This is a genomic window from Cellulophaga sp. L1A9 (assembly GCF_009797025.1).
In the GTDB taxonomy this organism is placed as follows: domain Bacteria; phylum Bacteroidota; class Bacteroidia; order Flavobacteriales; family Flavobacteriaceae; genus Cellulophaga.
In genome coordinates this window covers 173015-230685 of sequence record NZ_CP047027.1, presented here as the reverse complement: position 1 = coordinate 230685, position 57671 = coordinate 173015, and the positions used below count along the sequence as shown (strand labels likewise).

At 34.0% G+C, this 57671-nt stretch carries 53 protein-coding genes and 1 pseudogene (2 of these 54 running past the window's edge); 19 read left to right on the top strand and 35 right to left on the bottom strand.

Annotation, left to right across the window (positions count from 1 at the left end):
* Both GQR94_RS01050 and GQR94_RS01045 read left to right on the top strand, forming a co-directional pair.
* Positions 1-1215: the 3' portion of an integrin alpha gene (locus tag GQR94_RS01050; protein WP_199271487.1), read on the top strand. It extends 129 nt beyond the left edge of the window; only the last 1215 of its 1344 coding nucleotides appear in the window; its start codon lies beyond the left edge, outside the window; the stop codon is at positions 1213-1215.
* A 139-nt stretch (positions 1216-1354) separates the two neighbouring features.
* The gene (locus GQR94_RS01045; protein WP_158973597.1) at positions 1355-1936 is read left to right on the top strand and encodes a hypothetical protein; all 582 of its coding nucleotides are present in this window, start codon (positions 1355-1357) and stop codon (positions 1934-1936) included.
* A gap of 261 nt (positions 1937-2197) precedes the next feature.
* Here the strand turns inward: GQR94_RS01045 and GQR94_RS01040 are convergent, their stop codons facing one another.
* From GQR94_RS01040 to GQR94_RS01020, 5 genes are all read right to left on the bottom strand, one after another.
* Positions 2198-2848 carry a DUF2306 domain-containing protein gene (locus GQR94_RS01040; protein WP_158973596.1) on the bottom strand — a complete coding sequence of 217 codons (651 nt, stop codon included), beginning with the start codon at positions 2846-2848 and terminating at the stop codon, positions 2198-2200.
* Between the two features lie 243 nt (positions 2849-3091).
* A complete protein-coding gene (locus GQR94_RS01035) occupies positions 3092-3409 on the bottom strand; it encodes a type II toxin-antitoxin system RelE/ParE family toxin (protein WP_158973595.1) in 318 nt (105 codons plus the stop codon).
* Entirely contained in the window at positions 3409-3642 is a 234-nt protein-coding gene (locus GQR94_RS01030; RefSeq protein ID WP_158973594.1) for a hypothetical protein, read from the bottom strand. Before GQR94_RS01030 ends, GQR94_RS01035 begins: the two co-directional genes overlap by 1 nt.
* Before the next feature lie 400 nt (positions 3643-4042).
* Complete coding sequence (locus tag GQR94_RS01025) at positions 4043-5410, bottom strand: ankyrin repeat domain-containing protein (protein WP_158973593.1); 1368 nt, start codon at positions 5408-5410, stop codon at positions 4043-4045.
* 231 nt (positions 5411-5641) lie between these two features.
* Complete coding sequence (locus GQR94_RS01020; protein ID WP_158973592.1) at positions 5642-6349, bottom strand: hypothetical protein; 708 nt, start codon at positions 6347-6349, stop codon at positions 5642-5644.
* A gap of 1514 nt (positions 6350-7863) precedes the next feature.
* Here GQR94_RS01020 and GQR94_RS22570 point away from each other — a divergent pair.
* Together GQR94_RS22570 and GQR94_RS22565 are read left to right on the top strand one after the other, a co-directional pair.
* Entirely contained in the window at positions 7864-8643 is a 780-nt protein-coding gene (locus tag GQR94_RS22570; protein ID WP_233268584.1) for a transposase, read from the top strand.
* Between the two features lie 4 nt (positions 8644-8647).
* On the top strand, positions 8648-9331 hold the full coding sequence (locus GQR94_RS22565; protein WP_233268580.1) for a transposase: 684 nt from the start codon (positions 8648-8650) through the stop codon (positions 9329-9331).
* A gap of 225 nt (positions 9332-9556) precedes the next feature.
* Here GQR94_RS22565 and GQR94_RS01010 read toward each other — a convergent pair whose 3' ends face one another.
* The 6 genes and pseudogenes from GQR94_RS01010 to GQR94_RS00985 form a co-directional block, all read right to left on the bottom strand.
* Positions 9557-10468 carry a toxin-antitoxin system YwqK family antitoxin gene (locus GQR94_RS01010; RefSeq protein WP_158973591.1) on the bottom strand — a complete coding sequence of 304 codons (912 nt, stop codon included), beginning with the start codon at positions 10466-10468 and terminating at the stop codon, positions 9557-9559.
* A 67-nt stretch (positions 10469-10535) separates the two neighbouring features.
* A complete protein-coding gene (locus GQR94_RS01005) occupies positions 10536-10760 on the bottom strand; it encodes a hypothetical protein (RefSeq protein WP_158973590.1) in 225 nt (74 codons plus the stop codon).
* Positions 10761-11509: 749 nt separating this feature from the next.
* Positions 11510-12163, bottom strand: a pseudogene (locus GQR94_RS01000) (DUF2185 domain-containing protein); the annotation flags it as partial.
* A 380-nt stretch (positions 12164-12543) separates the two neighbouring features.
* Entirely contained in the window at positions 12544-13047 is a 504-nt protein-coding gene (locus GQR94_RS00995; RefSeq protein ID WP_158973588.1) for a hypothetical protein, read from the bottom strand.
* A 56-nt stretch (positions 13048-13103) separates the two neighbouring features.
* The gene (locus GQR94_RS00990) at positions 13104-13565 is read right to left on the bottom strand and encodes a hypothetical protein (protein ID WP_158973587.1); all 462 of its coding nucleotides are present in this window, start codon (positions 13563-13565) and stop codon (positions 13104-13106) included.
* Positions 13566-13775: 210 nt separating this feature from the next.
* The gene (locus GQR94_RS00985) at positions 13776-14177 is read right to left on the bottom strand and encodes a DUF2314 domain-containing protein (protein WP_158973586.1); all 402 of its coding nucleotides are present in this window, start codon (positions 14175-14177) and stop codon (positions 13776-13778) included.
* 1733 nt (positions 14178-15910) lie between these two features.
* Between GQR94_RS00985 and GQR94_RS00980 the strand changes: the two genes are divergently transcribed.
* Positions 15911-16243, top strand: coding sequence for a single-stranded DNA-binding protein (locus GQR94_RS00980; RefSeq protein WP_158973585.1), 333 nt, complete (start codon positions 15911-15913; stop codon positions 16241-16243).
* A 54-nt stretch (positions 16244-16297) separates the two neighbouring features.
* On the opposite strand, the gene GQR94_RS00975 is transcribed toward GQR94_RS00980, so the two are convergent.
* From GQR94_RS00975 to metE, 5 genes are all read right to left on the bottom strand, one after another.
* The gene (locus GQR94_RS00975) at positions 16298-17587 is read right to left on the bottom strand and encodes a DEAD/DEAH box helicase (RefSeq protein WP_158973584.1); all 1290 of its coding nucleotides are present in this window, start codon (positions 17585-17587) and stop codon (positions 16298-16300) included.
* 370 nt (positions 17588-17957) lie between these two features.
* Positions 17958-18497 carry a hypothetical protein gene (locus tag GQR94_RS00970; RefSeq protein ID WP_158973583.1) on the bottom strand — a complete coding sequence of 180 codons (540 nt, stop codon included), beginning with the start codon at positions 18495-18497 and terminating at the stop codon, positions 17958-17960.
* A gap of 148 nt (positions 18498-18645) precedes the next feature.
* On the bottom strand, positions 18646-19377 hold the full coding sequence (gene rluF, locus GQR94_RS00965; RefSeq protein WP_158973582.1) for a 23S rRNA pseudouridine(2604) synthase RluF: 732 nt from the start codon (positions 19375-19377) through the stop codon (positions 18646-18648).
* Positions 19378-19756: 379 nt separating this feature from the next.
* Positions 19757-21310, bottom strand: a complete 1554-nt coding sequence (locus GQR94_RS00960; RefSeq protein ID WP_158973581.1) for an NAD(P)/FAD-dependent oxidoreductase — start codon at positions 21308-21310, stop codon at positions 19757-19759.
* Between the two features lie 198 nt (positions 21311-21508).
* Positions 21509-23830: a 5-methyltetrahydropteroyltriglutamate--homocysteine S-methyltransferase gene (metE, locus tag GQR94_RS00955; protein ID WP_158973580.1), complete on the bottom strand. Its 2322-nt coding sequence runs from the start codon at positions 23828-23830 to the stop codon at positions 21509-21511.
* Between the two features lie 168 nt (positions 23831-23998).
* Between metE and GQR94_RS00950 the strand changes: the two genes are divergently transcribed.
* Complete coding sequence (locus tag GQR94_RS00950; RefSeq protein WP_158973579.1) at positions 23999-24460, top strand: Lrp/AsnC family transcriptional regulator; 462 nt, start codon at positions 23999-24001, stop codon at positions 24458-24460.
* A gap of 5 nt (positions 24461-24465) precedes the next feature.
* On the opposite strand, the gene GQR94_RS00945 is transcribed toward GQR94_RS00950, so the two are convergent.
* Entirely contained in the window at positions 24466-24852 is a 387-nt protein-coding gene (locus tag GQR94_RS00945; protein WP_158973578.1) for a response regulator, read from the bottom strand.
* 2 nt (positions 24853-24854) lie between these two features.
* Positions 24855-26432, bottom strand: a complete 1578-nt coding sequence (locus tag GQR94_RS00940; protein WP_158973577.1) for a sensor histidine kinase — start codon at positions 26430-26432, stop codon at positions 24855-24857.
* 398 nt (positions 26433-26830) lie between these two features.
* Here GQR94_RS00940 and GQR94_RS00935 point away from each other — a divergent pair, with 398 nt between their 5' ends.
* The 5 genes from GQR94_RS00935 (at position 26831) to GQR94_RS00915 (ending at position 30106) form a co-directional block, all read left to right on the top strand.
* The gene (locus tag GQR94_RS00935) at positions 26831-28162 is read left to right on the top strand and encodes a 2TM domain-containing protein (RefSeq protein ID WP_158973576.1); all 1332 of its coding nucleotides are present in this window, start codon (positions 26831-26833) and stop codon (positions 28160-28162) included.
* Between the two features lie 108 nt (positions 28163-28270).
* Positions 28271-28573, top strand: coding sequence for a 2TM domain-containing protein (locus GQR94_RS00930; protein WP_158973575.1), 303 nt, complete (start codon positions 28271-28273; stop codon positions 28571-28573).
* Positions 28574-28599: 26 nt separating this feature from the next.
* Positions 28600-28932, top strand: coding sequence for a 2TM domain-containing protein (locus tag GQR94_RS00925; protein ID WP_158973574.1), 333 nt, complete (start codon positions 28600-28602; stop codon positions 28930-28932).
* 1 nt (position 28933) lies between these two features.
* Positions 28934-29275, top strand: a complete 342-nt coding sequence (locus GQR94_RS00920; protein ID WP_158973573.1) for a 2TM domain-containing protein — start codon at positions 28934-28936, stop codon at positions 29273-29275.
* Positions 29276-29350: 75 nt separating this feature from the next.
* Entirely contained in the window at positions 29351-30106 is a 756-nt protein-coding gene (locus GQR94_RS00915; protein WP_158973572.1) for a LytTR family DNA-binding domain-containing protein, read from the top strand.
* A 90-nt stretch (positions 30107-30196) separates the two neighbouring features.
* On the opposite strand, the gene GQR94_RS00910 is transcribed toward GQR94_RS00915, so the two are convergent.
* Positions 30197-31384 (bottom strand): LETM1-related biofilm-associated protein, encoded by a 1188-nt coding sequence (locus tag GQR94_RS00910; RefSeq protein WP_158973571.1) that lies wholly within the window; start codon positions 31382-31384, stop codon positions 30197-30199.
* Positions 31385-31561: 177 nt separating this feature from the next.
* Between GQR94_RS00910 and GQR94_RS22810 the strand changes: the two genes are divergently transcribed.
* The 6 genes from GQR94_RS22810 (at position 31562) to GQR94_RS00880 (ending at position 38034) form a co-directional block, all read left to right on the top strand.
* Positions 31562-32242, top strand: coding sequence for a DUF4331 family protein (locus GQR94_RS22810; protein WP_158973570.1), 681 nt, complete (start codon positions 31562-31564; stop codon positions 32240-32242).
* Between the two features lie 26 nt (positions 32243-32268).
* The gene (locus GQR94_RS22805) at positions 32269-32949 is read left to right on the top strand and encodes a DUF4331 family protein (RefSeq protein WP_158973569.1); all 681 of its coding nucleotides are present in this window, start codon (positions 32269-32271) and stop codon (positions 32947-32949) included.
* Positions 32950-33032: 83 nt separating this feature from the next.
* Positions 33033-34310, top strand: a complete 1278-nt coding sequence (locus GQR94_RS00895; RefSeq protein ID WP_158973568.1) for a lipopolysaccharide assembly protein LapB — start codon at positions 33033-33035, stop codon at positions 34308-34310.
* A gap of 9 nt (positions 34311-34319) precedes the next feature.
* Entirely contained in the window at positions 34320-36548 is a 2229-nt protein-coding gene (locus GQR94_RS00890; protein ID WP_158973567.1) for a TonB-dependent receptor domain-containing protein, read from the top strand.
* Between the two features lie 181 nt (positions 36549-36729).
* Positions 36730-36885, top strand: coding sequence for a hypothetical protein (locus GQR94_RS00885; RefSeq protein WP_158973566.1), 156 nt, complete (start codon positions 36730-36732; stop codon positions 36883-36885).
* Between the two features lie 39 nt (positions 36886-36924).
* The gene (locus GQR94_RS00880) at positions 36925-38034 is read left to right on the top strand and encodes a BamA/TamA family outer membrane protein (RefSeq protein WP_158973565.1); all 1110 of its coding nucleotides are present in this window, start codon (positions 36925-36927) and stop codon (positions 38032-38034) included.
* Here the strand turns inward: GQR94_RS00880 and GQR94_RS00875 are convergent, their stop codons facing one another.
* Both GQR94_RS00875 and GQR94_RS00870 read right to left on the bottom strand, forming a co-directional pair.
* A complete protein-coding gene (locus GQR94_RS00875; RefSeq protein ID WP_158973564.1) occupies positions 38035-40275 on the bottom strand; it encodes an RND family transporter in 2241 nt (746 codons plus the stop codon).
* Positions 40276-40332: 57 nt separating this feature from the next.
* Positions 40333-41115, bottom strand: a complete 783-nt coding sequence (locus tag GQR94_RS00870; protein WP_158973563.1) for a DUF547 domain-containing protein — start codon at positions 41113-41115, stop codon at positions 40333-40335.
* A 167-nt stretch (positions 41116-41282) separates the two neighbouring features.
* On the opposite strand from GQR94_RS00870, the gene GQR94_RS00865 reads away from it, so the two are divergent.
* Positions 41283-41990 carry a TIGR04283 family arsenosugar biosynthesis glycosyltransferase gene (locus tag GQR94_RS00865; RefSeq protein WP_158973562.1) on the top strand — a complete coding sequence of 236 codons (708 nt, stop codon included), beginning with the start codon at positions 41283-41285 and terminating at the stop codon, positions 41988-41990.
* 5 nt (positions 41991-41995) lie between these two features.
* On the top strand, positions 41996-43060 hold the full coding sequence (locus tag GQR94_RS00860) for a VOC family protein (RefSeq protein WP_158973561.1): 1065 nt from the start codon (positions 41996-41998) through the stop codon (positions 43058-43060).
* Between the two features lie 11 nt (positions 43061-43071).
* On the opposite strand, the gene GQR94_RS00855 is transcribed toward GQR94_RS00860, so the two are convergent.
* The 14 genes from GQR94_RS00855 to GQR94_RS00790 all read right to left on the bottom strand — a co-directional run.
* The gene (locus GQR94_RS00855; protein ID WP_158973560.1) at positions 43072-43872 is read right to left on the bottom strand and encodes an anti-sigma factor domain-containing protein; all 801 of its coding nucleotides are present in this window, start codon (positions 43870-43872) and stop codon (positions 43072-43074) included.
* A 1-nt stretch (position 43873) separates the two neighbouring features.
* Entirely contained in the window at positions 43874-44404 is a 531-nt protein-coding gene (locus tag GQR94_RS00850; protein WP_158973559.1) for an RNA polymerase sigma factor, read from the bottom strand.
* Between the two features lie 78 nt (positions 44405-44482).
* Positions 44483-45082 carry a superoxide dismutase family protein gene (locus GQR94_RS00845; protein WP_158973558.1) on the bottom strand — a complete coding sequence of 200 codons (600 nt, stop codon included), beginning with the start codon at positions 45080-45082 and terminating at the stop codon, positions 44483-44485.
* 110 nt (positions 45083-45192) lie between these two features.
* Complete coding sequence (locus GQR94_RS00840) at positions 45193-45828, bottom strand: hypothetical protein (protein WP_158973557.1); 636 nt, start codon at positions 45826-45828, stop codon at positions 45193-45195.
* 88 nt (positions 45829-45916) lie between these two features.
* Positions 45917-46594, bottom strand: coding sequence for a DUF2490 domain-containing protein (locus tag GQR94_RS00835; protein WP_158973556.1), 678 nt, complete (start codon positions 46592-46594; stop codon positions 45917-45919).
* 80 nt (positions 46595-46674) lie between these two features.
* Positions 46675-49920, bottom strand: coding sequence for a hypothetical protein (locus GQR94_RS00830; protein WP_158973555.1), 3246 nt, complete (start codon positions 49918-49920; stop codon positions 46675-46677).
* A 105-nt stretch (positions 49921-50025) separates the two neighbouring features.
* Positions 50026-50622 carry a methyltransferase domain-containing protein gene (locus GQR94_RS00825; protein ID WP_158973554.1) on the bottom strand — a complete coding sequence of 199 codons (597 nt, stop codon included), beginning with the start codon at positions 50620-50622 and terminating at the stop codon, positions 50026-50028.
* Between the two features lie 37 nt (positions 50623-50659).
* Positions 50660-53098, bottom strand: a complete 2439-nt coding sequence (locus GQR94_RS00820) for a T9SS type B sorting domain-containing protein (protein ID WP_158973553.1) — start codon at positions 53096-53098, stop codon at positions 50660-50662.
* Positions 53099-53264: 166 nt separating this feature from the next.
* Entirely contained in the window at positions 53265-54032 is a 768-nt protein-coding gene (locus tag GQR94_RS00815; protein WP_158973552.1) for a CDP-alcohol phosphatidyltransferase family protein, read from the bottom strand.
* A gap of 111 nt (positions 54033-54143) precedes the next feature.
* Positions 54144-54557, bottom strand: a complete 414-nt coding sequence (locus GQR94_RS00810) for a hypothetical protein (protein ID WP_158973551.1) — start codon at positions 54555-54557, stop codon at positions 54144-54146.
* 134 nt (positions 54558-54691) lie between these two features.
* Complete coding sequence (locus GQR94_RS00805; protein ID WP_158973550.1) at positions 54692-55684, bottom strand: hypothetical protein; 993 nt, start codon at positions 55682-55684, stop codon at positions 54692-54694.
* A gap of 44 nt (positions 55685-55728) precedes the next feature.
* Positions 55729-56658, bottom strand: coding sequence for a PD40 domain-containing protein (locus GQR94_RS00800; RefSeq protein ID WP_158973549.1), 930 nt, complete (start codon positions 56656-56658; stop codon positions 55729-55731).
* Between the two features lie 122 nt (positions 56659-56780).
* A complete protein-coding gene (locus GQR94_RS00795; protein ID WP_158973548.1) occupies positions 56781-57335 on the bottom strand; it encodes a glycohydrolase toxin TNT-related protein in 555 nt (184 codons plus the stop codon).
* Positions 57336-57564: 229 nt separating this feature from the next.
* A protein-coding gene (locus GQR94_RS00790; protein ID WP_158973547.1) for a hypothetical protein crosses the window boundary here: on the bottom strand, positions 57565-57671 show its end. Its footprint extends 514 nt past the window's final position; only the last 107 of its 621 coding nucleotides appear in the window; its start codon lies beyond the right edge, outside the window; it ends in the stop codon at positions 57565-57567.

The following is a 57671-nucleotide window of genomic DNA, read 5'->3' as shown; positions in this document are numbered from 1 at the left end:
GATGACGATGCAATGTTTTATCAAGCAGAAAGCTTTGTAAAGATAGAGAATGGTTTGGGAGGGCTTGATGCTGATTTGGATGCTGGAGACAGGTTTGCGAGAGACCATGATGCCATAGGTGATGTGAATGGGGATGGTGTAATAGATTATGTTATTGGCGCGCGATCAGATGATGATGGTGGGGTTGATGCCGGAGCAGTATATATTTTGTTTATGAATAGTGATGGTTCTGTATCATCTAATCAAAAAATATCCACAGAAGAAGGTAATTTTGATGAAACTTTAAATGCCGGAAATTTCTTTGGTTACGGTGTTGCTGGTGTGGGGGATTACAATGATGATGGTATTCCTGATATTGCAGTTTCCGCACCAACGAGTCCCAATAACTCATTGTATATTATTCACTTGGATACGAATGGAAAAGTAAAAAGCTATGTAAAAAATGAAAATATAAACGCTCAAGGTTTAACGGCTATCGGGGATATTAATAACGATAATCGAATTGATTTAGTAGCATGCGACCCAGTATCGGATGATGGTGGTTCAAATAGGGGCGCTATTGATATATTGTTTTTAAATGATAGTTCTGAAGTTCTTAATGAAAGTACGGTAACCATTAGTTCTACACAAGGCAATTTTGGTGAAGGATTGCAAGATGGCGATGAATTTGGAGGAAGGGAAGTTGCTATGCTTGGGGATTTAGATAATGATGGGGCTATAGAGATGGCTGTAGGGGCATTTTTGTCCGACGGTGGTAAAGGTGCAATCTGGATACTTTCATTGGATGTAACAACATTAAATGTAGTTTCTAAAATTAAAATAACAGAAGGATTAAATGGTTTTACGGAAACACTTGATTTAGAAGAGAACCCCAATGGTACTTTTGGTGCGCAGTTTGGGCATGCTATGTGCGCAGCTGGTGATATTGATGGTGATGGGATAACAGATTTAGTTACGGGAGCCAATCAGCAAAATGAAGGTAACGGGTATATCCTATATCTAAATGAAGATAAGACCGTAAAAACATTTGATAAAATTAGTGCAACGGAAGGTGGTTTTGATTTGGTTCTTGGCTCAGATGATCGTTTTGCACGTTCCATATCTTATGTAGGAGATATAAAAGGAGACGGTTCTTTTGCAGTAAATTTTGGTGGTGGTGTAGGAATTGGTGGAACAGGCTCGCTTTATACACTTTTCTTTAGACCTATTAATTAGTTTAATCTTGTTGGGTCTAATATTTTGAAGCGTTCTTCTATTTTACTTTTCAAAAAAAATCTTAACTAAATAAAATTTTAATCGTAAGTATAAATCTAAAGAAATCAATTTGATGAAAAAAAATAAAAAACAGAGTAAAATGGTAAGAACATTTTCAATAACAATAAAAAGTATAGGCATACTTATGCTTTTTATTGTTATTATGAGTTGTAAAAAGGATGAAGAAAGTGAACCTGAAGTATTGATTGAGTTGAATGCTCCTATTATTCAAACTCCGGCACCACTTATTCACCTTGCAGATAACCTTGATGAACAAGATGAATTAGGATGGTGTATTGACACGCAAGGCAATGGCTTCGCTGAAAATCTTCATGCGCATTCTTGTAAACCAGATGGTGGTGATGTTCAATTTTATTATAATGAAGAAACAAATCAAATTTGTTCAGCAGAATATGTTGATTTCTGTGTTGAAATGACTGGAGGTCCCGTGGAAGGAATGACTTTAAGCCTAGTTGATAGTGACCCTAACTCATCTGAGCAGAAGTTTATTTATCATGATGAAAGCGGCGAGTTTAGACCAGATGGTAACAATAATCTTTGCCTTGCTGCAGGTGCCATAAGTGCTGTTGCTGGTATATATATGTCACGTACTTTAACATTAGAGCTTATTTCTAATACTGACGTAAGTTTAAAAAAATGGGTTATTGTAAGTGCGGAGTAAACGGATTAGTTCTGTTTTAACGTAAGTTTATGTTTTTTTAGAATATTTACTTAAAGAAATACTAACCTGTAATTAATGTATATCCTTAAAAATATGTACTTCTGTATTGCGTTTAAACTAAATTTTGACTATTGATCAAAATTAGAGATAACGTGATTGTATAAGATTAGTTGCGTGTTTTAAGCACTAAATTTAGCAAATAAAAACCGAATAGAAAATCCTCGCGGACTTTCGTAAATAGGCTAGAAACAGCAATTAATTTTATACGGTGTTGGCAACTGTTTTTGTTTTTTTATTCATTTTTCTCATCCAATATGCTATTATTAATCCTCCAACAATTCCAGGAATAAACCAACCATAAAAACTTGGAAAAAATCCATTCACTACTACAAATGCAGTTGTTGCTGAAATGTAACCGCCTAACATTTTTCCTAAATGTAATTTCAACCATCCTTTTCTCAATCGTTCAGGATTTTTAAATAATATTAAATCTCTCACAGAAAATATTATTCCAACAATTGCAAAAACTACAAGAATTATATTTATACTTTTTGTTAGTATGATTGGTAGTGAAATCATTAAAATTCCAGTTGTAATCATAATAATTGATATTAATTTGTCAATTTTCAAATCAGGATGTTTTCTTTTAAAATTCAAAGCTCTATTTCCTGTTAAAACAAAATATAGACTAAAAATTCCGACTGCGAATAAAAATGGGCTTTCGTGATTGGGCAAAAGAGCAACTATCATAGCTATTATTCCAGATAATATCATAGAATAGAAAAAAATCAGCCCAGATTTTCTGTGAATATTTTTTCCTTTTTTGGCAATTATTGAAACCAAACCTGCAAGCAAAGCAAAACCACCAAATGTTGCGTGAATATATATTAATATTTGTATCGTTTTTTCCATTTTTCAGTTGTATTTAACGATTCAAAATTCAGACAATAAATTCATTTAGTTTATTTTTATTTACTGAATTGTTGTTTTTCAGCGATGAGTTGGTCAAATAGTTGCCAACGTTTTTGGCTATGGTTTGCTGCGTTGGTTAAGCAATAAATTTAGTAAATAAAAACTGACCATTCACGTTTGCGTAGTTTTTCCGAAGGAAAAACTACCAAGCAGTAAACTATAGGCGGTGTTGGCAACTGGCTTTTATTTTGTCCGTTTGAGTTTCGGTGGATTCTGTCGAGTATCAAAAACGTCAGCAATTTTTATAAATCCGTTTTCCGTATCAACAGAATAAATCAGTTTGTAGTTTTTGTAAACTAAATATCTATAATGAATTTCTCTTTGTTTTAGTAATTCCTCTTCTTGTCCAATTTGAGGTGTCTTTATCAACTTTTTTGGTTCGTTGATAATTCCTTTCAGAAGTTTTTTTGCAATTCTAGGACTTGCTTTCTTTTCGTAATATTCGTAGATTTCGTCAAGTTGAGTTTCAGCGAATTCAGACCAAATAATTTTCAAGACCATTATTCGTATTTGGCTAAAAGTTCAGAACTGTTTTTAAATCGATTGTTTCGGAAATCAGATTCTGATTGGTCAATTCGTTTATTCAATTCATCTTCGGTCATAGATTCAAATATCGGCTCGTCAGAAGCATTTTTTTCTTTTCTCAATATTTTTTCAAGACGAGAAACAGCTTCTTCACTTTGAAGTTTTAAAAATTCCTGAACAAATTCTATTTTTCGAGCTTCTAAATTCATTTTATTAAGCTTTTTATCAAAGATACAAAATTATCAATTCAGTCATCATTTTTCTTGAATTAACGGATTTTCACAGCTTGTTGCCAACGTTAAGTATAAGAAACGTAGGGCAGGTGATAAGCACTTTCGTTTCGGTTTATTACTTAGCTAAATATAAATATTTTGCTTTTATCTTTTTTACTATAAATGCCAAATTTTATATTTAGCGGACTTTGTTAATATGCACAGACCTTTCGATTTAGCACAAACGCCCTATGTTTTTTATATATTGTTAGCAAATGTTAATTTACTCAATTTGCATTAACTCTCAATTTTGTTACAATACATAAAATTACTATTCTATAATTGTTTTTTAATTTTATCATAAAACTATTCATTACTTTCTTTTTAAAATTTCTCTTTAATTTTGATGTTTTTCAAGTAATATTATTAGTTCATCATTTGTATTAATATGATAATGATCTATTTTACCTTCAGCTCCTTTTGCAATGTCTAAAGCAGTATTACCGTTTTTATTTTTTAAATTAATGTTAGCACCATGTTCTATTAGATTTCTGGCTACTTTTTCTATATCGTTACTTTTTACACCGTAATAACTGTAGCTATTTAATAATGGAGTATAGGTAAGTGAAGCGAGTTTATGTAAAGCAGTATTACCGTTTTTGTCTGCTAAGTTAACATCAATTCCTTTACTTATAATAAATATTGCACGGTCTATTTTCGCAGTGTTTAGTAAATAATGTAAAACACTAAGCCCTTCATAGTCTTGATTATTTATGTTATAACCACTTTTCAGTAAGTGATTTATCATAAACTGATTATTATCCTGACAAGCCTCTATAAATGTTATTGGATATACTCCAGTTAAACCTTTTGAAATTAAATATTCGAACACTTCAATTTCGCCATTAATAGCAGCATAATCTAAGGCATTAATAAAAGTTGGTGAATCAAAGCCAATTACTGGTCTCTTAATATTTTTATTAGCCCCATAATTTAAAATAAGAGCTACAATTTCTTTAGAACTATGCCTAGAAGCGTATATAAAATTGTTATCTAATCTATCTTGATTTTTAGGCTTATCCTTCACGAAGTTTTGATAATCATTTATAAATTCTTTGTCACGGATTTTAATCGCCTCATTCATTCTTTCCGCTTTTTGAGTGTAATTTATTTTTTTAAAATAATCAATTAATAGAGTATCTCTGTATTCATAAGCATCTAAATAAATGCTTTTTATTACATATGCACCATTTTTTAAAAGAGAATCTGCTTTTTTAAAATTATGAGCTTCTAAGTTTTCTTTAAATTGATGTTGAGTTTCGAAAGTTGGTAATTTTTTAAAATAATTAACGATTTTACTTTTATCATATTCAGATAAATCCTCAACATCAAAAATGGCTTTATTTATGAAAAGCTTATTAGGTTTACTTAGTTGATAAATAGTGTCATTAAAGACAAAAGCTATTGTGTTTTTTTTTGAAGTAAAATAGCCTTCTACTAATTTTTTATCTAACTGAATACTAATTTTATTCTTATCTATAATTAATGACTTAAAATATTTAACTCCTAAACCATCTCCATACATATAAATTGATTTTTTTTCTTCTGAACCTTTGACTGGAAATTTTTTATAACTTTTAGAAGAAATAAGATATAGGCCATCTTTTCTATTAGAAACTAAGTCTTCTTTAAGTGTAATGATGTTTTGAGCTATTAAAGATGATGAAATTATAAATAACAAAATTGTAAGATAATTTTTGTGCATTTCTTAGAAAATGATTTTGGTTTTAATTTTTGCTAACGTTTTAGCTATGAACAGTACGGGAGCAAACTAGCGTTTACTTTCCGCCAAGCACATAGCAAAATCTTTTTGTTTTGTTTTTTCTTTTCCTTGTTTAAAGCAAAATCCCAAAGATTTTGCGACATCATAAAAATACGCAAACCTTTCGATTAAGCCCAAAGCCCGTATTGTTTATAGGTTATGTTATGTGCTTTTTTATTTCAATTCTATTATCTCCGATTTGTTTATGCGAAATAAAAATATTCTGCAAAAGCTAGTACTTATGGGGTATTCAACTTTAATATCAGAAAAAGTGCCTGCATAATAATTACCTTCTTTTATCAATAACCAATATTCATCGCATTCTTGGTAATTTTTAAGTTTTTTTTCCTTCTTCAAAATTATTGGTTCAATATGGGCATTGGTCATATCTGAAACAATTCCTCCATCTGGTTTTTCGTCATATGATTCTTCGAGTCCATCATATCGTCCAATCCGGATCGAATCTATTTCCTGAGGTAGCTTTCTAAAGTCTTCAATTAAAACTCCCTGCTTATTTTTAAGTTGAATTAAGTGATTAATGGAAGATTTAAAGGTTTTCTTTATTAATTCTTTTTCCTTAGCCTTTTTTAAATGATGAAAATCGCTGAAATGTATTGAAATATGAAAAGTAAAATCAACAAATTTTTGAAGTTCAAGAATTAATTTTTCCGTGAACTTACCTCTGTCCGATGAGCGTTGTTGGTATTTTGAATGACCGTTATGCGAGTCCTGAAAAATCTCGGTAAGCTCTATCCCAATTTTATTTTTAGCTGTTTGAATTATAAAATCGGGCTTTTCAGTCTTTTGAATTTCACCCTCTGGAAAAGATTTATAGCAAGTCTTAAATTGCTCAAGAATATATTTTTCTTCCTTTGTTGTCATTTTTTAAATTGCACATAACGATAGATGTATAATTTGTGGCCTTTATTCATATCAGTTAGTTTAGGCCATAAATTATACAGCGTGTTGTGTGCCGTTTTATTTTAATTTTTACTTTTCTAAAATTAGCAATAAAAAAGGTAACCGTTTAAAATACCGAACGTAATAGATCCATTTTTTTAAAGATTACCCATACTTATGTTTTTATGTAGAAGCATGAAACGTTAGTATGGGAAACAGAAAAATCGATCTCCTATTTTGTTATAAATCCATAATTATTTGACTTTGTATTTTATTTTAACGTTCTTATAACAAGTATTTTAACGTGATAACGTTTAGAAAGTCTTCTTTCTACGCCATCAAGCGCAATACTTGAGTTATAATTCCATCCTAAAGGCTGTAATTTATAACTAACAAAACAGGAGATCTCCCATTTCTTTATTCATAAACCTTTTCATATAACCTTTAAAAAAATGTCTTAGCGGTATTGCAAATGGCATCACAACGTTTAGGCTATGAGTAGTGCGGAAGCAAACTTGCGTTTAACTTACCTTTAAGCACTTAGCCAAAGCATTTTATTTGCGTTTAATTTTATTTCGTTCTAAATGTCCAATCAAACTGGTTTGGCGACATAGTAAATATACACAAACGATTTAATTAAACACCAAACCTCCGCATTACTTATAGGATTTGTTACCACACGTTTTTTATTCTAACATACGACTACGTAACGCTTTTCCGCTTTTATTTACGCTAAAGATTGGCGATTACTATTTAGTTTTGAGTGTTAAAATCTTTTGCAGATAAACAGGCTAAAATCCGACCGTAACAGTTGCGTTTGAGTAAGAATTTCGGCTTTGTTAAACTAGCAAAATTCCTTTTGAAGTATTGGTATAATTACCGTAGAAATCTGCTAAAAATCGATGCTCAAATTAAGGGGTAGGGAGTAACTTGTTCATTCTGTGCTTAAGCGCTCCTCGCTTGCACGACTTTCTCAAGTTACTCCTTTCCAAGGTAATATGAAAATAAATTTGTTGTAGTGTACTGATTATTAGTTTATTGCAATTTCAGAAAGATTTAGGTATTTGTTTATTCATTTTTTTCTTGATAAAAAAACGAACCAAAAAAATCAAGGCTTGACCCTTCGGATATATTTCACATCCTTATTCGCTAAATCAAATGAACTCGCTATCGCTCAAACAGCATTTGATTCTTAACGCTCTTTTCGGTGGAAATATGAATCCTGCCAGGGATCTAGGCCGAACCCGATGACTTTGCAATTTACCGTGCAGCTTAGACCTATTTTAGGCAATGTGTGGTAACGTTTATGTATAAGATTAGTTGCGTGTTTTAAGCACTAAATTTAGCAAATAAATCACAGATAGAAAGTCCGCGAGGACTTTCGTAAGTAGGCAATAAGCCAGCAATTAATTTTATACGGTGTGCCTGTTGCACAAGTTAGCAATTAATTGACATAGTGTTAAAGTAAATTATTGATTGATTTCTTAACTTTAAGGATGCAAGGCAAAAAAACATATCAAGAAAAGCTTTTTAATAGTTTTCGCTTAAGCGAACGAGTTCCTCAAGACAATTTTTATCGTTTATTAAAAGGTGTATTAGATTTAAATTTTCTCTATGTTCAAACCAAGAGTTACTATGGCGACAGTGGCCAGAAGAGTATAGATCCGGTAGTGTTCTTCAAGTTGTGTTTGGTTGGTTATTTAGAGAATATTATCAGTGACCGTAAATTAATACAGCATTGTTCTATGCGATTAGATATTCTCTATTTCATTGATTACGATTTAGACGAGGAGCTTCCTTGGCACAGTACGATAAGTAGGACTCGTCAGTTGTTTCCTGAGTCAGTATTTGAAGAAGTTTTCACTAAAGTACTTAGTATGTGTATAGAAAAGGGAATGGTAAGTGGTCATACCCAAGCTATTGATTCGGCCCCAATAAAAGCGAATGCAAGTATGGATACTTTGGAGCTTAAAGTACCTGAAGAAGATTTGCAAGCACATTTACGAAAGGTTCGTGTGTTTAGTTCTATGGACAAAGAAACACCGCACCGTAAAAGCAAAGACGATAAGTCAGATAGAGGTCAGCGTATCGTTACAGCGAGCAAGAAAGAACTAGGTGCTATCCAAAGCAGAAATAAGAAATGGAGTACAGATCAAGACCAGCGACCAGGGTCGGGAAACAAAGGCTCGAAGTATACCAGTAATAAAACCCATTACAGTCCTACTGATCCAGATGCTCGGATTAGTGTAAAGCCTGGCAAGGCTCGGAAGCTTTAATTACTTGAGTCAGTTAAGTGTGGATACGGCTAGTCATGTCATCACCGACATTCGGGCGTATCATGCTGATGGAAAAGACAATCAACAATTACCAGATATAGTAGAACGTTTACATAAGCGTTTGTGGCAACAGGGTCTGTTTTGGGAAAATTGTGTTGCGGACACTGGCTACAGTAGTGGCGAGAACTATGCTTATTTAGAGCAGAAAGGACTTAGAAGTTTTATTCCTCCACATGGTACCTATAAAGGTGGTCCGGATGGTTTTATTTATAATAGGGAAGAAGATTATTATCAGTGTCCACAAGGAAAGATTATCCCCTTTACTAAAGCGTTTAATGATTATAGAACAGGAACAAAAAAGAAAGAATATAGGGCACGAAAACATGTTTGTGTTGCTTGCCCAATGCGCAGTAGTTGTCTAGGGAAAAGTGCCCAAGAAAAGAAGTTTAGTGTAACGTATTACCGAGAAGAATACGAACGTAATAATGCTAGGGTACACAGTCCACAGGGCAGATACATGAAAGGCAAACGCCAAAGTACAGTTGAACCCGTATTTGGTACTTTAACGCAGTTTATGGGCTTACGGAAAATAAATACGCTAGGCTTAAAACAAGCCAATAAGGTGATGCACCTATCAGCAATAGCCTATAATCTGAAGACCTGCCTGCCGGCAGGCAGGAGTACCTGAAATTCACTCAAAAACACGTAAAAAGTGGAGCAGGAATGGGGTCTTTGTTCATTCTTCTAAAAAAGACCTTATATGCTCTAAAAAACTCACATTTAACCACCTTAAAAATAACCAATTACTTGACTAATTGAAAAATGAAACCGCCTTAAAAGGCGGTTATAAAGGCCATTATTTTATAAATTATGGAGTTGTGCAACGGTTACCGGTGTTAGCAAACGTTTTTATCTATATCTTTACTCCATTATTATAATTAATTGTTTTATCTATTTTGTTGTCAATTCTGCTATAATAAATCCACTCTCCATCTTTTTTACCATCTTTATATTTGCCTTCTTCACTCAAATCACCATTACTTCTAAATTGTTTATATGTTCCATTTAATTTTCCGTTTTTATAACTTCTAATATCATATATTTTATTATTATAATAATTTTTCCAAGTACCTACTTTAGCACCTCTTTCATTATATTTACCTTCTACTGTTATGCTTTTATCTTTCGAATTATATTTAGTATAAATACGTGTTTTATCTTCTAAATATTCTTCAATCGACCTAATCCCATTTATGTCATATTTTATATCTTTTCCAATTCTTTTGTTTTGATATAGTACAAACTCGTTTGTTAATAAACCGTTTTTATTAAAAAGTTTAACGTTTTCAAGTTCTCCTTTTTTATTAGTAGTTTTATTTAAATTCCCATTAGAATCATATTCTTTAATTATTTCTACATTTGTTTTTAAATCTATTTTTGAGTTAGACGAAACTTTACCAAAAGAATAATGTTTAGACTCAATAGTTTTTCCATTGACACAATTACGAACAATACTTAGATCACCTTTTCTGTCATAAGTTATAATTTCTCCATGCTCTTTATTATTTAAATAAAAACCTTCTCTTTTTATTTCTCCTGTAGTAGAAAAATAAGTAAATTTCCCTTCTCTCTTTCCATTCTTAAAATTAGTTATTTCTCTAATTCTTGATTTGGATTTCTCGTCTCCTCTAAAATATCTTACCCATTTACCATTTTCAATAAAAAAATACTGTAATCCATCTGAGTATAAGTATTCTTCTTTCACGTCTTGTGAAAAAACATTTTGAATAAATAATAATAAAAGTAATAGAATCTTTATTTTCATATTTAATTTAGTCTAATTTTTATTTAAATTATTGATATTTGGTTAATCGTATATTCTTTTTTAGGTATTATTCTAATTCATTAGCTAATATGGAATTAGACTCAAATTTCTTGCCATTTAAAGACTCTATTTTAGGAATAATTAAAAACAAATCACTTAATTTTTTAAAATTATCTTTTTCAACGCTTATGTATTGGCTCAATGTATGATATAACATATAATTTAATTCTTTAGTTTCTTTGTTAATTAAATCATATTTAGTTTTTAATTCTTTAACAATGTTTTTGTCCAAAAGAATTTATAGTTATTAGTAAGATTAAAATCGATAATACTGTTTTCATAGTTTGTTTTTAATGTTTGCTAACGATAGATGTATAATTTGTGGCCTTTATTCATATCAGTTAGTTTAGGCCATAAATTATACAGCGTGTTGTGTGCCGTTTTATTTTAATTTTTACTTTTCTAAAATTAGCAATAAAAAAGGTAACCGTTTAAAATACCGAACGTAATAGATCCATTTTTTTAAAGATTACCCATACTTATGTTTTTATGTAGAAGCATGAAACGTTAGTATGGGAAACAGAAAAATCGATCTCCTATTTTGTTATAAATCCATAATTATTTGACTTTGTATTTTATTTTAACGTTCTTATAACAAGTATTTTAACGTGATAACGTTTAGAAAGTCTTCTTTCTACGCCATCAAGCGCAATACTTGAGTTATAATTCCATCCTAAAGGCTGTAATTTATAACTAACAAAACAGGAGATCTCCCATTTCTTTATTCATAAACCTTTTCATATAACCTTTAAAAAAATGTCTTAGCGGTATTGCAAATGGCATCACAACGGTTTAGCTATGAACAGTACGGGAGCAAACTAGCGTTTGCTTTCCGCCACGCACATAGCAAAATCTTTTTGTTTTGATTTATTTTTTCCTGTCGATAGCAAAATCCAAAAGATTTTGCGGACTTCATAAAAATACATAAACCCTGCGATTAAGCTCAAAGCCTGTATTGTTTATAGGTTGTGTTGTGCGTAGTTATTTGTATTCTATAGCTTTCCAAGTACTCAAAGCCCATTCTAAATCTTTATCATTATCGAAGTAAAAAAAAGTTTGTAACACCTCATTGTCCACAATTGAAAATCCGCAAATTAAATTGTATGTTATATCTTTTTGTTCATCGAATTCTTTTATATGATACCCTACTTTTGTTGTACTTTCTTGTTCGAGTTCATATTTTTTTATAATCTGATTCTTTGAATTTCTCTTGCTAATTTCTTCTTTCTTTGCTTTTAAGATTTCTTCTTTAACTTGTCCATTATGGTTCCAGATAGTCAAGCGTAAAGTTTTGTCATTAGTCGTATACATTAGGCTTTTTTCTTCACTACTTTTAATGAAAAAATTATTTATTGATAGTTTCCAATTTTCAGTTAATTGATTTTCAATCACAAAATCATCTTCCAATGGGTAATCAAAAACTTCATTCCATTCTGCATTGGGTTCTCGTTCCCAAACAGTTCCAATTCCTTTATATAAAAGAAGAGGCGAAATTGAATTATCTATTTTAAGAATTGTTTTTGGGTCGTAGATACCAAAATTATCTGGATTGTCTGAATATTCATCACTTTCAAAACCTGAAAACAAACGCCAACCGCTATCGTTATCGTTAGTTGGTTTTTCCCTAAATATGAATAGAGGTTTGTAATTCTCATCAACTATCATTTTTGAGCTCATGACAGCTCCAATATTTGGGAAATTTTCTGGGGTGAATTCTTTCATTAGTGTGTTTTTTTAATTACGCACAACAAGCGCATATACGCCTGTTCCATATTATTTTTTTCTGGGGAGAAAAATACTGATTATAAAAATAACTTTTATTTCCTAATAGTTGTCTTCGGTTTCCAAACTAGTGGTAACTATTTAGTGATTATTCTAAAAAGTGTTTCATATAATCGGTGAATGGTACGTTTTTGAACAAGATTAAAACAGCATCACAATTTGGTAGTTATGTCGGTATAACTCCGACAATGCTTAAGCTAATAACAGTGAAATTTGCAAGAAATATCCAAGCTTTATCCATCTATTAATATTTCGGTCGCACTCAAATCGTTCATTGTCAAAGTAAACGTATGGTTTAAATCGTGTTCACTTTCAAATGCTATTTCCCAAACTTTTGGTTCTTTTTCACAACGAGGTAAAAATAAATAAACAGCTTTAAATTCCTTTTTGAAGTCAGTTATTTTGAAATCTTCTTTCCAGTTCCGAAATTCATTTTCAATCATAGGTTTTATGGACGATATGATTTTTTCATAATCAGACTCGATTTTTCGAAAAAAGTCTTTTTGCACTTCAGTCGGGCCAGTTACGTCTCCCTCGATTCCGATTTCTATGATTTCGTCAGTCGATTTGAAATGTCTTCTACATTCAAAATAATTCTTTTCAGGATTTTTCTTGAATTCAGAGAATATCATCTTCCCAAAGAATTCGTCATCTATTTTAATAGTCTTTCCAAATATAAAGTCAAAAATTCCCATTCTGTTTTTCGTATTGTTGCTAGCGACTCGTCTAAGAAACATAGACTTTTTGATTAAGCTCAAAAACTGTATTAATTATAGCACAGGTTATTGCGCTTTTATTTTTCCAGTTTGTTTACTATATCAAGGAATTCTTGATAATTGTCTACTGGTGGATTTTCATAATGAATATATCCAAGATTTGTGTTAAAGTATTTTTTCATTTCAATCAAACATTGGTCTTCGTTTGCTGTATTCATATTTCCGCTCATATCAGCATTCCTAGAAATTCCAAAAATTGTAGTTCCGTCTTTCAAGTAAAAAATCATTCCGTGTTTATTGGGGTTTCTTTCGTCAGTATTTTTCCAATATATTCTGTTAGAATAATTTTTATTTATTTCTAAAAACGACATTAAATCGTTTGCATTATCAAATTCATAAGTCGGATTGTCAGAATATTCAGGAATCCAGTATTCTTCTCCGTTTTCTTTTCTATTTGGAAGAAAGTGATTCAAGAAATCAATTACTATTTTCTTAGACCTTGTCTTTTTAATTATATATATGTCTGCTAAATATCCCATTTTTTAAAATGTACTACAAGGTTAAGTATAAGAAATCGTATGGCAGGTGATAAGCACTTTCGTTTAGGTTAATTACTAAGCTAACTGTAGATATTTTGCTTTTATCTTTTCTATTTTAAACACCATATTTTAAGACCTCATAAAAATACACAAACCCCATGATTAAACCTGAAGCTTGTATTGTATATAGCTTGAGTTGGGCATAGTTTTTTACTCGTACATATTTTTTTCCTGAAGTAGTATTTCGGGTAGTTCGCCATATTTGTCGATATAAATTTCAAACATGGCTTTCATAGTAAACCCTCCTTTTATTTTTTCATCTGGGATAGTTACGGTCCAGTCCACAATATCATATAGGCTGTACTTTACATTTCTGGCCATTTTTCCATCATGAGTAATTGGTGGAGTAGTTAAAAAAATATCTAAATCACTATTCATTATTTTGGTGACATCTCCCCAAAGAAATTCAGTTTCACCTGAGTTTGTCAAAAATGGAACTTTAACATGTCCTTCTTTCGGGTATAGGTCTAATAATTTTTTAAACTGGTCTATACTATTTTTTGCATTTTTAATTGCGGCAATCATTGTCGGGTTATCTTTATTAATTTCCAAGGGCATGATTTTAGGTCTTGGAGAATGAAAGAAAAAAAACCAAACACTTAGCAAAATAAAAAGCCCAACTAGAATATATATCATTTTCTGAAATTATGCACAACGTTTAGGCTATGAGTAGTGCGGAAGCAAACTTGCGTTTAACTTACCTTTAAGCACTTAGCCAAAGCATTTTATTTGCGTTTAATTTTATTTCGTTCTAAATGTCCAATCAAACTGGTTTGGCGACATAGTAAATATACACAAACGATTTAATTAAACACCAAACCTCCGCATTACTTATAGGATTTGTTACCACACGTTTTTTATTCTAACATACGACTACGTAACGCTTTTCCGCTTTTATTTACGCTAAAGATTGGCGATTACTATTTAGTTTTGAGTGTTAAAATCTTTTGCAGATAAACAGGCTAAAATCCGACCGTAACAGTTGCGTTTGAGTAAGAATTTCGGCTTTGTTAAACTAGCAAAATTCCTTTTGAAGTATTGGTATAATTACCGTAGAAATCTGCTAAAAATCGATGCTCAAATTAAGGGGTAGGGAGTAACTTGTTCATTCTGTGCTTAAGCGCTCCTCGCTTGCACGACTTTCTCAAGTTACTCCTTTCCAAGGTAATATGAAAATAAATTTGTTGTAGTGTACTGATTATTAGTTTATTGCAATTTCAGAAAGATTTAGGTATTTGTTTATTCATTTTTTTCTTGATAAAAAAACGAACCAAAAAAATCAAGGCTTGACCCTTCGGATATATTTCACATCCTTATTCGCTAAATCAAATGAACTCGCTATCGCTCAAACAGCATTTGATTCTTAACGCTCTTTTCGGTGGAAATATGAATCCTGCCAGGGATCTAGGCCGAACCCGATGACTTTGCAATTTACCGTGCAGCTTAGACCTATTTTAGGCAATGTGTGGTAACGATAGATGTATAATTTGTGGCCTTTATTCATATCAGTTAGTTTAGGCCATAAATTATACAGCGTGTTGTGTGCCGTTTTATTTTAATTTTTACTTTTCTAAAATTAGCAATAAAAAAGGTAACCGTTTAAAATACCGAACGTAATAGATCCATTTTTTTAAAGATTACCCATACTTATGTTTTTATGTAGAAGCATGAAACGTTAGTATGGGAAACAGAAAAATCGATCTCCTATTTTGTTATAAATCCATAATTATTTGACTTTGTATTTTATTTTAACGTTCTTATAACAAGTATTTTAACGTGATAACGTTTAGAAAGTCTTCTTTCTACGCCATCAAGCGCAATACTTGAGTTATAATTCCATCCTAAAGGCTGTAATTTATAACTAACAAAACAGGAGATCTCCCATTTCTTTATTCATAAACCTTTTCATATAACCTTTAAAAAAATGTCTTAGCGGTATTGCAAATGGCATCACAACGATTGGATATACGCTATTGCGTATATCTGTACTATGTGCCTAAGATAGTAAATCTTTTATTTCCATAAATGATCAATTTGCTTTATGCCAGTATATATCAGGTATTTTCGTGTAATTATGTGTTAATACTCCCTGTTTTTGTGAAAATTAATAGCATTTTTTATTTGAATTCAAACGTTTACAAACGTTTGTAAACGAAAGTAACTATTTCCAAACCGAATCAAGTTTGCGTCTCGTTATAGTTTTGCAGTGTCAGAACAATAGTGTTCCGATAGTCTTAACTGTTAAACCGTTCTTGAGCTTGTATCAGGATATAAAATTTAAAATTATGAACGCACTTAGAAATTCAGTACAGTTGATTGGTAATTTAGGAAATGATCCAGAAATCGTAAATTTAGATAGCGGCACCAAGCTCGCTAAGTTTACCATTGCTACCAGCGATTCTTATAAGAACGCTCAAGGCGAAAAGGTAGAAGATACCCAGTGGCATAATATTGTAGCGTGGGGAAAAACAGCAGAAATTGTAGAAAATTTTTTGGTCAAAGGAAAACAAGTAGCGGTAGAAGGTAAATTAATGCACCGGTCTTACGAAACCAAAGAAGGGGAGAAGCGCTACATCACAGAGATTAAATGTAATGAACTATTAATGTTGGGGAAGTAATTGCCCGATAGTGTAAAAGTAAAAAGCCTTGCAAATTTGCAAGGCTTTCTTTTATTATTTAGGTCCGTCGCTACTGCGATTTCTATTGCGGTTCCTATTTTTATTTCTGTTGTTAGAATTACTTGGTTTCTGACCACTGTTTCTAGAACGGCTCTGCTGTCCTTGTCTTTTTGGCCTATCATCTGTATCTGCTTCAACAGGTCTGCTACCATCATCTTTAAATGGATGATCTGTAATGGTAGGAATAGTCTGTTTTATAAGCTTCTGGATGTCTTTTAAATATGCCCTTTCTTCTCTATCACAGAAAGATAAAGCTACACCACTAGCATTTGCCCTACCTGTTCTACCAATACGGTGAACATAAGTTTCTGGTACATTTGGTAAATCATAATTTACCACTAATGATAAATCATCAATATCAATTCCACGCGCAGCAATATCTGTAGCCACTAGAACTGTTAATTTACCGTCTTTAAAATCTTTTAAAGCGTTTTGTCTTGCCGTTTGCGATTTATTACCGTGAATAGCCGCAGCATGTATTCCTGCTTTGTCTAATAACTTAACTATTTTATTAGCGCCATGTTTAGTTCTTGAGAAAACCAATACCGCTTTAGCTTCTTTTGTTTCAATTAAGTGAACCAAAAGTTTCACCTTATCTCCTTTAGGGACAAAATAAATAGCTTGCTCTACTTTTTCAGCAGTAGCCTGTTCAGGCTTAATCGTTACTTGCTCAAATTCGCCTAATATTTTTTGCGATAATTCTACGATTGTTTTAGGCATGGTTGCCGAAAAGAAAAGCGATTGACGTTTAGCAGGTAGTTTTGCGATGATTTTTTTTACATCGTGAATAAAACCCATATCAAGCATTTGATCGGCTTCATCTAAAACCACATGTTCTAAATCGCGTAAGGAAATAAACCCTTGATTCATTAAATCTAACAAACGACCAGGAGTAGCAACTAGAATTTCAACACCTTGGCGTAATGCATCGGTCTGTTTTCCTTGTTTTACACCACCAAAAATAACGGTATTTTTAATGCCGGTAAATCTTGCGTATGCTGTAAAGCTTTCGCCAATTTGAATGGCTAATTCTCGCGTAGGTGTAACGACTAGGGCTTTAATTTTTCGTTTGCCTATGCCGCTATTATTTGTATATAAGTGATGTAAAATGGGAATTCCGAAAGCTGCTGTTTTTCCCGTTCCTGTTTGTGCAACGCCTAAAAGGTCTTTGCCTTTTAGTAATATTGGAATTGATTTTTCTTGTATTGGAGTAGGATTTTCGTAACCTTCTGAAGCTAAAGCTTTCAAAATAGGCTCTGCAATCCCTAATTCTTTAAATGTCATGTATTTTTATAATAAGCCACAAAGGTAGGGGAATAGTTCGGATTTTTTCAATTTTACCCGTTTGATCTATGTTATTAGTACTGAGGGTGAAGTATTAAGTATAATGTATGAAGTGCAAAATGAAAGCATAAGTTTAATTTTGCGTGTTTAATACAATGTATAAAATAGTAGGAGCTAGGTTTACTTGAAGCTTTATACCAAGCAATGTTAGAAGAGTATATAAAGCAAGTGTTAAATGGTGGCAGATACTAGAAAGGCTTTAAACAATTCAGTGCCTTAACAGCAACATCATGAAGTGATAAAACATGAAATCATAAGATTAAGGCACTGGATAGTTTTTTAAAGAAAGAGCGCTCGTAAGCGCCGGAATCTAATTGTGACTTATTATAAAATAATCAGCTTGCAATAATGGCGTTCTATTATCAAATTCAAAATCGATAAATTGAGCATCGTCCTCCTCAATTTTCGTAGCTACGGTACTTCTTCCAATTTCTCTATCGGTAGCATCGAAAGCTTTTAGCTTAAGTTTTTTATCAAAAGCTTTATCTGCGATAAGATATACGGTAACCTTTTTTATATGAGTAGTATCACTATAGAACTTTTCTGTTCTTCCAATTTCAAATGTTTTTAAAAATGTAGTGTCCGATAGTACTTTGGCTTGGTTGATACTTTTATCATATCCAGAAGTTAAGCCCTTAAACGCTTCTCCAAGACCTTCACTAGCAGATTCTAAAGCTTCCTTACCATCCGTTTTTAACGCATCACCTGCGCCTTTTATTAACTTAGATTTTATAGAAACAAGGGCATTACCTTCTTCTTCTGCTTTTATTTTTTTCTCTTCAGTACTCAAGCAAGAGGCTAGTAATAGAGTGAAGGATACTGTAATAGCGGCAAGTTTTAGGTTTCTCATTTTAATTTGGTTTTTTGTTTGTATTGGGTCTTTACGTTGTTGTCAATATATATAAGCTGCATAATATAGTAACTATTTTCTAAAACCAGAGCTAAACTCATTATAATTAGATGTAAAGCATTGTATTTGTGAGGCTATAGGTTCTAAACTAGTCGTGTGTTTTTTCTGAAGCAGCGACCAAACGGTTAATTTCTGAAAGCTCTGCTGCTGTTAAGTCACGGTATTTCCCTACTTCAAGATCCAATTCTACATTCATAATCCGGACACGCTGTAAACGTTTTACGCGATACTCTAAATGATCGCACATTCTTCTAATTTGTCGGTTTAGTCCTTGCGTCAAAATAATACTGAAAGTGTATTTGTCTATTTTCTCTACTTTACATGGGCGGGTTACCGTATCTAATATAGGAACTCCGCTACTCATCTGCCTTAAAAAATCTGAATTCACAGGCTTATTTACTGAAACGATATATTCCTTTTCATGATTATTACGTGCACGTAGAATTTTATTGACAATATCGCCATCATCCGTTAGAAAAATTAACCCTTCAGACGGTTTGTCCAATCGTCCAATCGGGAAAATACGCTTTGGGTAATTTATAAAGTCGATTATGTTATCTTTCTCTACACCAGTATCCGTGGTACACACAATTCCTACAGGCTTATTAAAAGCAATATAGGTATGCTCTCCTTTAGGCTTTCCTATCAGTTCACCATCTACTCTAATTTCATCGGCAGCAGTTATTTTGGTTCCCATTTCAGGAACTTTGCCATTGATGGTGACTCTGCCTTGATCAATAAGCTTATCGGCTGCTCGTCGTGAGCAATAGCCAACTTCGCTTAAATATTTATTTATTCGGGTGGGAGTAGTCTCTGCCATTATTTTTTTGTCTGATGCGAAATTACGAGAATAAATTGCGCTAGGCAATAGGGATTAGGTTTAAAGGGTTTTTATAGTATTCCGTAAGATTGTGTATCGTCGTTGCTTCTTTCTATGTAGCCTAGGGCTCCATTCCTGTAGCGGTACCTTCAAATCCTTCTGCGATAAGTTTTAAAGTACGTTTGCTATGGCTTGGGTAAACTTTCAAATCGTTTTCTGTATAATTTGATGTTTTTTTTTCTACTCTTATGATAGATTGCCCGTTAAATTGTTGTTTTTTATCGGTACTAAAAAAGCCCCTAAATTTCTTTAGAGGCTTTTTGTTTATTTTACATTTAGAAGAGGTGAGAAATTATAAAATAGCTCAGCACCCTAATACTTATAGTCCGGCAATAGCGGCTTCTGCGCAACGCTCGCCATCCATAGCGGCAGAAACAATTCCGCCAGCATAACCACCACCTTCACCACAAGGAAAAAGACCTTGGATTTCTGGGTGCTCTAAATTTTCTTTTCTAGGGATGTTTACCGGAGATGATGTTCTAGATTCTACCCCAACAATATTAGCTTCTGCGGTATAGTATCCTTTCATTTTTTCGCCAAAAGCAGCAAAACCACCACGTAATCTACTCCCAATTAATTTTGGTAGCAGGGAATGCATAGGAACCGATTTTAATCCTGGCTGATACGAAGTAGCATTTAAATCTGCCGATAATTTACCTTCTACAAAATCTGTCATTCGTTGTGCAGGAGCCGTTTGTGTTCTGCCTCCAGCGGTAAATGCCAAACGCTCTAAATCTTTTTGGAATTCTAAGCCTTTTAAAACGCCATGTTTTTCATACTTGCGCAAATCTTCATCGGCATTGATTTCTACCACAATACCTGAGTTGGCATAGAGGTTGTTTCGTTTAGAAGGAGACATCCCATTGACCACAACTTCTCCCGGTGCGGTAGCTGCCGGAACAATAAATCCGCCAGGACACATACAGAAAGAATAAACGCCTCTATTTTTTACTTGTTCAACTAAACTATACGATGCCGCAGGAAGCAATTCATTTCTGCTGCCTGAGCAATGGTATTGAATACTATCTATGATGTGCTGTGGATGCTCTACCCGAACCCCCATAGCAAATGATTTTGCTTCTAGTGCAATTTCTTTTTTATGCAACAAGTAATAAATATCTCTAGCGGAATGGCCTGTAGCAAGAATGACACGGTTTACGGCCATTTCTGTTCCGTTTTGAAGCTGAACGGCCTTTATTTTGTTATTCTGAAGGGTGAAATCTACCACGCGCGTATCAAAATGAATTTCACCACCGTGGTTAAGGACAGCTTCTCTAATATTCTGAACAATTTTAGGAAGCTTATTAGTTCCTATATGCGGATGTGCATCTATTAAAATTTGCTCCGTAGCACCATGGTGTACCAAACTTTCAAAAATTCTACGAACATCGCCTCGTTTAATACTACGGGTATACAGCTTTCCGTCAGAATACGTACCTGCACCACCTTCCCCAAAGCAGTAGTTAGAATCTTCGCCCACAATATGCTCTTGGTTTATGGCTTTTAAATCACGGCGTCTGTCTTTTACATTTTTTCCGCGTTCTAAAACAATAGGTTTAAACCCTAATTCTAAACAGCGCAGTGCTGCCCACATTCCTGCAGGACCAAAACCTATAATATGTACTTCTTTAGCTTTAGAGACATCTTTGTATTCAAAAACATATTCTGGAATTTCAGAAGGTTTTTCATTGATATATACTTGAAGCTTGTAATTTATGTAGATTCTAGGCTTACGGGCATCAATAGATTTTCGTAACACTTTTACGACGATATCTTTTTCGTCTGCACCAACATGTTTTGCTGCTTTTTTAGTAAGGATACCCTCTATTGTTTCTTCTTTTAAAGAGACGCGAAGCTGAAATGTTCTAACCATGCCGCAAAATTAGTTCAATTTCTATTAAAAAGAGAAGAAATATGAGCTAGGCTGTTATTGTATTGATTTTTATAGGCCTATTTATAATGTGAAATGATTTAGAGAAGGGGCGTGATGGGGTCAATTTACTTAAAGGGAAACAAAAAAGTCGCTTCTTAATTTAATAAGAAGCGACTTAAAACTAAACTATACTCAAATCTAATGCGTAATAGCAACTTTTTGTCTACACTCTTGTGCAGCCGCTACCATTTCTATTAATGCTTTTTTGGTTTCATCCCAATGTCTTGTTTTTAAGCCACAATCTGGATTTACCCATAAATGCTCAGGAGCAATATATTCTTTTGCTTTTTCTATCAATGCAACCATTTCAGAACGGTCTGGAACTCTGGGAGAGTGAATGTCATAAACTCCAGGTCCAATATCATTAGGGTATTTAAATTCACGGAAAACATCTAAAAGCTCCATTTGTGATCTAGAACATTCTATAGTAATTACATCTGCATCCATCGCTGCAATATGCTCAATAATGTCATTGAATTCTGAATAACACATGTGGGTATGTATCTGTGTGTTATCTTTTACCCCACTTGCAGAAATTCTAAACGCTTTTACTGCCCAATCAAGATATGCCTTCCAATCAGTTTTTCGTAACGGAAGTCCTTCTCGTATGGCAGGTTCATCTATTTGGATGATAGATAATCCTGCTTTTTCCAAGTCCACCACTTCATCGCGGATGGCTAAGGCTATTTGCGTGCAAGTTTCTGCTCTTGGTTGGTCATTACGTACAAAAGACCATTGTAATATAGTAACAGGTCCTGTAAGCATTCCTTTTACAGGTTTTTTAGTAATAGACTGCGCAAAAGAAGACCAGAATACAGTCATGGGATTTTCTCTAGATACATCTCCATAAATTACCGGTGGTTTTACACATCTACTACCATAACTCTGTACCCAGCCAAAGCTAGTAAATGCAAAACCATCTAATTGTTCTCCAAAATATTCTACCATGTCATTACGTTCAAACTCTCCGTGAACTAAAACATCTAAACCTATATTTTCTTGAAATTCTATGGTTTCTCTAGTTTCTTTTTCTATAAAATCATGGTAGGCTTCAGGAGTAGTATTCCCTTTTTTAAAATGAGCTCTTTGGCTCCTTACTTCTTTGGTTTGAGGGAAAGAACCAATAGTTGTTGTTGGGTATAAAGGTAAATTCAATGCTTTTTGCTGAATCACTTTACGCTGGGTAAATCCATTCAAACGCTGATCATCTTTTTTGGTTAATGCAGTAACACGCTCCTTGACTTTAGGATTGTGAATGCTTTTTGAAATTTTGCGTTCTGCATTTGCAGCGCTATTCTCCGTAATCTTTTCTAGCGTTTCGCTCAAATTAACTTTAGTAATAAAGTCTCTTAGCGTATTTACTTCTTCTAGTTTTTGTTTTGCAAAAGCGAGCCACTGCTTTACTTCAGAACTTAAATTAGTTTCATTTGTTTCTAAATCTAAATCGCAAGGCGAGTGGAGTAAAGAACAAGAGGGTGCTATAGTAATTCTTTCTTCTCCTATATGGGCAATTGCTTTTTGAATAAGCGCTAAAGAATCTTCAAAATTGTTCTTCCAAATGTTTCTCCCGTCAATAACCCCTAAGGATAAATGAGTATTCTTCTGTAGTTTTTTTGAAGATAAAATATCATCTAACTGTAACGTACAACGCACCAAATCTAAATGTAAGGTATGTACAGGAAGTTCTAAAACAGTCTCTAGGTTTTCGCCAAAACAATCAAAGTAATTGGCCAACACAATTTTTAGGTCGGGAAATTTTTCAGCGATAGTTTGGTAGGTGTATCGGATTGCTTCACGATCTTTATTCGTTAAATCTGTCGCAAGAAATGGCTCATCAAACTGTATGTATTCAACATGTAAGGCTGTTAATTCTTCTATTATTTTTAAATACGTAGGAAGCAGGTTTGGTAAAAGATCAATCCGATTAAAATCACTTTCTTTCTCTTTTCCTAATAATAAGAACGAAACCGGACCAATTAGTACAGGTTTTGTTTTTATACCTAAAGCCAATGCTTCTTTATATTCATCAACTATTTTAGCGTTTGAATAGGAGAAAGACTGATTTTTATAAAATTCAGGAACTATATAATGGTAATTGGTATCAAACCATTTTGTCATTTCCATGGCAGTAAGGTCTATCCCATTTTTTTGGATACCTCTAGCCATGGCAAAATATAAATCTTGAGGGGTAGCATTGTTTTTTTGTAACTGTTCATAACGCTTAGGAATAGCGTTTACGGTCATACACATATCTAATACCTGGTCGTATAAAGAAAAATCATTGGAAGGGATAATGTCAATGCCTTTTTCTTGTTGAAGCAGCCAATTTTCAGCTCGGATGTTTTTTGCAGTTTTTCCTAAGTCGGTCAATGTTGCTTTTTCAGACCAATAGTTTTCTAATGCTTTTTTAAGCGCTCTGTTGTTACCAATTCTTGGGTAACCTAAGTTTGTTGTTTTCATTACTACCTGTTTTGTGTATTAGATATTATGTCTCGTCAAAATTACTTTTTATCATATTTATATCTGAATTTTTGGTTTAAATAAGTGTATTTAGCTGTTTATGTGCTATTATTTAGATAAAATGTAATATTTTTGTTGGAGAAACGTACCACACTAGAAAATTTATCTATGGAAAATTTAGATCTTACAGATTTAGCACTGCTTAAATTGCTACAAGAAAACTCCAACTACACCACAAAGGAGATTGCTGCAAGAGTAAATTTATCTCCAACGCCAGTATATGAGCGTTTGAGGAAATTAGAAAAAGAAGGCTATATTAAAAAGTATGTGGCACTGCTTGATGCAGAAAAGTTAGGAAGAGAATTAATTGTCTTTTGTAACATTACGCTAAAGCAACATACCAAAGCGATAGGTAATAAATTTGTTAAAGATATTATTGCATTACAAGAGGTGACAGAATGTTACAACATTTCTGGAGATTATGATTTTATGCTTAAAGTATTGGTAAAGAATATGAAAGATTATCAAGATTTTGTAATTAATAGTTTAGGTTCTGTAGAAAATATAGGCAGTGCTCATAGTACTTTTGTTATAGGAACAATTAAACAAACCTATATGGTGCCTATGTAACTAGTTTATTTTAAAGATAAGTCCACTAGTTTGTCTTTGATTACCGAAAACTCAGTAAGTAACTTGCCTTCATCAATAGGTTTAAATATAAAGTGAATAGGGTTTGTTTTATGAGCTCTTAGAATGGTCGATTCATCAGAGTTTCCTGTTAGGAATACAATAGGAATGCGGTATTTATCTTTAATGATTTCTGCGACTTCTATTCCGTCTAGTCCAGGTCCAATACCAATGTCCATCAAAATAACATCGGGTTTGTAATCTTCTAAAATAAGCAATGCATTATTAGCATTATTGGCTGTTTTAACGGTGTGTTCTCCAATGCTAAGAAGAATCTCTTCCAGAAACATTTGGATGATAAAATTATCTTCGACGATGAGTATACTATATTTCATAGCTATGAGAATTCTTGAATTTCTTGGAATGTAATAATAAAAGCTGTCCCTGTTTGAATGTTGTCTTTTTCTATGTTTCCACGCAGTTGCAATACCAGTTTATGTACTAGTTTTAAACCTAAAGTTTCGGTATTTCTAAAAGTTACCGATTTAGGAAATCCTTTCCCATTATCACTTAAACGAAGTAAAAAAGAATTATTGGCTTGTTTTTTTAGAGCTATCGTGATCGTCCCTATATTTTCGCTAAATGCATATTTTAGGGAGTTGGTTACTAACTCATTGATAATTAAGCCCAATGGTATAGAGGTGTCTATATTAAAGTAGATCTCGTCTACGTCTAAATCTAAAGTGATTTTGGTATTGCTGCCTTTCATAGAAACGATTAAACCATTAACAAGTTGATTTAAATAATCTTTGTAGTTAATCTTACTTAAATCATCACTCCTATATAAGCTTTCATGCAATAGCGCCATAGATTTGATGCGATATTGACTATATTTTAGCATACTTTTAGTCTCTTCATCCTTTATATAACGCGACTGTAGGTTTAATAAGCTTGTAATTACTTGCAGATTATTTTTAACCCGATGGTGTATTTCTTTCAGCAGCGTATTTCTTTCTTCTAGCCTTAAGTTTATTGAATTATTTAATAAAGAAATGCGCTTGTTTTTATAATACAGATTATGAATAGTAAAAATAAAAAAGAGCAAGCCCAGGTTTAAGAAAACAGCGAAGGAGATACTTTTCTTTTTATTAGTTTTTATTTTTTCCTCTACCGCAGCAGAATGTATGGAGGTATACAGGGTCCAAGTAGACATCCCCATAATAATAACTTCCTTTACATTGTAAATAGGTTTGCCATTGGTATCCCTTAAAGTTAAATCTTTTTTAGATTTGGTATAGAGGTCTTGCCTGCCACTTTCTTTGTAGAATACTTCGTTTGGGTTATTTAATATATTAATATCGTTAGTTCCTATTCCATTCAACCATGTTTCGGCATTAAGATTAAGACCTACAATACCCAATAACTCTTGATCTGGACTATATATTTTTGTAAAAAAACGCACCGTAGGTCTATAAGGGAGTTCTATCTTATTATTTTCAATATTTAGGTCTAGATTAGAAATAAATACCTGTCCCTTTTTTAGTTTTAATGATTCTTGAAAGTAATACCGGTTAGACTTGTCTTCTAAATACTTGTCTTCATATATAGAAATGCTATTATACATGTTTTCTATTTTAAGCACTTCTTGTCCTTTCGTGTTTATAATTCGTGCTTGAAAGTAATTGTCTTCATTTTTAAGGAAAAGATAAAGCACATCACGAATGTCATTGAAGGCTTTATTTTTTTTATAATTGGCTTCTGCGAGGTCTTTAAAAAACAGCACTTTTTTCTTACTTGTTTCGTAAAGATTTAATAATTGATCACTGGCTAAGGATAGTTTAGTGTCTGATTCTGCTACTTCTAACGCAATTAGATTTTTCTCATAGTTGTTTATTCTAATAATAGTTATGGTCCATATCGCTATACTTAAGATTATAAATAATAGGATTGATGTAGCAATTAATTTTTTACTCATAGGACCTTTTTACGGAATAGAAATACTGTTAAGGTGCCGGGGGGAGAATGTTAATCCTATAAAAATATAAAAATTAACACAGTAAAGACTACAAAATATAAAATATATGTTTCAAATAATGCTGAATATTGTAGCTAATTTCTTTCGATCTCTTGTTTTGCTATTATTTTAGCGTCAGTCTGTCCTGATAAATCTACATTTCAGTAGCCTTTTATTTTAAAATGGCTTGTTAAATTTCAAATTTGCGCAAGAACTATTTAAAATAGATAACTTTATGATTTAAGGGAATTAGCGTTCTACTCTTTAGCTTTTGCTATTTTTGAAGTAGAACTCTTAATTTTTTGGATTAAGGAGTGGGGTATGATAAATCGTTTTTTAATGATTTAATAAATTTTGAAATGAAACAAGTATTAAAAATTGTACTAAGAGGTATTCTAATAGGTGTCTGTATTGTAATTATAGATGTAGGAATGAATATTCTGTTAGGGAGTACTGTAAATTTTGATACGCAGTTTAAGAACAATCTGCAATACTATTTTATATATTCTATAACCTTAACGGTCTTAAATACTTTCTTCTTTAGATATTTAAACAATAAAGTGGTTTGGGTTAGATTTAAAAGATTTAGACTCATTATTGGAGCTTTAGGAGGTGTTTTGTTATCAATGTTAGCTGTTTTTTTAATTCGATTTTCTATAGAGGTACTTATTGGAGGGGAAAGCTGGAGTACTTTCATTTGGAGTGAAAACCCTAGGTTCTATATATTTTGTTTATTAATTACCATATTAGTTTCTATTGTTTTTCATGCTGTTTATTTCTATCGATTAAGTCAGAATAAAAAAGTTAAAGAACAAAAGATTATAGCGAGCACAGCATCCGCTAAGTTTGATGCTTTAAAAAATCAATTAGATCCTCACTTTTTATTCAATAGTTTAAATGTTTTAACGAGCTTAATTGATGAAGATCCGCATCAGGCGCAAAAATTCACGACTTCTTTATCTAAAGTATACCGGTATGTGTTAGAGCAAAAAAATAAGGATTTGGTATCTGTAGATGAAGAATTACAGTTTGCAAAAACGTATATACGACTATTAAAAATGCGATTTGAAGACAGTATTATCTTTGAAACTCCGGACCACGCTAGTAATCCAGAGGCTAGGATTGTTCCTTTATCCTTACAGTTGTTGCTAGAAAATGCGGTGAAGCATAATGTGGTTACTTCAGAACGGCCTTTACACCTCCGTGTATTTGAAGAAAACGGACAATTAGTGGTGAGTAATAATTTACAGGAGAAGCAAGTGGTTAAAAAGAGTAGTGGTGTGGGGTTAAAAAATATCCAAGAACGCTACAACATACTTTCCAATAGGAAGGTAGTTATTGTTAAAACAGCTTCAGATTTTAGAGTAGAAATTCCGATGCTAACAAAACAGGTTTCTATGAAGGAAACTCAAGAAGATTATCTAGAAGATAAAAGATATCAAAAGGCAAAAGAACGGGTAGAGAAAATAAAAGGGTTTTATGGGAATCTAATGTCTTATTGCATTGTCATTCCTATTTTGATATTCGTAAATTATAATACCACAAGCTTCCCTTGGGTGATATTTCCAGCCTTAGGTTGGGGTTCTGGACTCGTTGCGCATGGAATGGAAGCCTATGGCTACAATCCGTTATTTGGACGTAATTGGGAGGAGCGTAAGATGCGAGAGTATATGGATGATGACCAATTTTAAACGCAAATAACAATTCAGCATTAAAAATATACAACTCAGTATCTTCTATTTAGAGAAAAGACAAGATAGTAACATCTTTGAAGTATCAAAACAACTAAATAACTACAGATGAACAATTCAGACACCGATACTAAATATTTTAGAGCCAAAGAACGCGTAGAAGCTATAAAAGCTTTTTATAACAAAGTATTCAAATACATAGTAGCTATTGTTATTACGGGGAGTATTAACTATTACCTCAATGAATGGAGCAACCCATGGTTCTTATGGGTGGTCTTAGGAGTTTCTATAGCCACAGCTGTAAAAGCAATAAAACTCTTTGGGTACGATGCACTCATGGGAAGAAATTGGGAGCAACGGAAGATAGATGAGTTTATGAAAGAAGAAGAGACCAAGAAAAGATGGGAATAATAACCTAAAGGTAAAAGACACTACAGATGAAAACATCCAATACAAATAGTAAGAGAGAAAGAGCAGCACAGCGTATTAAAGCTTTAAAAGGTTTTTATATTCACTTAACAGTGTATATCCTGGTTAATATTATGATTAGTACAGTTAGCGTTGTAGGGAACATGAGCTCAGGAGATAGTTTTATAGAAGCATTTACCACTTTTGGCACCTTTTCTACCGCAATATTTTGGGGTATAGGGGTCTTTTTTCACGGAGCAAAAGTGTTTGAGTTTAATCCCTTCTTTAGTAAAGAATGGGAGGAAAGAAAAATCAAGCAGTATTTAGAAGAAGATACTAATGAAATTGGTAAATACAAATAATATGGATCTTAAAAAAAGAACAAAATTAGAACGCGCTCAAAAACGAGTTGCGACAATAAAAGGTTTTTATGACCATCTTACGATTTATTTAATTATAAATATTTTAGTATTTATTTTTAGAGGAAAATTTATCATTACCCTCTTAAGTAAAGAAGCGTTAGGTAATCCTCAAATCTTAAATTGGATTGATTGGAATGTATATGGAATACCAATTATTTGGGGAATAGGAGTATTGATTCATGGACTCGTAGTTTTTAAAATCAAGCCAAGTTTTTTTACCGATTGGGAAGAGCAGAAAATTAAAAAATACATGAGCGAAGAACAAGAATCTTCTAGTAGCTAATAAATTTAAAAAATGCGATTGTAATTTTTTGAAGACTAATAATTACTTGTAAAATAAAGACCAAAAAAAGACCAAATGAAAACAATTATTATTGAAGACGAAAAACCATCAGCGAGAAGATTAAATCGGTTACTTGAAGATTTAGGCGTTGAGGTTTCTGTGCTTTTGCATTCTGTAGAAGAGGCTATAAATTGGTTTCATAATAACGAACATCCCGATTTAATTTTCTTAGATATTCAGCTTTCAGATGGACTTTCGTTTGAAATTTTTGAAGCGGTAGAAGTCAAAAGTGCCATCATTTTTACCACTGCTTTTGATGAATATGCACTCCAGGCTTTTAAGCTAAATAGCATTGATTATTTGTTAAAACCTATCGATGATGAGGATCTAGAAATTGCCGTTAAAAAGTACAGGTCTTTAGCGCCAAAAAAGGAGAAATTAACGCTTGATTTTGAAGACATAAAAAAGCTACTTGTTAACCCTATTGAACGCGAATTTAAAAAACGGTTTACGACCAAAGTAGGGCAACATTTAAAAATCATAAATGCAGATGAGGTAGAATGTTTTTACAGTGAGAACAAAGGCACCTATGCAGCAACTACCGAAGGCAGAAATTATCTTTTAGAAACCACCTTAGATAATCTAGAAGAAGACCTAGATCCTAAAATATTTTTTCGAGTAAGTCGTAAGTTTTACGTGAATGTAAATTGTATAAAAGATATTGTATCTTACACGAATTCTAGGCTGCAAATCAAATTAATAAAGTTTAATGAGCAAGAAATCATCGTGAGTAGAGAACGTGTCCGTGATTTTAAGCTTTGGTTAGAGTAGTATTGCTTAAAAAACTGAATGTAAATAGTTTAAATAATTTAAAAAGTCACTATAGGTTTTTCTTATAGTGGCTTTTTTTAGGTATTCCTCCTATTCGTCTACTCTGTTGTCATCAAAAGCAGATGGCAATAGTTTGGGGATTAGTTTTATAAAGATAGGAAGCAAAACAGCGCCGCCGGGTAAGATAAAAATGGCCAATGAAGGAATGCTTTTAAAGATATCTAGAAGCTGATTTTGGACTTTTTTCTTCTCTTCTTCCGTGAGATCTTTCACGGTAGATTTAGATAAAAGGGCGACTAATTCTTTGCTTTCAGAAAGTTCTTTTTGCAGTCTTTTACTGTTCCTTAAAATCAATTTATTTACAATTTTAGACATGCTATCGTAAAATTGCACGGCTAAATTATTGTTTTTTAAATGTGGAATCTGACGCGTATTTTGTTCGAAAAAAACAGCCACTTCTTCTATAGATTTTAAGATCTGTTCAGACCCTATTCCAAGGTCTTTTCCAAGGCCAAAAATGAACTCAGATTCTTTGTATTCTAGAGACTGATCTTCCCACACCGTTAAGCAAGCAACATCTAAAAAATAGTTGTTTTCTCGCGGTGTAAAATTGTTCATTAATTTACTCCTGTAGGTACCGTCAAAACTATCTTGGGCGCTGTCAATAAATGTTAAGGACGATTCAAAAAGCTGTGCTAATTTTACGTCAGTTTTATTTTTTTGCTTAGAACTTAGGGTGTGGTAAATTATATTTATGGTAATATATTCTAACTTTTCAGCATGCTTTTTTGGATCTGATTTTAGCTCTAAATAGTTCTTAAAAGTTAAGACATCAATGTATAATAATGAGTTTGTAATAATGCTATTAAAATTTTTACTGATGACATTATCATCTAAATAAATTCGAGAATCAATCAATTTTTCCAGCTGGGAGGAGGTCTTTTTTCCAGTTAAAATTTTATTCAAAAATGAAATTTTATTGATGCCAAGTTGATTATAAAACTCAAATATTTCTTCTAAAAAATTAGAAAAACTTATCTCTTTACTTTTCTGTCTGAAGGTAAAATATAATGCAGTAAGCAAATTTATTTTTGCTTTTTCATCTTCAGAAAGCGGATGTTCTGGATGTATAAATTCTGGAATGCTTACATTAATTCCGTAAATGAATCCAATATTTTTTAAGTGTGCATATAGTTCATCAAAATTATCATAAAGCTCATGATAATCTTTTACAAGGTGTCCAAATTTATCTATCCAACCTGATGCTGAAGGGTTCATTGATCAATCATTTTTCAAGCTGCAAAATTACTACAAAACTATTTAGCATATCCTACTGAACTACAGAATCTTAATTAGGTTCAAAATTGTGTTAACATATTTTTAACATTTAAAACCAAACCCTATTTCCATTTTCTCGTAAGTGTTGGGGAATAAATAATCTAAAAATTAAATATCATGAAAAACACAAAAACGTATTTTGGTCTAGCTCTTCTTGCCATTACGGGGACAATTTTAATTGCTGCAGATCATATAGATGCACCTTCTTCTACAGGAACATCGGCAGATATTGCAGACTTTTATGCCTTTGAGCCAACAACAGGTTCAGACAATACGGTATTCATTGTAGACCTACAAACAAATGTATTACCAGATTTAGCTTATGGTACATTTGATGAAAATGTACTTATCGAAATTAATATTGATTTAGATGGCGATTTGGTAGAAGATAAAGTCATCCAAGCAATACCTAGAGATGGCATTATGTATTTTTTTGGTCCTGTTGCTCCGTCGCAAAAAGGATTAGACAGTCAAGTAGTAATTGATGCTCCCTTAGGCAGTGTAGAAATTTCTGATGCTACTGCCAAAACAACAACAATCGCTTCTGGAGTAAAGTTATTTGCGGGTCCTAGGCAGGATGCTTTCTTTTTTGACTTTTTTCAATTCAACGCCGTAATTGGTGGTAATGCTCCATTGGGGTTTAAAGAAGCTTCTGAAGCAGAAGATACTTTTGATGGTGCTAACACTATGTCCATAGTATTAGAAATTCCAAATGCTATGTTAGGAACTACCACTGCTACTAACGCTTTAGGCCTTGAAGTGTACAAAACTTGGGTTACTTCAAACAAAAAACAATAATAATCTATCATTTTAAAAATATACTTATGAAATTTTCAAATATACTATACACGTGTTCTTATGTCTTGGCGCTTTCTTTCGCTTCTTGTAATAATGATGATGACAACCAAAGTACGATGTTGCCAGATGCTAATGCAGATTTTTCAGGAACTTATTCTCAGGTAGATCATATGGGAAGACCGGGAATAAATACGGTTTTAAGCGCAGATGATGCTACAAAAGATAGTCAGAATAGAACGTTGCCAGCAGCTATGGCGGTAGCTTTTCAGGCTAGTTTTGAAGCTAGATTAGAGGCATACCATGATGTGTATGCCACTATTTTGGGAGCAGATCCTGCAGCGGTAAACTATGAAAACAATATTCTAGGCCTAGATGTTGCCACATTAACAGGTTATTTGGCCGCAGATGTTTTAGAAGTGGCTCCTAATTTACCTACTACCTACTTTAATCCTGGTACAGATGCAGATATGGATGGGAGAATCCTTGTGCCAGACGGAGATGAAGTGGCTTTAACAGGGAGAATGATTCAAGATGATGTTATTGATGTATCCTTAATTCTTCTTTTTGGAGGAATGGAAGGAGATCGTTTTAGTGGTCAAGATACAGATGGTGATGGGATGGCAGATTTGCCAAGACTTACCTCAGACGGTGTTGGCATTACAGCTAGCCCTACAGCTACCTTTCCTTATTTAGGAAATCCTGAATAGGGAACTATAAAGAGGAGGTGTAAGAGGGTGTAATAGCCCTCTTATATTTTAAAAATTAAGCCTAATTACAAATAAACCACACTATGAAATTTAGCATCCTTACTTTAATCTTTCTCATATTGCTTTCCTGCAATTCAAATGAGCATAATACGATTACCAAAGCGGAAGATTATAACGCTTATTTATCTTCTGTACCCCCTAAAACAACTTCAAAATATTTTGAACTTTGGAACTCTAAAATCAAACCGGATAGTATACAACTAACTAGTTTTGGCATTGTTTCCGGCCAATATGAAAATTACTTTAAAGCAACAGGAGATATTTCTTATTTAAAAAAATCTGAACAAGCCTTAAAAAAGGCTGTTGCTATTGCGGCCACTGGAAGAGCGGGCTACCGTAGAGCTTTGGCACGCAATTATATCTCACAACATCGTTTTAAAGAAGCCCTAGTCCAAGCAAATGAAGCAAGGGCAATAGGTTCTGGTTTAAAAAATACCCAAAACCTTTTATTTGATGTGCATATGGAGCTCGGGAACTATACATTAGCAAAAAATTACTTGGATAGTATTACCGATATTACGAATTTTGATTTTTTAATTCGTGCTGCAAAATGGAACGACTATAATGGAGATTTGGAGACGACTATTAATTACATGGAACAAGCAAAAGACAAAGCAGAAAAAACCTATACGAAGGCTTTAATTCTCTGGTCTTATACCAATCTTGCAGACTACTACGGTCATGCCGGTAGGTTTTCTGATTCCTATAAGTATTACCTAAAATCTTTAGAACTAGATCCTGAAAATGCTTATGCAAAAAAGGGAATTGCTTGGATTGTTTTTTCTCATGAAAAAAATCCGAATGAAGCCCTACGGATCTTAGATTCCGTGACTAAAAATTACCATGCCCCAGATTATTATCTTTTAAAAGCAGAAATAGCAGCGTATATGGATAACACGGAAATGAAACTCCTCAATATAGATGAATACATCAAGAGTGTTAAAAATCCGTCTTACGGAGAAATGTACAATGGGTATAGCATCAACCTATATTTAGAGGAGACCAAGCAATGGGATAAGGCTTTAGAATTGGCAAAGAGAGAAGTAAACAATAGGCCCACACCAGAATCCTATCATTTTTTAGCTTCTAGTTATTTAAAATTAGGAGAAAAGGAAAAAGCTTTAGCTATTGTAACGAAACATATTGAAGGGAAGTCTTATGAGCCCGCACTACTTTTTACCTGTGCAGAAATTTACAAAGCCAATGGATTAACTAAAAAGGCAAAGGCTCTCAAATCAGAATTGTTAGGTGCGGTGTATGAATTAGGCCCTAGTTCAAAAGAAAAAATAGAATCACTTTAAAAATTAGTTATGTATAAAATTTTCGCCCTATTATGTTGTTTTCAAATGGTTCAAAGTAGCTATTCACAAACGGTGAAGGGAAAACTGATTGACGCAAAAAGCAATCCTATTGAAGGGGCGTATATTTTAAATATACATTCCGAAAAGCATACCCATAGTAATGAGTTAGGTTTTTTTAAGTTAGAAGGCAATCAAGTAGGAGATACCCTTCGTATTGGAGCTTTAGGCTATAAAAAGCAGAATTTCGTGATACAGGATCTCACGCAAAATCAACGCCTCGTCATCCAATTGGTTGAAGAATCTTTTGAGTTAGATGAGATTGTTATTAGACCTACATTAAATGGATTGAATGTAGTTTCGGCGATAGATTTAAAAACAACACCCGTAAAATCATCTCAAGAATTATTGCAAAAAGTACCAGGTCTGATTATTGGTCAGCATGCAGGTGGCGGAAAAGCAGAGCAGCTATTTTTAAGAGGTTTTGATATTGATCATGGAACCGATATTGCCATTTCTGTAGATGGTATGCCCGTAAATATGGTGTCTCATGCGCATGGCCAAGGGTATGCCGATTTGCATTTTGTAATTCCGGAAACCTTAGATAATATAGATTTTGGTAAGGGTCCTTATTATGCGAATAAAGGAAATTTTGCTACAGCAGCTTACGTAGATTTTACTACTAAGAATCATTTAGATAAGAGTATGCTTCGGTATGAAGTTGGAGATTTTGGATGGAACAGGGCCTTAGGAATGTTTAATTTGGTCAATTCAGATACAGACTATGCGTATATAGCTACTGAATTAACGCAATTTGATGGCGCTTTTGATTCGCCTCAGAATTTTTCAAGACTCAATCTTTTTGGGAAGTATAGTACCCGTTTTAAAGATGCAAGTACCTTATCTGTTTCGGCGTCACATTTTACAAGTACTTGGGATGCCTCAGGGCAAATACCCGAACGTGCTGTAGCTAGCGGATTGATTTCCAGATTTGGTGCTATAGATGATACGGAAGGTGGTACGACCAGTAGAACTAATCTTAACGCTTCATTACTTAAAATTTTAGATGATGAGACGTTCATACGGTCTAATGTGTTCTATGCGAACTACGGGTTTGAGTTGTACTCCAATTTCACTTTCTTTTTAGAGGATCCAGAAAATGGAGATCAAATAAAACAGTTTGAGGATCGTGATATTTTTGGGTTTAATTCTGAATTGCAAAAGAACATGACCTGGGGTACCTCTGAAGTATTGCTAAAAGCAGGAGTAGGGCTAAGGGCAGATTATAATAATGACGTAGAATTATCACATACCTTAAATAGAAAAACAATAGTAGAAAACATACAATTAGGGAGCATCAAAGAAACTAATAGTTTTGCCTATGCAAGTCTAGATTATGAATTGGGTAATTTTACTGTAATTCCTGGATTACGATTGGATTATTTCAATTTTCAGTATACAGATGATTTACAAGAAATTTATACCAATACGTCAGAGGATAAAGCATTTCTAGCGCCAAAATTAAATGTATTGTATTCGAGCAATCCAGAACTACAATTTTTTCTAAAATCAGGAATTGGGTATCACTCTAATGATACGCGTGTGGTGGTAGCGACAACTGAAGAAGAAACCCTTCCTGCAGCTTATGGGGTAGATTTAGGAACTCTTTGGCGTCCTACGCCTAAAGTATTTTTAAATGCCACCGCATGGTATTTGTATTTAGAACAAGAGTTTGTTTACGTGGGTGATGCGGGTATCGTAGAACCTAGCGGTAAAACGGAACGTTTTGGGGTAGATTTTGGGGTACGTTACCAATTAACCGATTGGTTGTTTTTTAATACAGATTTAACCCTAACAAAAGCACGAAGTATAGAAGAGGCTTCTGGGGAAGATTATATTCCGCTGGCACCAGATTTCACCATGGCGGGAGGGTTGAGTGTGCTTAATTTAGGACGATTCTCAGGAGGAATCAACTACCGTTTTATAGATGACCGTCCGGCAAATGAAGATAACTCCATAGTTGCAGACGGGTATTTTGTAAGCGATGTAAAGCTTGACTACCAAGTTTCTAAAAATTTGGGAATTGGTCTTGCCGTAGAAAACCTGTTTGATACGGAATGGAATGAAACTCAATTTGCAACAACATCAAGGCTTCAGAATGAAATAGCACCAGTAGAAGAAATTCATTTCACTCCTGGAACGCCATTTTTTCTAAAAGGAAGTTTAACGTATACATTTTAAGTAAAACGCAAAAGGCAGTGGTTGCTTTTGTTTTTAGGTTGATGCCTCGTAATTGAAAAATTACGAGGTTTTTTTGTTTAAGTGTATTATTTCTAAGTTAAAAGGTAAAACCTAGTCCCTAGAATTCTCGTAAGTAGTTTTAATTGAGATACCTACTATTAACTTTTAACCTATTTGAACCATGATTTATTTTATACTCATCCTAGAACTATACATCGTATTGCATTTAAGCCTACTCGTTTTCTTAGCGCAAAGAAAACTTAATGAAGAAATTAAGCTAACCAATTTCTATACGACTAAAATAAAAAGTAGTACTAAAGGAAACCCATCGGCGTAAGAATTAATTTCAGTTTCTATAGCGATATAATTCATAGCTTTGACGGGTTCAATATTTGTTGGGAAGATGCGAGGAAATGAGATTGCAATTGTTTTAGTATTACTGTTCTTTTTTAAAGGATACAGTCAAGAAGTTGCTCAAGATTCTACCAAAAATCTGAATGTAACCATCTTTCCTGTTGCGTTCTACACGGCAGAAACAGATTTTGGTTTCGGAGCTTTAGGAGTAGCCTCTTTCTGGATGAAAAACCAACCTAGAACTACAAGAGCTTCTTCTTTACAATTAGGAGCTAGTTATACTACTAAAAATCAAATATTAATATATGTGCCATTTGAACTGTATACCAATGAAGAAAAGTGGAGGTATGTAGGAGAAGTGGGGTATTATAGGTACGTCTATAACTATTTTGGTCAGGGAATAAAAAGCAAGGAGAGCGATTTGGAAACCTATGAAGTTAGTTTTCCCAGAATTAGGCTTTCAGTACTGCGACAAGTACTCCCCAATATTTCTGCAGGATTAACGTATGAATTAGATGATTTTAAAAATTTACAATCAAAAGCGGGTGGCGTCTTAGAAAATTCCGAAGTAATAGGTAAAGAAGGGGGAGCAGTCTCTAATATTGGCGCGGTAGTACATTATGATTCTCGTGATCATATTTTTTACCCTACCAAAGGGTTTTTTATTCAAGCGAGTTACTTTGTATCCTCGAGTTTATTAGGGTCTAGCTTTAATTACAATAAGTTTATTCTTGACAATAGGTTTTATCAAAAAGTAGGAAAAAATCAAGTATTGGCTGCAAATTTGTTTTTAGGAACGGCTACAGATGGGATGCCCTTTCTAGATCAATTTACTTTAGGAGGTAAAAGAACGCGAGGCATCAATAGCAGACGTTATCAAGATAATTCTGAAGCTAGTTTTGCTTTAGAATATCGCTTTCCTATCATCAGTAGGTTTGGTGGTGTCGTTTTTGGTTCTACAGGTACGGTTGCTCCTAATTTAGATGATGTCTTTTCATCACCTTATAAAAATTCAGGAGGTGTAGGACTTCGCTACATTATCAATAAAAGAGATGGGGTACGTATTCGTGCCGATTACGGAATTTCTAGTGAAGGCGGAATTTTTACCTTCACCATTAAAGAAGCTTTTTAATTACATAAATTTTCGGATCAATACCGGAAGCAGCAACAAATCTAAGAGTAATGCTGTAAATAATGTAGCACTAATAAGCAGCCCTATTATTAAACTGGGGTTATGAATAGAAAACAATAAAGTCATAAATCCAAAAAAGAGCAGTAGGGTTGTAATAATCAACGCTCTACCCGTTTCTAAGAAGGTAGTTTCTAAAGCACGTTCTTTGGTCAATCCCTTAGAGATTGCAATCTTGTACTTTCCTAAAAAATGGATGGTGTCATCTACAGCAATACCAAATACAATAGCAAAGACAATAGATACAGGAGCATCTAACGGAATGTTTAAAAAGCCAAGTAAAGCGCCAGCAAAGAGTAACGGTACCATATTTGGGATTAGAGATATGATCACCAACTTTACATTTTTAAATAGGAATGCCATAATAATTCCTACCAAGAGCAAGCCCATTAATAAGCCTTGAAATAAACTAGCTTGAATATAAGATGCATTTTTATCCATGAGCATACCCTTGCCGGTAACTCTAAAGGCTACAATACTAGTATCTATATTTTTAGCAACAAAAGCATCAATTTTATCGTAGGTTTTTACCAGACTATCGGTGCCAATATCGAGAACATTAGCGATTATTCTAGCTTTAGTTTTACTGCTGTCTGTAAATTTATCTAGTTGTTGTCGCGCATATCTAGAAGCATCTTTTTTGTAGGTGTTAAATTCTTTTTCCTCATCGGGAAGTACAAAATAAGCGGTCTTGTTTAAATGGTTTGCTTTATTTAATGCCTTAAAAATTGAATTTACAGAGCGTATGTTATCTACATTTTCTGTTTCTTCAAGCAATTGGTTTACTTTTTCAATTTCTTGGGCTACAGCAAAATCCGTAATTTTATAGCCTTGTTTTGTTTGTACCGCCAATTCTATGGTTCTAAAACCAGAATATTCATTTTGAAAAAAAGCAAAATCTTCTGCAATTTTACTGTTGTTAGGAAGGCTAGTTTTAAAAGTATAGTTTGTATTTACGCGGCTTACTCCATATACACAAACTACCGTAAAAATAATACTGACGCTTATAATACTCTTTGGTTGAGCCATAGTAAAAGCATTCATTTTCAGGAGATACTTTTGCCAGAAAGTCGACTTGCTTTTTTTAGGAAGGAGCGTCGAGTTTTTAAAGATCAGGACTAGAGAGCTGGTAAAGAAAACTACGGTAATATAAGCGATAAGAACACCAATGGCCGAATTTACGCCAAAGTCTCTGATGCCTACCAATTTTGAAAATAATAAGGATAAGAATCCTATAGCGGTAGTCACGGAAGTTAATAAAGTAGATAAACCAACTTCCTTTAAGGACTGTACAATTGCAGTTTGTTTCGCAATGCCTATTTTAATCTTTTCTAAAAAATTATCAAGGATATGAATAACATCCGAAGTGCCCACAATGAGCATTAGAATAGGGTAGAAGGCAGCCAAAGCACTGAGCTCTTTGTCTAGTAGCGACAGTGTGCCTAGAAAAATTAACAAGGCAACAAATATTGATATTAAGGTGATAAAAACTATTGCCGTACGTTTGTAAATAATGTAGAGTACAATAAGCACTAGTATCAGTGAGACAATAGAAGTAACCGTCAGTTCTCTTTTTTGCATTTGCACCAATGCTTCATAAAATGAGGTCCTCCCCATCAAATGATTGGAACTAAAGTTATACTCGCTTAGTAATGTTCTTGTGGCATCTAATAATGCAACAGATTGTTGGTAATCAAGATTGTCTTCTGTCTCTAGAAAGACCACCAAGGAATGTGCATTTTCATCGATAAAAGAACCAATGAAAAAATTGTCTTCTTGTATTTTTTCCCAATCAGCGGTGTATTGAGTTTCGTCATCAATATGTAACACGGGGAGCTTCGTATATCCAAAAGAAGTTTTTAGCGGATAGGATAAATTGGTTAACGAATTGGCTTCGGTAACATGGGGTAATGCCTTGGCAGCATCGGTAAACTTGTCAAAATTCTCTAAAAATTCCTTATCAAAAATACCTCCTTTATTTTCTACAGCCACCAATAAAAAATTATCATCAGTAGAAAAGTCTTTTATAAATTCTTCGTAAAACAACAAGTCATCATCACCTGTTGGGAAAAACTGACTAAAATCAAAGGAAAACTTTAAATTAGGAAGCAAAAAACCAGACCCAATAGACAGAAGAACAAAAACACCTAAGATGATTTTTTTAAACGAAAGAATTTTAAGCATATAATCAATTCATACTGCCCAAAAAAAACATAGTCGTGGGCATTCAAAATTAATGAATTATAAATTAGTCCAGTTATCTAAATCTAAAGTCCAATCGTAGTTTTTATAGGTAATAGCTATATCCTTTGTAGTTGGAATGATATCGTTTGCTTTAAGAATTTTTTTCACTCCTTTTTTAGATCCAAAATCGCCTCTAAACCAACTAAACAAAGAAGTTACAGCTACAGATTTGTTTTCAGCAGTATACGTCGATGTTTTTGTTAAATACTCTTTTGTTCCTTTATTAAACTGCTCATTTATGTTCTCTGGAGTATAAATGGCTACCGGAGGGCAATCTTTAGCACCACAATTAAGTGCAAAATGCACCCTAAAATTGCGGGTGTCAACTCTCAATTTTCTTTCAAATTTATTAGGGAACCACTTACGAATTAGTCCTAAGCCTAAGGGCCATTGCGATTTTCTGATAATACCGTGTTCAATTTTGGCAAATGACACCGTTTCTCCAGCAATAGTAATCTGCTCGCGACTAAAGAAATCTCTACGGTCGTTATATAACTCTGGAGCATCACTTAAAATTATTTGAATGTATCCGTTGTAAATATTTAGCCAAAACGCTAGTTTTTCTTCATCTGTGCGTAAGGCATTTTCTAATTCTTCTAGGGTGCTGTTGGCAAGTTCTTGCTGAATAGTACTAACATCTTCTCCATTTTTAATCTTTGAAAGAAAATCTTCAGATAGGGTGTTGAAATCTTTTTTCTGCTGTGCAGTTACAGATACTACGGTAAGAATAATAGTAAATAGTGTAGTGAAAAATCTGGTATATTTTGTTTTACTTTTCATTTGAACTGATATTTGTGTTGTATCTTGCTTTACTTACGAGATAACAGCGTTATAGGTTTTGTCGTAAATAAATAAAACCCTTTCGTATAAAATTACGTAAATACGAATGTTACAGTACCTCATATAAATAAGTTGTAACGCTTTTTGAATTGAAAGACGTTTTTTTTATGATATCTATTATAATACCCGCACATAACGAACAAAAAAATCTTCTAAAACTTATTCCCTTTTTAGAAGCGCTTTGTCAAGAAACACCAGCGGAAGTTTTGGTGGTGCTTTCTGCAGCAAATACCGAGGAAATACGTTTTTCTAGTGATAAAATTAAGGTCCTTCAATGTAAAGAGAATGGTAGGGCTGTTCAAATGAATCATGGTGTTGAATATGCCAAAGGGAAAATTTATGCTTTTCTTCATGCCGATGTGTTGCCTCCTAAAAATTTTTTAAAAGATATTGAGCAAACCCTTAGAGATACTTATCAAGCAGGTTTTTTCTCTTACCGGTTTGATAGTACGAGTAAACTATTAAATGTAAACTCGAAATTTACGGCTAAAGATGGCATTTTTACGGGCGGGGGAGATCAATGTTTGTTTATCGAGAAAACAGTTTTTAACCAACTTGGTGGTTTTGATGCGAACCAATTAATCATGGAAGATTTTGAATTTTTCAAGCGCATGAAAAATAAAAAAGTCAAGTACAAAATTATAAATAATGACTTACTAGTTTCTGCTAGAAAGTATGAGTCCAATTCCTATTTCAGGGTAAATATGTCCAATTTATTGTTGGTGGTATTATTTAAAATGGGCTATCCTTCATCTAAATTACAATCCCTTCACAATAGATTACTACAAATGCCTTACCGCACTAAACCCGAATAAAATTTATGGCAAAAATAATCAACGGAATTCAACAAATAGGTATTGGCGTTGCAGATGCTAAAGGTGTATTTAATTGGTACCGCAAACATTTAGGTTTTGATATTTTAGTGTTTGAAGATAGTGCCACGGCAGATTTAATGACGCAGTATACGAATCAAAATGTAGAGCGTAGGCATGCCTTATTATCCTTGAATATGAATGGTGGTGGCGGATTAGAGATCTGGCAATTTACAAGCCGGGTACCTACAGCTTCAAAAGCACCTTTTTTATTAGGAGATTTAGGTATTAATTGCATGAAAATTAGGGCAACAAATGTGCTAGATGCTTTTACTAATTTGAGTGCTATAGATTTAGCTATTTTAGGTGCTTTGAGCACTACCCAAGAAGGGAAACCTCATTTCTTCTTCCAAGACCCTTGGGGTAATTTGGTGGAAGTTGTTCAAGATGATTATCTGTTTTCTAAGACCAAAAGTGCCTCTGGAGGTGTAATAGGAACTGTAATTGGTGTTTCTGATATGGGGCAAGCGTTGCCTTTTTATCAGAATATTTTAGGGTATGATGTTCAAGCTTCTGACCGTACTGGTTTTTTTGAAGATTTTAAAGAGCTTCCGGGAGGTACACATTCCTTTAGAAGAGTTCTTTTAAAACATCAGAAGAGAGCGGTAGGTGGCTTTGGAGAACTATTAGGGCCTACAGAAATAGAATTAATACAAGTATTAGATCGGGAACCTGTTAAAGTCTATAAAGATAGGCTGTGGGGAGATCTAGGCTACATTCACCTTTGTTTTGATATTAATGGCATGAAAACGCTACGTGACGAAGCAAAAAACCTAGGGTTTCCGTTTACAGTTGATAGTGCTGATAGTTTTGATATGGGCGACGCTGCAGGACATTTTAGTTATATAGAGGATCCAGACGGAACCTTAATAGAATTTGTAGAAACCCATAAAGTGCCCATCCTAAAAAAATTAGGAATTTTTATCAACTTAAAAAAAAGAAATCCGCTTAACCCGTTACCTAAATGGCTTGTAAAAGCTATGCAGGTGCACCGGATTAAGCGGAATCTATAAGTTTAAGTATACTAAGAACTCACTACCCCCAAGGTATATAGTTGCGCTAAGTTAGGAGCGTCACTACCTCCCGCAGGTTCTAAGGTAATACCGAAAGCCTCAGACTCATTAGGGTTGTTTAAAGCAAATACTTTGTTATCATCCGTAATAAAATCTTCTAACAGCCCCATACTTGTTGGAGTTAAAGGCTCTAATCTTAAAGACCATACTTGGTATACCATTCCGTCTGGTGGTTCTGGTAGCCCTTGGGCATCTATAAAAACTTTCTGCTCACTTTTATTCCAGTAGGCTTTTGCATATGAATTAGGAGCTACGGCTTGGCCGCCTAAAGCTACCACTTGTATATTTTTATCCCGAATGGTACTTAGTAATTCTTCTGTTTTTTCTAATGATGTTTTTGCTTCTTCTATTTTTTCTTCTAAAGCGCTGTTTGCCTGTGTAGTGCTATTTAAATTAGACTTTAGCGCATTATTTTGGGTGTACATCCAAAAAAAGCCTACGGCTAATAAAACAGATGCTGCCCACCCGATGTAAGCACTCCAATTTGTTTTCTCTGGTTGTAGTGTAATTACTTTTGGAGCTTCTGCTGCGGCTATTTTAGCTTGAACCTTTGCCAAATGAATTTGTGCGCCTTCTTTCGGTGCAGCTGCTTTAGTCAATGCTAAAACGGCAGTTTCAATGGCTTTAATTTCATTTTGTATTTCAGGGTATTCTGCTGCGTACCTGGCGATATCTAAGTTTTCTACCTCAGATAAGATACCAGCAACGTAGAGTTCTAGAATTCCTGATGCTATATATTTTTCTGTATCCATGCTATAGTGCTATGTTTCCCCTAATTTGTGAAATGCAACTTCTGTTCCTTGTTTTTACCGTCCCTATAGGGATCTCCAATTCTTCAGCAGCTTCCTTTTGCGTATATCCTTTAAAGTACAATAAGTCTATGATCTGAACACATTTTTCTTTGAGGTTCGTTAACAGGCTCTTTATACCAATGGTATCTACTTGCATATTAAGGTCGTTTTTGTCTTCCAGGATATTTACGAAAAAATCAGAAGATAGGTTTTGTTTGCTGTTTTTGTGGGATTTAGAGCGCACTTCATCGATTGCAGCATTACGTGCAATATTCAACATCCATGTAAAAAAGCGCCCTTTAGAGATATTATAGCTCTCAGAATTATTCCATGCCTTTACAAATACATCTTGGCAAATTTCCTGAGCTATATCCGTATTCTTTACAATGTTGTAAATAACGCCACATATATTATCTGCATACATGCTGTACAGCTTTTCAAAAGCCTTGGCATCTTTCATTCGGAACTTTTCTACTAATTCTTCTAATTCCATTGACTAGGTTTACAAATTAAAGATATATAAAAAAAGCTGCTAAAGAGCAGCTTTTAATTTCAATGTTGTGGTAGATTCTTATTGGATAATACCGGCACAACTTACACGAGCACCTGCATCGCCACTAGGTTGTGATGTAAAATCATCTACTCCTTGGTGTACAATTACCCCTTTACCGATAATGTTTTTTGTGTCATCATCACAATCCATACACCATTCGTCAGTGCTGAATTCTACTGTAGCATTACCTTCTGCATCTGCCATAAAGTTTCCGATATCACCTCTGTGGTAGCCTACTTCATCCCCCCATTTTCCGTGTTGTTGGAATGTTGGGTTCCAATGGCCACCTGCAGATTTTCCGTCGGCAGAAGAACAATCTGCTGTTTCATGAATATGAATGGCATGCTCACCTTCAGATAATCCAGACATTTTAGTTACCATCATAACTTCACCATCTTTTTCGGTGAAAGTAACTTCGCCTTTTACTTCAGAATCACTTTTAGGTTCTAAGGAAATGGTCATGGTTTTTTCTTCCATGGTATTGTCCATTTCATCAGAGCTGTCATCCATGTTATTTTCTATATCGTCAGAAGTATCTTTAACCTCTTTTTTTGTGTCCTTGCAGCTATAAGAAAGACTTATTGCAACAAGCGCTAGGGTACCTATTATTTTTTTCATGTTGTATAGTTTTAATTAAAGTGTTTTACTTAATACACAAAACTAAACCTACTAAAAGAAAATAAGTACTCTAATAGCTATTAAAACTAACACAAATGCGGTGGCTAGAATTATTTTTTAGCAAACAACACATCACCTTTTATAGCAACTTCATCCCAAGTTTTACTTACACCGTCTTTACCAGTATGTAATACTTCACATACTTTGTTTAAAGAAGCAACAGCTTCCGTAGCGTTCCAATTCTTTAAATCCATTACCCCATTAAAAGTATAACTAGTGTCAGAGTTCATCGTTGTTTCTAATGGAATAGAACCAGTCTCACCATTCATTTCAATTTCTAATGAACATGCTTCACCATCAACCTTAAAAGTTCCAGAAATTATTTCGGTATTTTTCATAGCACCAAAAAAGAATTCTGTAATTTTTGGATCTCTTGTACCAGTAGGGTCATTTGTAAACAAGCTACTTACAGGAATTCCAAATTCTAAGCCGTTTAAAGCCTCTAAAGCAGAAGCTGCGGGAGTAGCATTTTTAATATTGATAGCTTTAAAAGTTCCTCCAACAGGAAGCTTGTCTGTCGTTTTGTAAGCTGTAAAGCTAACTTTAGTAGAGTCTGAAACTAGAGTATACATTTCTGTTGCAGTAACAGTTTCTTTTTCTTCGGTAGTATTTTCCTTTTTGGCCTCTTTACAACTGTAAGAGAACATACCTATTGCGAACGATAAAATTAAAAGTGTTTTTTTCATTACTGTAAATTTTTTATTTAATAGGATAAAATTACGCTTATTTTAGGCCGTATTCTAATTCAAACGCCACAGATTTCTGAATGATTTGCTATTTGTTCCTTCTTAAATCGGGACTGTAAAATACGCCTACTTGTATACGATCATAATTGGCATCAGAAAAATGATTCTTTAAATATCCAGCTTGTACCGCCAAGTTTTCTGTAACATTCACACCCAGGGCTCCATACAATCTATTTTGACCAAAGGCATCATCTTGTAAATTAATGAAGATTTCATCGTAAACATTCAAAAAGAAAATATCGGTTAAGGGTAGTGTTACTTGTAAACGGTACCGGGCTCTATGTTGCGTGTCTGTTTCACCCACAGATTCCAAAAAGCGTTGTTCTAATCTATAGCGGTGTTCAAAATGAAATTCGCCTACTTTGTTTTTTAAAATGAATTGCTCAAAAATTCGATGTTCTTTGCTGTTCTCTTCATTTGGTAATTCGTCAAAAGAACCATCTGTAGTAATATAGCCATAGCCTAGCGTGGCTATAGCTTCAGGGTTGATATGATAATTTAAACCCGTACGCAGTAATAGTTGATTGAAATTACTCGTGGTTTCATAATATCTAAACTGTGCTTCAGTATGGATACTCAACTTATCACTTACCTTATTGGTGCCAAAATACATATACCAAGCCCCCCAATTTTCTTCTCCTGATTCTTGGGCTTTAATAGTCGTTGTGGTTATAATAATCGAAATAAAAAATAGAATTCTTTTCATAGCAAAAATGGCCAGGTTGAGTTTGGTCGAAACCTGACCTATTTGTTTTAAATCCTCTCGACAATACTCAAGGAAAAATATTAATGTATAGTAATTTCTTTAGTCGCTTTAAAAGGAGAATTGTTCAACTTCTCCATAGCTGTTTTATAGGCTTTCCAATCGTCATTGAAAAATGCATTTGTCTTTTCTAAGGCCGATTCTAATTCTTCCTTTGCAAATGCCATCAAGTTAGTTTCAGTGCTAGTAATACCAGATTTTCTGCTGCCAACATAACGTCTTGCATTACCAATACGTTCCATTACCGTTATTTCAGGATTTCTAGTAATCCCTTGTCTTTTGTCTTCTTTGCCTAAATAAAGCGCCATAACATCATCTATTTTTTTAATAATTTCTTTAGATGCTTTAAGTTCTGCTTCGTATTTATCTTTGTCTAGTTCTTTTAATTCTTTTTGATATTTACTAGCTGTATTTTTACTTTCTACCAATTGTTTTACGGCATCTGCAGCAGTGGCCATATATGTCTCTATGGTTTTAGAGTGGGTATACACCTCATTAATAGATGCGGTAGAGGTTTCTATTCTAGGATCAGATTTTACTTCTATTGTAGCTTCGTTAGATACCGTGCCAAAAGACATTTTAATGGTATAGGTACCAGGCTTAACATCTGTACCGCCAGACTCGTTTTTACGCTTGCTAATTTTTCTAGATGGTCTGTCTGGGCCTTTTTCATCCATTCTCCAATAGATGCGGTGGAATCCTGCTTTTTCTGGCGTTTTATATTTTAAGGTTCTAATTAATCTAGTACCATCATAAATATCAAACTGCACAGAATCTTTCTTTTGTACCCCTGTTCTTTTTTCTTTCTTTTCAGCGGTATCTTCAAAATTTTCATCGTCCTCTTTATCAGCCTTATCATCTTCGTCTTTATCTTCTTTTTTTCCGGCTACTTTCTTCTTTCCTTCTTTTAAGTAGTAGGTAATCATAGCCCCAGATTTTCTATTTTCACCATTGAACATGGCATCTGCTCCAAACCTGCTCCCAGTAGCTTGTTGGTACGCGGCTTGGTATGCTGTAGGCGGAGTAAATAATTGTGCGTCTTTCTGAAGAATAGTAGCATCTGCTGCTAAAGCTCTCAAAGGGCGAATATCATCTAATACCCAGGCAGCACGACCAAAGGTACCAATCACCAAATCATGTTCTCTTGGTTGTATTGCTAAATCTTTAGTAGAAACCGTAGGGAAACCTTCCGTCCATTTTTGCCATTTTTCACCGGCATTTAAGGAAATATATAAACCATCATCAGTACCTAAAAACATTAGATTAGGGTTTACGATATCTTCTATAATAGAAAGCGCATAACTTTTAACATCTGCAGCATCTACAATACGTTCCCAAGTTTTTCCGTAATTTTTAGTTCTATAAGCATAAGGAGTATAGTTAAATCTGCGGTAATCATTGGCTATTAAAAGTGCTTCTCCTTTATTTTTGTTCGATGCTTTTATTTGCGGTATCCAGCTACCTTTTGGTAAGCCTTTTATATTCGCGGTAACATCGGTCCAAGCGGTACCTCCATTTTGAGTGATATGTACGCGACCGTCATCAGTACCAATCCATAACATATCTTTTTCAAGTGGAGAAGGTTCAATAACTAAAATGGTACAGTGATTTTCTGCTCCGGTAGCATCCATGGTTAATCCACCACTTTCACTTTGTTTTTGTTTTTCAGGATCGTTTGTAGTTAAATCGGTAGAAATAACACTCCATGTTAAGCCTTTGTCTGTACTTTTGTGCACAAACTGACTTCCAAAATAAACGGTACTTGTGTCAAAAGGATCTTGGCCAATAGCAGAATTCCAATTAAAACGTAACTCAGTTTTAGCATCTGGAGGGGTAGGGCGAACAATGTAATTGTTACCTGTTTCATGATCATAGCGCGATACAAAACCCTGCTGACTCATAGCATAACCAAAGCGAGAATCTTCTAGATCAGGAACAACATCAAAACCATCTCCAAAAGCAATCTCTTGCCAGTAGCTGTTGCGGATTCCTTGTGCCTTCCATACATAAGCAGGTCCTCTCCAAGAACCATTATCTTGCATCCCTCCATATACATTGTATGGATATTCATTGTCTGTATTAATATGGTAGAATTGCGCTACGGGTATATTCCCCACAAAACGCCATGATTTTCCACCATCTTTTGTAATATTCATTCCGCCATCATTACCATCCATCATAAATTGGCCATTTTTAGGATGAATCCACCACGCATGGTGATCGGGGTGAACGCCATTATCCGCGCCATAAGCGGGCATTAACTGCGTAAAGTTTTTACCCCCGTCTTCAGATACGTTGATATAGGTGAAAACAGAATATATTCTGTTTTCATTCTGAGGATCTACATAGATTTCAGAATAATAAAAAGGACGGTTGCCAATATCTTCTTTATCATTTATTTTTTTCCATTTAAAACCACCATCTTCAGATTTGTAAAGGGCGTTCTTTTTTGATTCTATAAGTGCATAAACAATATTTGGCTTTCCAGGGGCTATTGCTACTCCAATTCTTCCCAGTTCGCCAGCAGGTAAGCCATCTTCTTCTGTTAATTTTTTCCAGTTTTTACCGCCATCATGGGTCATATACAAACCACTACCTTCTCCACCAGATTTAAAAAACCAAGGATCTCTTTTATGCTCCCACATAGCAGCAATTAATTTGTTTGGGTTGGTAGGATCCATTACTAAATCTGCAATACCAGATTTGTTATTAGTAAATAATATTTTGGACCAAGTGACTCCGCCATCGGTAGTTTTAAAAACACCACGTTCTGGATGTTCTCCCCAAGGAGAACCAATAGCACCCACATAAACAATGTCTGGATTGGTAGGGTCTATTACAATTCTGTGAATATGTCTTGTTTTTTCTAAGCCCATAGATTTCCAGCTTTTTCCGCCATCTAGAGATTTAAAAATACCATACCCACCATTTAAGCTATTTCTTGGGTTACCTTCTCCGGTACCCGCCCATAAGACCGATGGATTACTTTGTTGAATGGCAACGGCACCAACAGAGGCAGTTACTTCTTTATCAAATATAGGTTCCCATTTGATACCTCCAGAAGTAGATTTCCAGAGTCCGCCAGAAGCGGTACCCACATACATAATTTCAGGGTTGTCATGTACAGCATCAATAGAAGTAACACGGCCACTCATACCTCCAGGGCCTATGTTTCTAGGTTTCAGATCTTGAATCAGATCCATTGTAAAATCTTGTGCAAAGGTGGAAAATGATGCGCATAGCACCATTAAAAATAGTAGTTTTTTCATTCGTTCTAGTTTTGGTTTAATTAGTCGGTTTAAATATACCAAAAGCATAAAGAAGAATTCTTAAAAAGATGTTAAGGAAGTCCGTGTAAAATGCAAAAAATAAGGCTATTTTTTTATGAAAATGCCAAACAATTCACGGTTTTGTCTAGGTAAAATGGAATTATAAGAGGATTGAAAGGTTTTTGAGTTAAAGTATGGATTTAAATACGTTAAGTACAACTCTTTATCGCCACCAAAAGGTCTTTTTTCTAAATCATCTGTAAGGGGAATTGAAAACCAGAGTCCGACTAATTTACCGTTTTCCTTTAAAAGGGATGCCATTTGTTTGGCATAGGCAGAACGGTTTTGGTCTGTTGGTACAAAAGAGCAGAAAAAAGTTTGTTCTAGAATTAAGTCAAATGCACCCTTAAAGTCAAAAAAATTGCCATGATGTAAATGGCTATCTGGGAAAGTCGGATTCCTTTTTTTGAATTCCTGAAGTGGAATTTTAGAAATATCGAGGATATGAACGTTTGTAAAACCTTGTTGGATTAAATATTCTGCCTCGTAGCCATTACCGGCACCAGGAATTAAAAGTTTTATATCCTTATTTTCAAGTTGGTCTATATAGCTTTTAATAGGAGTAGAGGGGTAACCAATATCCCAACCCGTGCTATGTTCTTTGTAACGCGTAGTCCAGTATGATTCTTCTTGATTGAGCATTCTTTCCTATTTAGTTATTAAAGTGCAAAAATGATACTTATCTTTTTAAAGCGAAATGCCCTGTGGTGTTAATGTTACCATCTATTCCTTCAAATTTAAACCAATAGTCACTCGCTGGTAATCTTCGTCCATTGGAGTACCCATCCCATTCGCCATTAATGGCATCAAATTGTGAGATAAGCTTGCCGTAACGGTCGTAAATAGATACGGTGCCTTCTAATGTAAATAACTCTTGATTAACCTTCCAAGTGTCATTAATGCCATCTGCATTTGGGGTGAAGAAATTTGGAAATTTTGATTTTATGGCTTCCTCAGAGTCTTCACAGGCTAATAAATCAATAGAAATTGTAAAACTAGATTCATCAGCACAAACTCCAGATTCCGTATAAATGTAAATAGTTTGCGTTTCAGTTATTCTGTCACTTTCATTTATCATTGTCCCTTGTCCGTTACTTTCTGTAAAATAATTACTAGTGGTAAGAGGGGGTAATGTGTAAAATTCACATTCCGATACATCCTCAAGTTGGTCTGCGGTTACAGGTTGCTCAATGGTTACCGTAAAACTGGTTTCATCAGCACAACTTCCTATTCCTGCATGAATATAAATTGTCTGTGTTGTGGTAATAATATCTCCCTCTTGTAATGGTGTTCCACTAGCATTTGTTGCTGTAAAGTAGTTACTATCTGCATTCAATGGCGGTAAGGTATAATTTTCACAAGAAGTTACATCGGCATTGGTATCTGCTACTGCGGGTAAAGTAGTGATTAAATTAAAAGTACTTTCATCATAACATCCCCCTGTATCAGAAACTCTCACGGTGACTACTTGATTGCTAGCTGTGGTGTTGATATAACTACTGGTAAGACTTAGAGGGTTGCCAAGGGTGTCAAAATAGGAAATAGTTAGACCCGTTTGTGAACCAAAAGCTTGTGCCTCTATATCCGCAAGATTTAAGGAAAAAGTAGCAAAGCCATCAGCATCTAAGTCACAAGCTTGAATATCATTAACAGTATTTGCGGTTGGACCATTAGCACTTACCGTTAATGTAATTGGGTTGCGCACTAAAGTAAGGTCGGTGACAATCGTACTTGTAATCAAACAAGTATAAACTCCAGCGTCGGAAATAGCTACAGGGTTTAATACTAAATCTGCATTAGTTGCACCAGCAATTGCCGTACCATCTTTGAGCCATTGGTATACATTGGCGTTACCACTAACTATTGTAGAAAGTGTTGTAGAAGACCCCACGCAACTGCTTAAGTTTTCAGCAGAATTTACTTTGGCTTGAGGGTTGTCAACAAAAAAAGTAAAGCCTTCATAATAACTAAATTCATCTTCGAAATCCCCAAATTGAAAGCGATTTCCATAAATTCTAATAATAGTAGTATTTAAAAAAACAAAACTAGGTATATCTCCCTCAATTCTATTGTTCATAAGGTCTAAGGAACTAATATTGGTCCAATTAACTAAACCTGCGGGCAAGACCCCTTCTATATCATTATCATTAATTTCAAACGTCCCAAGATTTGTTAACCCAGAGAAAGAATCGGGAATAGTTCCCGTAAAATTATTATGACCAAGCATCAAAATTAGTAAAGAAGAAATAGTACCAATTTCCTCTGGTAAATTCCCTACAAACTGATTATTCCGAAGTATCAGCTTTTCTAATACAACTAAATTTCCAACCATCGGAGAAATAGCTCCTTCCAATTTATTAAATTCTAACAATAAAGAGACTAGATTAGTTAACCCATAAATCGTTTCAGGTATTTCTCCTGTTAGATTATTATATCTCAACGACAGGGTGATTAGATTTGAGAGTAAACCTAATTCAGACGGTATTTTTCCAGTAAGTTCATTGTAAGAAAGTTGCAATTCTAATAAATTATTTAAATCTCCTAATTCAACAGGGATGTCTCCTGTGAGTTGATTTCCTGCGAGCAGTAATGATTCTAAAAAACCTAAGTTTCCTAGAGAGGACGGTATCTGGCCAATAAAATTATTTGCGCTTAACCACAATGTATTTAAATTACTTAAATTTCCTAATACAGGTGGGATAAGTCCTGTAAACTGATTATTGTTAAGAAGAAGTGTTTTCAGATTCAAAAGATTACCAAAACTATCAGGAATAGGACCTGTTAGATTATTTTGATCAGAAAGATCCAAATCAATTAAATACTGTAAATTTCCAAATTCAGTGGGTATTGTGCCCATTAAATTATTTCCTGAATTTGAGTTATTATCCAATAACAATTGTATCACATTCCCACCAGAAATAGTAATTCCATGCCAATCATTAGTCACTGGACCCGAAAAATCCCAATCATTTGTTGGGTCTGCATCTGTTTCACTAGTCCAATTACTACCACCTGTAGCTGTGTAAAAAGCTTGTAATGCAGCTTTTTCAGCAGGGGTAACTTGAGCCTGAATTATATATGTAAATAGTAAGGATAGTAGTAGGGTATATACTCTCATTAAAAATATAGGTTTATAGGCACTATTTTGATCAATTGAACTTGGAACTTTCGCTAAGATACCTTTTTAGTAATTATAGCTATCTCATTTTTTAAAAACTTAAAAACTCTGAATTGTTAATATAAGCTCATAATTACTCCTTAAATAAGACTATTTCCCTCCGTTTTCACCTATTTATATACCTTCTAATGCCTATAAAAATAAGAATAAAAACAGAGAAGCCTATAAAGAATGGAACTATATAATGTTTTAAACCAAACACCAGCATTAAGGCAATTAGCAGCAATTGAAAGCCAAGACCAAAAGTAGAGACAGCAGTCATTAACCAATTTGGTAGTTTGCTACTTTTAACGGCATCTTTATCTAGGATATAAATAATCTTATCAAAAGCACCATAAAGCACTTTGTACATGAAAAATAAGATATTTACATTTTGCTGTTTTTCGCCTGCTAAGGCTATAGGAATACTGTCTTCAAAAATACGACTTGTAGTATCTCCGTTATATTTATTCCTTAAGATGACATAATAGTAATTGTATAAGGTTCCTTGAAGTTGTAAACCTATAAACGCTAAAAATGCATAAAATAGAGATCCGTCTGTTACATACCAGATGGTACCAATTAATAAGAGATTCAATAGGATGTCTGAAACAGAATCAAGATAGCGGCCGGTATAGGATGGTGTTTCTTTTATACGAGCCAGTTCGCCATCTGCAGCATCTAGAATAGATTTAAGGATTAAGAAAAATGCGGTAGCCCAGTAATAGTGATGATAAATACATACGATAGCTATGAGTCCAGAAAAGACAAAAGCAATAGTTACATGAATGGGAGTAAAGGATGTATTTTTTAAGGACTGAGCAATGATTCTAGCACATGGTCTTCCATAATCAGACAAGTCTAAAAACTGATTTTTCTGAGGTAATTTTGACATTTAAAGAGTCGCACTTGAGAAGAGAAACCAATAACGGAAACACGCTTGCTTGGTCCACTTTTCAAAGCGGTGGGCGCAAAAGTAACATTAATTTAACATTTTCTAAAAGTTTCATCGTGTTTTAATCCCCATTCTGCCGCCCAACCATGCCATTGGAATGTAAGCCACCAAAATATCTAAAATGGTAAACCAAGTAGGAGATGGGAGTATATACGTATTAGCGACACCGCCTATCAAGAAAAAAATACCAATAATAAGTGCGGCTTCAACGCGGTAGGTGACCGCTATTTTTGCGGTAACCAAAGCCCCCACTAAAGTTCCTAGCGCATGGGCTAAGAAAGGCATTATAAAATGTTTGGGAGTAAACAAATGCATGGAAGCTTTTAAGCCTTCCATAGTCGTCACATCTACATCGGTTGGTGGGGGAACAATAAAACCGCTACTCATAATAATTCCCATATTTACCATACTACCGATGAGTATTCCAGCAGCTACTGCTAGAATATTCCTTAAAGTCGGATTCATACAAATGGTTTTTTGGTTATTCTCTTTATAAGATACTGATTTTTTTGCAAAGAATTTAGTAAACTAGACATCCATTACAACTAACATTTTCATTGGTTAGATTGCTATGCGTTAAAGTTCCTAAAGTCTACTAGCTATTCTATATGCATATTACTAAGGGTTAAACTTAATAAGCTGGCTAATTCACCTTCTATGGTTTCAGCATCTGCATTCATAGGGATATTTTTGCTAGGAGTAAGTACTGTAATGCCCGTAGCACTAATTTGATAACTTGTATTCTTACGGGTAAATGTTAAGGTGTTTTTATCTTTATGGTAAATAAAATCCTCGTCATAGAAAAGTTCTACTTTATTTTCTTTGTCGGTGAAGACATAGTATAGTTGATTTGAAAAGGCATGAACCAAATTCATTTTTTTGCCGTTTTTAAATTGAAAGGAGAAAATTGTTTGTATGTCAAAGCCACTATCTGGTAAAACGCTATACTTGGTTTCTACCATTTGATCATTTACCCGTACTTTTTCTACATAATCTAACAGCATACCATTGGGGTTCATGGATTCTTCACTTATTTTAAGAGCAATGGGTTTATTATTTTGGACTTTAAATTCAGAAAATTGATGCCAGCAACAACCACTTTTGGTCGTGGTATGTATGGTTTTCGTTTTCTCCGCTATTTGAAACATGCCACGATATTCATAAGAAAGCCTTGTAAATTCAGGACTGAGAACAAAAGTCTGATGCTCTTGCAGGTAAATTTGATAGGAAGGCCCGCCGTAGCAACTATTACGCCCATCCATATAGGCGACATCTTCTAGCCCGTCAAAATTAAAATCTTGAAAAATCAAAAAGTTTTGGCGGCCGTAAGGTAGAGAAGTAGCATTGGTTTTTTCTTCCGTATTATCGTCGGTTTCAATAATGAGTTCATCACTTGCTATAAATAACACTTGTTTAGCAGTAGTAGTATTAAATATAGAAAAACTTCCTTTTTTAAAGTCATGATTTTCAAACCCTTTTTCAATTTCTATGGTAGCATTATAGGTGGTTGAAAAGTCGGTTATCGTATACGTAAGTTGAGCTGTTGCTAGTACCGGTAGTATTCCGAGAAGCAGTAGTAAACGTTTTTTCATTTTAGGGGTACAATTTTAAAGGGTAGACAACGATCCGTCAATTCTTAATCTATATTTAAATGTACTTGGTAAATTTTGCTCAAGCCATTTTTACTATCTTCTAGATAGGTTTTAAATGCAGCCATTGATTCAAATTCTCTAGGCGTAAGTGTATTTCGTTTGCTGGTAAAATATAATTGCTGATGTTGTGCATCATAAAAAGGGCAATAGTCCATGTATATGGTATTGATAGGAATTCCTAGATTCTTTGCTTTTTGCCAGACGCCATTCCTGTCTTTTTTTGCAAGATAAAGGTCTCCACTTCCTTGCCCATCAGCTTCGTTGTATCTAGAAAAGATTATAAAATCTTCTTCCTCAGCAATGAAGGCATTAAATTCATACCCAGCGCTATTGATGTTTTCATTCAATAATACGGGTTTTGAGTACTTGCCATTTTTCCAAGTGCACAGGTACAGATCGTCTTCACCTAAACCTTCGGGGGCTACCATGGTAAAATATAAATTATTGTTCTTACTTACAGAAGGGTAAAATTCATCTAAGGTAGAATTTACAGGAGCTCCTAGATTTTTAGGACTAGACCATTCTGCGGTGTTATTTTTTCGGTCTACATACCAAATATCAAAATCTTTTTTTTCGTTAGTGGTGTTTTCTAAAGGCCGGTCTGAAACAAAAAATAACTTGTTATTATCATAGGAAAGAAAAGGTTCTAGGTATTTGTAAGCAGCATTAAAAGGTAGTAATTCTGGTGCAGACCATCCCTTTTTTTCTTTTTTAATATAGGCGAGTTGTGAGAGTTCTTGGCTGGGACTCTGTACCGTAAAAAAAGCTTCTTGTCCGTCTTTTGAAATACAAAAATCACGCACGTTCGTAAACTGATTCAATACCGCATCAAAGGGAGTAATAGCAGCTTCGGTCTGTGCAAAAAGTGCTGAGGTTATAAAGAGAGATAGTATAAAGAGTCCGTTATTCATCATGCTTTAAAGGTAACGGTTTTGTCTCATTTGGACTCTGTAAAGTAAGAAAGGCCAAGGAGTACTTTCCCATTTCATTATTGTTACGCTAACAGTTTAGCACTGTAGGACGTACTAAATGGAGGTTATTTTAACTTAAGAATACTTATTTTTCCTGCGGCATACAATTCTGATAGGGATACTTTTTTTCCTTCAAAGACTGGTAAAGAACCATCAAAGGTGATTCCTTTTTCCGTAATAAATCTATAATTATCACGGTCTTGAAGAATCCCCAGATTTTCTATCGTCAAAGATACTTTTTCAACAGAACTAATGGCATTTAGTTTATGCGCTTCTTCTAAGGTAATAGGATTGTCTAAATAAGAAAAGAACAATTTTGTACCGCCACCAGGTTTGCCAAACCAAGGCATTGCTTCTCCTGATTTTATTTTTATTCCTTCCGGAATTTGATTGATCATAAACACCTGTTTTTCAAAATTATCAAATTCATCGGGGAGCGATTTTCGTTCAAAAGGCTCCTTTTCATACCAGAAATAAACGGCTTGGTTTTGCCAAGAAGGATCTTGTTTATTTTCTACCGCTTTTGGATTATGATAATGCATAAAAAGATCTGCACCTAGATTAAAGGTGAGAATCGACTCATTAATCAACCAATCAAATTTTTCAGAATCAAATTCCATAGTATTCTTTTAAGGTTTTAAACCGTTTTTTAGCTGGTAATTACCTCTAATTAATGGGAAGAGCCCATAAAAATAGTTTAAACTTTCTTTTCAAACTTATGACAAAAGAGCCACAACTAATATTATAAGCGCTATAAAAATAGAAAAAATCAGAGGGTATTATCCTCTACGGTAGCCATAGTTATACCTAAATTTCAGTGTGCTGTTGTAGCTTAACTATCTTTTAAAATTAACTCTTCATGAGTTCCATCAAGGCTTTATCTACGTGATGTGTACAAGCAATTTTAATTCTCTTTTCTTCTTTCTCTAAAGTACTTGCAGAAATTTTAGCTTTGT

Coding starts and splice junctions, on each gene's coding strand:
- GQR94_RS01045 (WP_158973597.1), top strand. CDS start 1,355: ATGGTAAGAACATTTTCAATAACAATAAAAAGTATAGGCATACTTATG.
- GQR94_RS01040 (WP_158973596.1), bottom strand. CDS start 2,848: ATGGAAAAAACGATACAAATATTAATATATATTCACGCAACATTTGGT.
- GQR94_RS01035 (WP_158973595.1), bottom strand. CDS start 3,409: ATGGTCTTGAAAATTATTTGGTCTGAATTCGCTGAAACTCAACTTGAC.
- GQR94_RS01030 (WP_158973594.1), bottom strand. CDS start 3,642: ATGAATTTAGAAGCTCGAAAAATAGAATTTGTTCAGGAATTTTTAAAA.
- GQR94_RS01025 (WP_158973593.1), bottom strand. CDS start 5,410: ATGCACAAAAATTATCTTACAATTTTGTTATTTATAATTTCATCATCT.
- GQR94_RS01020 (WP_158973592.1), bottom strand. CDS start 6,349: ATGACAACAAAGGAAGAAAAATATATTCTTGAGCAATTTAAGACTTGC.
- GQR94_RS22570 (WP_233268584.1), top strand. CDS start 7,864: ATGCAAGGCAAAAAAACATATCAAGAAAAGCTTTTTAATAGTTTTCGC.
- GQR94_RS01010 (WP_158973591.1), bottom strand. CDS start 10,468: ATGAAAATAAAGATTCTATTACTTTTATTATTATTTATTCAAAATGTT.
- GQR94_RS00995 (WP_158973588.1), bottom strand. CDS start 13,047: ATGTTTCTTAGACGAGTCGCTAGCAACAATACGAAAAACAGAATGGGA.
- GQR94_RS00990 (WP_158973587.1), bottom strand. CDS start 13,565: ATGGGATATTTAGCAGACATATATATAATTAAAAAGACAAGGTCTAAG.
- GQR94_RS00980 (WP_158973585.1), top strand. CDS start 15,911: ATGAACGCACTTAGAAATTCAGTACAGTTGATTGGTAATTTAGGAAAT.
- GQR94_RS00975 (WP_158973584.1), bottom strand. CDS start 17,587: ATGACATTTAAAGAATTAGGGATTGCAGAGCCTATTTTGAAAGCTTTA.
- GQR94_RS00970 (WP_158973583.1), bottom strand. CDS start 18,497: ATGAGAAACCTAAAACTTGCCGCTATTACAGTATCCTTCACTCTATTA.
- rluF (WP_158973582.1), bottom strand. CDS start 19,377: ATGGCAGAGACTACTCCCACCCGAATAAATAAATATTTAAGCGAAGTT.
- GQR94_RS00960 (WP_158973581.1), bottom strand. CDS start 21,310: ATGGTTAGAACATTTCAGCTTCGCGTCTCTTTAAAAGAAGAAACAATA.
- metE (WP_158973580.1), bottom strand. CDS start 23,830: ATGAAAACAACAAACTTAGGTTACCCAAGAATTGGTAACAACAGAGCG.
- GQR94_RS00950 (WP_158973579.1), top strand. CDS start 23,999: ATGGAAAATTTAGATCTTACAGATTTAGCACTGCTTAAATTGCTACAA.
- GQR94_RS00945 (WP_158973578.1), bottom strand. CDS start 24,852: ATGAAATATAGTATACTCATCGTCGAAGATAATTTTATCATCCAAATG.
- GQR94_RS00940 (WP_158973577.1), bottom strand. CDS start 26,432: ATGAGTAAAAAATTAATTGCTACATCAATCCTATTATTTATAATCTTA.
- GQR94_RS00935 (WP_158973576.1), top strand. CDS start 26,831: ATGAAACAAGTATTAAAAATTGTACTAAGAGGTATTCTAATAGGTGTC.
- GQR94_RS00930 (WP_158973575.1), top strand. CDS start 28,271: ATGAACAATTCAGACACCGATACTAAATATTTTAGAGCCAAAGAACGC.
- GQR94_RS00925 (WP_158973574.1), top strand. CDS start 28,600: ATGAAAACATCCAATACAAATAGTAAGAGAGAAAGAGCAGCACAGCGT.
- GQR94_RS00920 (WP_158973573.1), top strand. CDS start 28,934: ATGGATCTTAAAAAAAGAACAAAATTAGAACGCGCTCAAAAACGAGTT.
- GQR94_RS00915 (WP_158973572.1), top strand. CDS start 29,351: ATGAAAACAATTATTATTGAAGACGAAAAACCATCAGCGAGAAGATTA.
- GQR94_RS00910 (WP_158973571.1), bottom strand. CDS start 31,384: ATGAACCCTTCAGCATCAGGTTGGATAGATAAATTTGGACACCTTGTA.
- GQR94_RS22810 (WP_158973570.1), top strand. CDS start 31,562: ATGAAAAACACAAAAACGTATTTTGGTCTAGCTCTTCTTGCCATTACG.
- GQR94_RS22805 (WP_158973569.1), top strand. CDS start 32,269: ATGAAATTTTCAAATATACTATACACGTGTTCTTATGTCTTGGCGCTT.
- GQR94_RS00895 (WP_158973568.1), top strand. CDS start 33,033: ATGAAATTTAGCATCCTTACTTTAATCTTTCTCATATTGCTTTCCTGC.
- GQR94_RS00890 (WP_158973567.1), top strand. CDS start 34,320: ATGTATAAAATTTTCGCCCTATTATGTTGTTTTCAAATGGTTCAAAGT.
- GQR94_RS00885 (WP_158973566.1), top strand. CDS start 36,730: ATGATTTATTTTATACTCATCCTAGAACTATACATCGTATTGCATTTA.
- GQR94_RS00875 (WP_158973564.1), bottom strand. CDS start 40,275: ATGCTTAAAATTCTTTCGTTTAAAAAAATCATCTTAGGTGTTTTTGTT.
- GQR94_RS00870 (WP_158973563.1), bottom strand. CDS start 41,115: ATGAAAAGTAAAACAAAATATACCAGATTTTTCACTACACTATTTACT.
- GQR94_RS00865 (WP_158973562.1), top strand. CDS start 41,283: ATGATATCTATTATAATACCCGCACATAACGAACAAAAAAATCTTCTA.
- GQR94_RS00860 (WP_158973561.1), top strand. CDS start 41,996: ATGGCAAAAATAATCAACGGAATTCAACAAATAGGTATTGGCGTTGCA.
- GQR94_RS00855 (WP_158973560.1), bottom strand. CDS start 43,872: ATGGATACAGAAAAATATATAGCATCAGGAATTCTAGAACTCTACGTT.
- GQR94_RS00850 (WP_158973559.1), bottom strand. CDS start 44,404: ATGGAATTAGAAGAATTAGTAGAAAAGTTCCGAATGAAAGATGCCAAG.
- GQR94_RS00845 (WP_158973558.1), bottom strand. CDS start 45,082: ATGAAAAAAATAATAGGTACCCTAGCGCTTGTTGCAATAAGTCTTTCT.
- GQR94_RS00840 (WP_158973557.1), bottom strand. CDS start 45,828: ATGAAAAAAACACTTTTAATTTTATCGTTCGCAATAGGTATGTTCTCT.
- GQR94_RS00835 (WP_158973556.1), bottom strand. CDS start 46,594: ATGAAAAGAATTCTATTTTTTATTTCGATTATTATAACCACAACGACT.
- GQR94_RS00830 (WP_158973555.1), bottom strand. CDS start 49,920: ATGAAAAAACTACTATTTTTAATGGTGCTATGCGCATCATTTTCCACC.
- GQR94_RS00825 (WP_158973554.1), bottom strand. CDS start 50,622: ATGCTCAATCAAGAAGAATCATACTGGACTACGCGTTACAAAGAACAT.
- GQR94_RS00820 (WP_158973553.1), bottom strand. CDS start 53,098: ATGAGAGTATATACCCTACTACTATCCTTACTATTTACATATATAATT.
- GQR94_RS00815 (WP_158973552.1), bottom strand. CDS start 54,032: ATGTCAAAATTACCTCAGAAAAATCAGTTTTTAGACTTGTCTGATTAT.
- GQR94_RS00810 (WP_158973551.1), bottom strand. CDS start 54,557: ATGAATCCGACTTTAAGGAATATTCTAGCAGTAGCTGCTGGAATACTC.
- GQR94_RS00805 (WP_158973550.1), bottom strand. CDS start 55,684: ATGAAAAAACGTTTACTACTGCTTCTCGGAATACTACCGGTACTAGCA.
- GQR94_RS00800 (WP_158973549.1), bottom strand. CDS start 56,658: ATGATGAATAACGGACTCTTTATACTATCTCTCTTTATAACCTCAGCA.
- GQR94_RS00795 (WP_158973548.1), bottom strand. CDS start 57,335: ATGGAATTTGATTCTGAAAAATTTGATTGGTTGATTAATGAGTCGATT.